Source organism: Methylopila sp. 73B (assembly GCF_000526315.1).
In the GTDB taxonomy this organism is placed as follows: Bacteria; Pseudomonadota; Alphaproteobacteria; order Rhizobiales; family Methylopilaceae; genus Methylopila.
The window spans coordinates 1,289,732-1,346,694 of record NZ_JAFV01000001.1 but is presented as its reverse complement, the minus strand read 5'-3'; the positions used below and the strand labels follow the sequence as shown (position 1 = coordinate 1,346,694).

Genomic DNA, 56,963 nt, shown 5'->3' with positions numbered 1-56,963 from the left:
TGATGATGTGCTCGAACGCCGTCGCCTTGGCGTCCAGCGCGCGCTCGAGGTGTTCGAGCGCGGGAACGAGCCGGTTCTGGATCTCCTCGGCCGCCGCGATGTGCATCGCCGTCGGAAAGGTGTCGTTCGACGACTGGCTCATGTTGACGTGGTCGTTCGGGTGCACCGGCTTTTTCGAGCCGAGCTGGCCGCCGAGCATCTCGATCGCGCGGTTCGAGATGACCTCGTTCGCGTTCATGTTGGACTGGGTGCCGGAGCCGGTCTGCCAGACCACCAGGGGGAAGTGCTCGTCGAACTTGCCGTCGATCACCTCCTGGGCGGCGCCTGCGATCGCGCCGGCGAACTCCGGCTTCAGGACCCCGAGCTCCTCGTTGGCGAGGGCGGCCGCGCGCTTCACGACGCCCAGCGCGCGGACCAGAGGCTTCGGCATGGTCTCGCCGCCGATCTTGAAGTTCTGAAGCGAGCGCTGGGTCTGCGCGCCCCAGTACTTGTCCGAAGGGACCTCGAGCGGCCCGAAGCTGTCGGTTTCGGTGCGGGTCGCGGTCATCGGCTGCGCTCTCGGATCAGGAGGGGAAGGACACGGCGCGGATGCTGCGTCGCAGCGGCGTCCTTACCATGCAGCTTCCCGCTCCGTCACGCCCGAGCGCGACGAAGAAGCGCAGTCATTTCTTGCGGAACTTGTCCAGGCTGACGACCTGCGCGCCGCCTTCGGGCGCTGCAGCCGGCGAAGTCTCTTCGGCGTCCTGCGCCGAGTCGGAGGCCGGTTCAACAGGCGTCTCGGCCTCGTCCGTTGCGACGTTCTCTACGGAGTCCGGATTGTCGAACTTGAGTCCGAACTGCACCGACGGATCATAGAATCCCACGATCGAATCGAACGGCACGCCAAGCTTCTCCGGCACGCCGCCGAACGACAGTCCGACCTCGAACCCCTGGTCGGTGACGATCAGGTCCCAGAACTGATGTTGCAGGATGACCGTCATCTCGGCGGGATAACGCTCCCGCAGACGGGTCGAGAGCTTCACGTCCGGCGCCTGCGTCCGGAACGAGATGTAGAAATGATGGTCGCCGGGCGCGCCGTCGCGCGCGACGTTCGCCAGCACCTCGCGCACCACGCCGCGCAAGGCGCGCTGGGTGAGCAGGTCGTAGCGGATGAAGTCCTGGGCGATCGGCGGCGTCTCGTTCGTCATGTTCGCTACTTAGGCGGATTCGAGCAGGGGTAAACAGCCGTCGTTCGCAGAAGCAAGCGCGATGGCCGAACGAAACGATACAGATGCAAAAAAGGGAAGTGGAGGTTTCTGTTGCCAGGTACCTCCGAACCCCGCCTAAAAGAGCTAACCCCTTAGGACTTTAGTTCGGTGTTTCAAACCGCTCACGCGGCCTGAGCAACCGGAGCATAGTTGTCGTTGGCAACTATAGATTGAGCCCGATAACGGCGGTGCCATGCCGGGGGAAAGCTCGCCCTTTACGCCCCCGTCGATCCTGTTTCGCCCCCGCCGAAACCCACCGTGAGGGGTGGGCTTGGGTGGAGGCGCCGGGTGCTGCCCCCGGGTCCGAAGGGTTTATTGCGGCGACCGTTTATCACCATAGCCGGATCGCTCCGGCCCGCCTGATATAGCCCTTGTCGCCCGGGACCGGAAGGGGGCGCCTGAGGTTTCGGGGGAAGGCCCGCCGCGGGGGCAGCCCTTACCGACCCCCAGAACAGCTGGTTTTTTAGCAAAGGTGTAATCAATCGCCCGCACAATCCGATGCATCGGATTAATGCGATTCGGGGATGGAAGCGTGCGTATCGGGACGAAGATCTTTGCGGTGATCGCAGCTCTTGGAGCGGTGGCGATCAGCGTCGCGGGCGTCAGCTACTCCACGCTCCAAGCCTACGACCAAGCGGTGGACGAAGTGCAGTCCGCATCGACGCGCGCGCTTTACAGCGAGCGCCTCAACCGGCTCGTGACCACCGTCGTGATGGACGCCCGTGGGATCTATGCGGCGGAGGACACCGCCACCGCCAAGAAGTTTGGCGAAGGCGTTATGGCGTCGCTCGACAAGATCGACGATCTCCTGAAGGCGTGGGCTCCGATCGTTCCCGCCCAGGATCAGGCCCTGTTCGACGCGGTGTCGCGCGACGCCGCCACGTTCCGCGCGTTCCGCACCGAGACGGTCCGTCTGGGATCACAGGAATCGCCGGCCGCAGCCAACGCCCAGGGCAACAACGACGGCAACCGGGCGAATCGCCGGGCATTCCAGGCCAGCATCGACGCGATGACCGAGCGCGGCCGCGCCGACGTGACCGCGGTCGACGAGCGGGTCGCGTCGCTCTACACGGAACGGCTCGCCCTTCTGCTGATCCTTTCGCTGGGCGGCACGCTCGCCGCAGTCGTCGTGGGCGGCCTGGTCGTTCAGCGCCAGATTGCGCGGCCGCTCTCGGGCGTCACTGGCGCCATCCAGCGGCTCGCGGCGGGCGACCACCGGCTGCCCGACGTCAAGCCGGGCAAGGATGAGATCGGCGACATCTGGCGGAGCATGCAGGTGTTCGCGGGCGCCATGCAGGAGGCGGCCAGCCTCCGCGAGGCCCAGGCCGAGACCGACAAGCGCCGCATCGTCGAACGCCGGACGGAGATGACGGGCCTCGCCGGCCGCTTCGAGGGCAGCGTGGGCGAACTCGTCCAGCACCTCGCCGCCGCGGCGCAGGAGATGGAGGCGACCTCGCGCAGCCTCGCGGCCAACGCCGAGCAGACCACGCGGCAGTCCAGCTCCGTGCTGACGATCGCCAGCGACGCGTCGAACAACGTCCAGGCCGTTGCGGCCGCGACCGAGGAGCTCGCAGCCTCCGCCCGCGAGATCGGCTCCCAGGTGGAGCTGACCTCCCGAGCCGCCGCCAACGCGGTCGAGAACGTCCGCCACGCTCATGAGCGCGTGGACCTGCTCGCCCGCGGCGCGCAGAAGATCGGCGAGTTCGTGAAGCTGATCCAGGACATCGCCGGCCAGACCAACCTTCTCGCGCTGAACGCCACCATCGAGGCGGCGCGGGCGGGCGAGGCCGGCCGCGGCTTCGCGGTGGTCGCCGCCGAGGTCAAGGAGCTCGCCGGCCAGACCGCTCGCGCGACGGACGAGATCACCGCCCAGATCAGCTCGATCCAGGGCGCGACCGAGGAGACAGTGAAGGCGATCGAGGAGATCGCCGGCATCATCGCCGAGGTGCACCACATCGCGAGCGGCGTCTCGGCCGCGGTCGAGGAGCAGCAGGCCGCCACGCAGGAGATTGCGCGCAACATTACGGAAGCGGCGCGCGGCACCCTGCGCGTCAGCGAGGACGTCGCCGAGATGCAGGTGGCGGCCAACGAGGCCGGCCACGGCGCCTCGCAGGTGCGCTCCGCCGCCGGCGAACTCGCGGTGCAGTCGACGCGGCTCGGCAAGGAGGTCGACGGCTTCCTCTCGGGCGTCCGCGCCGCTTAAGGCCAGAGCTGAACCTGTTGACGAAGGGCCTCGCGACGCCGTCGCGGGGCCCTTCGCATGTTAAGCTGCGCCTCAGGACGAACGACGAGCGCCGCCATGCACGCCTATCTCAGCCTTCTGCGCCGCATCCTCGACGAGGGCGTCGCCAAGGACGACCGCACCGGCACCGGCACGCTGTCGCTCTTCGGCGCGCAGATGCGCTTCGACCTGACGCAGGGCTTTCCGCTCGTCACCACGAAGAAGCTGCACCTGAAGTCGATCGTGCACGAGCTGCTCTGGTTTCTGGCCGGCGACACCAACGTCCGCTACCTGCGGGACAACGGCGTCAGCATCTGGGACGAGTGGGCCGACGAGCATGGCGACCTTGGCCCCGTCTACGGCAAGCAGTGGCGGTCGTGGGCCGCGCCGGACGGGCGGACGATCGACCAGATCGCCTGGGTGCTCGACGAGCTGAAGCGCAACCCGTCGTCCCGTCGGCTCGTCGTCTCCGCCTGGAATCCCGCGGACCTCGACGCCATGGCGCTCGCGCCCTGCCACTGCCTGTTCCAGTTCCACGTGGCGGAAGGGCGGCTCTCCTGCCAGCTCTACCAGCGCTCGGCGGACGTTTTCCTCGGAGTGCCGTTCAACATCGCCTCCTACGCGCTGCTCACTCATCTCGTGGCCCACGAGGCCGGCCTCGGAGTCGGCGACTTCGTGCACACGCTCGGCGACGCCCACCTCTATCTCAATCACCGGGAGCAGGCGCGCGAGCAGCTGGCGCGTCAGCCGCGCGCCCTGCCGAAGCTGCGCCTCAACCCGGCGGTGCGGTCGATCTTCGACATGGCCTACGACGACGTCGCCTTCGAGGGCTACGCGCCGCACCCCGCCATCAAGGCTCCGGTGGCGGTCTGAACCCATCGTCTCACGCCGTGGAGCCTCTCGTTTGAGCCTCGTCATCGCCCCGGCCGCGCCGGCTGACGCCGCGCTGGTGCTCGCCTTCGTGCGCGAGCTCGCCGAGTACGAAAACCTGCTGCACGAGGTCGAGGCGACAGAGGAGGGGCTCGCGGACGCGCTGTTCGGCGCGACCCCCCGCGTGTTCTGCGACATTGCGCGTTGGAACGGCGAGCCGGCCGGTTTCGCGCTCTGGTTCTACAACTACTCGACCTTCCGCGGCCGCCATGGGATCTATCTCGAGGATCTGTTCGTGCGGCCGGCGTTCCGCGGGGCGGGGATCGGAAAGGCGCTGATCCGGGCGCTCGCCGCGCGGTGCCGCGACGAGGGGCTGGCGCGGCTCGAGTGGTGGGTCCTGAACTGGAACGCCCCGTCGATCGCCTTCTACGAGAGCCTCGGCGCCAAGCCGATGGACGAGTGGACCGTCTACCGGCTTGCGGGCGACGCGCTGGAGCGCACGGCCACCGAGGGCTAAGCGCGGCGTCTCCATGGTCGGCCGAGCTCGGACGACGGTCGCGCAGGCGTGAACGCGCCGGCCTCGCGCGTCGTATCCCGGCGGCCATGGCTGTGGGACGATCGGCGCCATGCTTCAGCCGCACCCCGGGCTCCGTGCAGGAGAGCGTGGCGGCCCGCCGCGGGACGGTGTATCGCGTGGGATACGGACGCGTTCGCGCGACTCGGGGCGAATCTGTGGCGCGCGGACGGCGCGTGTGGGACGGGGAATTGACGATGCGGTTTTGCATTCAGGCGCTGCTGGCCGCGGCGCTCGTGACGGGAAGCGCGGCTGCGGCGGCCGCCCAGAGCACCCCGGCGCTGTACTCCCAGACGGAGCAGACGCTGCGCGCCAAGCTGAAGTCGGCCTACGCCGGACAGCCGGCCCGCTTCGGCTTCGAGAACTTCCGTCGCCGCAGCAACGGCAAGGACGAGGCCGTCTGCGGCCAGGCGACGATCTACCTCGGCCGCGACAAGCCGAGCCTCGTGCGCTTCGTCTACCGCTACAACGCCGGCGACGCGGCGATCGAGACGCTGGGCGCCGAGGACACGCGGACCGTTCAGGCGCTTTGGACGCCGCTCTGCCTGCGCGGCCGCCCGATCGAGTGAGCGTCCCTCTCGTCATCGTCGCGGCGGTCGCGCGCAATCGGGTTATCGGCCGCGACAACGACATGCCCTGGCGGCTGTCGAGCGATCTGAAGCGCTTCAAGGAGGTCACGATGGGCAAGCCGCTCATCGTCGGCCGCCGCAACCACGCCGCCATCGGAAGGGCGCTGCCGGGGCGCGAGACCATCGTGCTGACCCGCGACCGAAAGTTCAGGGAGGGCGGGGTCCACGTCGCGCACGATCTCAAGGACGCGCTCGGGCTGGCCGAGGCGCTCGCCGAGGAGATGGGCGCCGACGAGATCATCAGCGCGGGGGGCGGGGAGATCTACGCGCTGACCATACCGCTGGCGCAGCGCATGCGGCTGACCGAAATCGACGCCGAGCCTGACGGCGACGTGCTGTTTCCGGAGTACAGTCCCGCGGAATGGCGCGAGACGTTCCGCGAAGCCCATCCGGCCGGCGGTCGCGACGACCATGCCTTCGTGTTTCGCGACCTCGTGCGCGAGCGCGGGCTGAAACGCTTGTGATCGACAAGGGCCGCTTTCGCCATTGACGGCCGATCACGCGCACGCCACCTGCGGAGCGCTTGAATCTCTTCGCGTTGAACGCGGGAAAGCCGTCGCCTATAAGCGGCGCGTGACATCGAACGGCGCGGGTTCCCGTCCGTCATCCTGAAGGAGCATCGATGCCCTGGAGCAACCAGAGTGGCGGCGGCGGAGGCGGCGGCCCTTGGGGAAGCAAGCCCGGCGGGCCTTGGGGGCAAGGTCCCCAGCAGCAGGGCCCCACGCCGCCGAACCTCGACGACCTGATCCGTCGTGGCCAGGACCGTCTGCGCACCGTCCTTCCGGGCGGGGGCGGCGGATCGCGCGGCGTGCTGGTTCTGGCCGTGGTCGCGGTGGTCGCCTGGGCGCTGTCCGGATTCTACCGCGTCGAGGCCGACGAGGAGGGCATCGTCCTGCGCTTCGGACAGTACGTCCGCACCACGCAGTCCGGCCTCAACTACCATATGCCCTATCCCATCGAGACCGTGCTGACCCCCAAGGTCACCACGCAGAACTCGATCGAGGTCGGCATGCGCAGCAACGCCGGCGCGACGCGCGCCGTGTCGTCGCGTGAGGTTCCGCAGGAGAGCCTGATGCTCACCGGCGACGGCAACATCGTCGACGTCAACTTCTCGGTCGTCTGGGTGATCAAGCCGGCCGACGGCGCGACCGGCCGCCCGAGCGGGGCCGCGGACTACCTGTTCAACCTGCAGAACCCCGAGAGCTCCATCAAGGCCGTGGCGGAGAGCGCCATGCGCGAGGTGGTGGGCCGTTCGAAGCTGCAGCAGATCCTGACGGAGGGGACGCCGGACGCGACCGCGCAGCCGACCGCGCCGGGAGCGCCCGCGGTGGAGCCCGTGACGCCGGTGGCCGAAACCCTCAATCCCGAGGTGACCGCCGCCGCCGTCCGCGAACTGATGCAGAGGACGCTCGACAGCTACCAGTCGGGCGTCGACATCTCGTCGGTGCAACTGCAGAAGATCGCCCCTCCAGGCGAGGTCATCGGCGCGTTCCGCGAAGTGCAGGTGGCGCAGGCCGACCGCATCCGTCTGACCAACGAGGCCCAGGCCTACGCCAATCGGGTGGTGCCTGAAGCCCGCGGCCAGGCGGCCCAGGCGCTTCAGCGTGCGGAAGGCTATAAATCCGCGACCGTCGCGGACGCGCAGGGTCAGGCCTCGCGCTTCGGCCAGGTGGCGGCCGTCTACCGTACGGCGCCCGACGTGACCCGCGAGCGCCTGTTCCTCGAAACCATGGAGCGCGTGATCGGCGGCGTCGACAAGGTGATCATCGATCCCAAGGCGTCCGGTCAGGGCGTGGTGCCGTTCCTGCCGCTCGATCAGATCCAAGGCGCGGGCCAGCAGAACCAGCAGCAGCAGCAACGTCAGGCGCCCCGCGCGACGATCAGCACGGGAGCCGGCCAGTGAACCGCAGCATCCTCGGCGGCTTCGTCGCCGCCATCGTCGTGCTGGCGTTGATCGCCGCCTACAGCGCGCTCTACGTCGTCAATCAGACCGAGCAGGTGATCGTGCTGCGCCTCGGCCAGCCGGTCGGCACCGTCACGCAGCCCGGCCTTCACGTGAAGGCGCCGTTCATCGACACCGTCACGCGGATCGACAAGCGCATCCTCGATCTCGACATGCCCGAGAAGGAGGCGACGGCGAACGACAACCAGCGTCTCGTGGTCGACGCCTTCGCGCGTTACCGGATCACGAACCCGCTGCGCTTCCGCCAGGCGGTGGGGACGATCGAGCAGGCCAACGCGCGCCTGACCTTCGTGCTCAACGACGCTCTGCTGGAGGCGATCCGCTCGAACAGCTTCGAGCAGATCGTGCGCGACCGCCGCGACCAGATCATGGCCCGCATCCGCGATCAGGCGAACCGCGAGGCCGACCGTTTCGGCATCCAGATCGTCGACGTGCGCATCCGCCGCGCCGACCTGCCGGAGCAGAACTCCAAGGCGGTGTTCGACCGGATGTCGTCCGAGCGCGCGCAGGAGGCGGCCCAGATCCGCGCCCGCGGCGCCGAGCAGGCCCAGGGCATCCGCGCCCGCGCCGACCGCGACAGCCAGGTGATCGTCGCCGAAGCCAACCGCGACGCAGAAATCCTGCGAGGCCAGGGCGAGGCCGAGAAGACCAAGCTGCTCGCCGACGCCTACGGCGGCGATCGCGACTTCTTCGCCTTCTACCGCTCGATGCAGGCCTATGAGACGAGCCTGAAGACGGGCACGCGGATGGTGCTGGCGCCGGACAGCGAGTTCTTCCGCTTCTTCCAGCGCCCCTCGGGCGAGCCAGCGGCGCCGGCCGCCCCCGCCCAGGCGCGATGACCGACCTGTTCGCCGCCCTCGGTCTCGTGCTCGCGATCGAGGGCGTGCTTTTCGCCGGGTTTCCCGGCGCCGCGAAACGGGCGAGCGCGAACGTGGTCGCAACGCCCGAAAGCGTATTAAGGACGATCGGCCTGGTCTCAGCGCTCGTCGGCGTGATCATCGTCTGGTTCGTGCGGGGCTGAATCCCCTCGCGAAAGGTCGCGGGCGCCGCCTCGCCGTCCTCTTTTCGCCTCTTCGCCGTCGTGTAGAGTGACGGCCAAAATCGGACGCGCCCCGCCCGCGTCGAACCAGCTTTGAGGAGACGTCATGAGCGAGCCTGCCGCCCGCAAGGCGATCCGCGCGCGCCGCGCGCTCGCCTTCGCCCTCGCCGCCGCGACCGCGTTCTCGCCGATGGCGCTCGCGTCCGCCCACGCCCGGCCTGCGCCTGACAGCTTCGCCGACCTCGCCGAAGGCCTGCTCGACTCGGTGGTGAACATCTCCACCTCGCAGAACGCCGCGCCCCAGAAAGAAGTGACGCCGCCGAAAGCGCCAGAAGGCTCGCCGTTCGAGGAGTTCTTCGACGAATTCTTCAACAAGCGGAACGGCCAGGGCGGCGGCCCGCAGCAGCGGCAGCGCAAGCAGAGTTCGCTCGGCTCCGGTTTCGTGGTCGACGCCAGCGGCGTCGTCGTGACCAACAATCACGTCATCGACGGGGCCGACGAGATCGTCGTGAATTTCCCCGACGGGACCAAGTTGACCGCCGAACTGGTGGGCAAGGACGCCAAGACCGACATCGCGGTGCTGCGGGTGAAGCCCACGAAGCCGCTGAAGGCGGTGAAGTTCGGCGACGCCCAGAAGCTCAGGGTCGGCGACTGGGTGCTCGCGATCGGCAACCCGTTCGGCCTCGGCGGCTCGGTCTCGGCCGGCATCGTCTCGGCGCGCGACCGGAACATCAATTCCGGCCCCTATGACAACTTCATCCAGACCGACGCCGCCATCAACCGCGGCAATTCCGGCGGGCCGCTGTTCAACATGAACGGCGAGGTCGTGGGCATCAACACGGCGATCATCTCGCCGTCCGGCGGCTCGATCGGCATCGGCTTCTCCGTGCCGGCCAACACCGCCCAGCCGGTGGTCGATCAGATCCTCAAGTTCGGCGAGACCCGCCGCGGCTGGATCGGCGTCCGCATCCAGCAGGTCACCGACGACATCGCCGAAAGCCTCGGCGTCTCGGGCGCCGAGAAGGGCGCGCTGATCGCCGGCGTCAACGACGATGGCCCCGCCGAGAAGGCCGGGATCGAAGTCGGCGACGTGGTGCTCAAGTTCGACGGCAAGAGCGTGCGCGACATGCGCGACCTGCCGCGGATCGTCGCCGACACCCCGATCGACCGCGAGGTCGAGGTGGTGCTTCTCCGCAAAGGCAAGCAGGAGGCCCGGAAGATCACCGTGGGCCGGCTGGAGGAGGCCGAGCCGAAGAACGCCGTGCTGAAACCCCCAACGGCGGCCGAAGAGCCGAAGACCGGCGCGGCGCTCGGCCTGCGGTTCTCGTCGGTGACGGATGAGCTGAAGACCAAGTTCCAGCTGAAGCCGGACGCGAAGGGCGTGGTCGTCACGGGCGTCGACGAGGGTTCGAACGCTCAGGAGAAGAACATCCAGCCCGGCGACATGCTGATCGAGGTGGCGCAGGAGACGGTGCAGACGCCGTCCGACGTCGCCGCCCGCATCGAGGCGCTGAAGAAGGACGGCAAGAAGACCGCGCTGCTTCTGCTCTCGAACCGCCAAGGCGACGTGCGGTTCGTGGCGGTGTCGATCGACTGACCGCCATGATCCGGCGGGGCGGAGAGGTTAGAGCTTCACCGCCTCGTTGAGCCGTCCGAGTTCGGCTTCGATCAGCTTCATCACGCCTTCGCTCGTGGTCGCGAGCGAGTTCATCTCCTGCGCGACCACGTTGAAGCCCACGCCGTGCTCGGCGGCGCGCGCGGCCTCGATGCGGGCGTTCAACGCCAGGAGGCGCAGGGTCTTCAGCGTCTTGAAGATCTGCTCGATCGAGCCGTTCATCGCCTTCACCGAGGCGCGGCCGCTGTCGAGCTTTTCGGCCAAACGCGTGAGGCGGCCGGACTCCAGGATGATGCCGTCAAGATACTGCGGCGCGCCGGTGACGGGATCGGGGTCACACGCGCCTCCCGTCTCGTGGACGTAGCGCCAGCCGCCTCCCGGGGCCTTGAGACGATAGGCAACCTGCCAGCGCCCCCCGGTTTCGAGCGCCTGCGCCACAGCGTCGTTGACGCTCTGGATGTCTTCGGGATGGATCAGCGCGCTGAACGACTTCCGCTGGCGCACGAACGCGTCGCCGTCCTCGCCGGTCAGAGCCTGGAAGCCGGACGACACCCAAACCATCGCATAGTCGTCGCGGTTGAGGCCGCGGTAGAGGAAGCCGTCGATGCGACTGCCGATGCTTTCGGTGTATTCCGCGAGATCGATGACCGCGGCGCCGCGCACGCTCGACATGAGAAGACCTTGGTCCAGAGCCGTTTCGGACGCGCCGCCCGCACGTCCGATCGAAAGTATTGGACATCGACAGGCTTAACGAGACGTTTCCCGAAGCGAAAAATCGTTGCGCTGCATGGACATGCGTCAGAAACGCTCGTTCGTTGGGCGCAGACGTCGCTGGGGTTGAGCCGCGGGCTGGCGACAACCGCAGCATTTGCTTAGCCGGCAGGCAAACGTCTCAACCTGAGATGATCTGGTGAGCTGCGTAGCCCTGCAGGTAGAGCAGAGCGCTGAGATCGCCGTGATCGATTCGCACGTGCGCCGCTTCGGCGACCGCGGGTTTCGCGCGGTAGGCCACTCCAAGCCCCGCCCCGCCCAGCATCGCGAGATCGTTCGCGCCGTCGCCGACCGCGATCGTCTCCGAACGATCCAAACCTTTCGCCGCGATCAATTCGTTCAGTGCGGCAAGCTTCGCGTCCCGGCCGAGGATCGGCTCCACAACCCGGCCCGCCAGCAGATCGGCTTCGATCTCCAGCACGTTCGCGCGGTTCTCGTCGAAGCCGAGCTTGGCAGCCACGACCTCCGTGAAGGCGGTGAAGCCGCCGGAGACGAGGGCTGCGTAAGCGCCGTTCGCGCGCATGGTGGCGACCAGGGCAAGCCCGCCGGGCGTCAGGGTGATGCGGTTGTCCAGAACCTCGGCGATGGTCTCAGCCGCGGGCAGGCCCTTGAGCAGCGCGACCCGCTCGCGCAGCGCCGGCTCGAACTCGATCTCGCCGCGCATCGCGCGTTCGGTGATCGCCGCGACCCTGTCTTTCAGGCCAAGCCCTGCAGCGAGCTCGTCGAGGCATTCCTGCTCGATCATGGTCGAATCCATGTCCGCGATGAGCAGACGCTTCCGGCGGCCCTCGACCGCGACGACGGCGACGTCGACCGGGGCGCGGTCGATCGCGCCGAGAAGCCGACGGCGCAGCGCGCGGCGGTCGCTCTCGCCCTCCACGATGAACTCCGCCGCGATCCCGCCGTCGAGCATGCGCACCTCGGCGCCTTGGACGACCTGCGCCGCCTTCATCACCAGCGCGGCGTCGACGGCGGGCTCGTTGGGGTGCGCGATCAGCACGGCGGCGAGGGCGGACATGGACACTCCGGCGGAGAAGGAACGTGGCGGGCGCAATCCTCGTGTCTATAACGACCGCGCGGCGCGCAGGGAAACGAACGGCGCACAGGTGAGGGCGATGAGACAGGATCCATGACGGCATCCATGACGGCGCCGATCGCGGCGGTTCTGATCGCGGGCCCGACCGCGTCGGGCAAGTCGGCGCTGGCGCTCGCCCTCGCCGAACGCTTCGACGGCGTGGTTGTCAACGCCGACGCCACGCAGGTCTACGCCGATCTTCGCGTGCTGAGCGCCCGTCCGTCCGACGCCGATCTCGCCCGCGCCCCGCATGCGCTCTACGGCCATGTGGACGGCGCGACGCCATACGCGGTCAGTTCGTGGCTTCAGGATGTGGAGGGCGTTCTGGGCGGGGGTCGGTTGCCGATCGTGGTTGGGGGGACAGGCCTCTATTTCGACGCGCTGACGAGAGGGCTGTCGGCGGTGCCCGAGATTGCGCCGGAGATTCGCGAGCGATGGCGCGGCGCCGGGGCGGACGTCGATCTCCACGCCGAGCTTGCGACGCGCGACCCAGTCATGGCGGCGCGGCTCAGGCCGTCCGACCCGCAGCGGCTCATGCGCGCGCTGGAGGTGATCGAGAGCACCGGCCGCTCGCTCAGCCTGTGGCAACAGGAAACGGGCGCCCCGCTGCTCGCGCCGGAGACCGCGCTCCGGCTGGTGCTGGCGCCGGACCGCTCGGAGCTCGACCGCCGCATCGCGCGGCGGCTCGAGGTTATGCTGGAGGAGGGCGCGGCGGAGGAAGCCGAGCGTCTCGTCTCCCGCGGCCTGCCCGAGGGGGCGCCTGTCATGAAGGCTGTCGGCGTCTCGGCGTTCGCGGCATGGACGCGCGGCGAGATCGCGCGCGAGGAGGCCGTCGAACGCACCCGCCTCGACACGCGCCGCTACGCCAAACGGCAATCGACGTGGTTCCGCAATCGAATGGCGGACTGGCGTCACGTGGCGCCAGAGGGCGCGGAAGCGGCGGCCCTCGACGCGCTGGCGATCAGGCGCGTCGAGGGCCGCTAAGTTCTTTTGGCGAAACTGCCGGCTGTTACGCCGCTGCGGCCCGGCGCTTGGCGCTTTCGGCTTCCGCCGCCGCGAGCAGGATGCAAAGCGCGATGCCCTCGGAGGCCGCCTTCACGTCGGAAAGCGACGGGAAGGACGGCGCCAGCCGGAGGTTCGAATCGTGCGGGTCCTTGCCATGGGGCCAGGTCGCCCCAGCGCCGGTCAGCAGCAGGCCGGCCTCCTTGGCGAGCTGGACCACGCGCGAGGCCGTGCCCTCGACGGCGTCGACGCTGACGAAGTAGCCGCCCTCCGGACTTGTCCAGCGCGCCGCGCCCGTGCCGGCGAGCCGCGCCTCGAGCGCGTTCGTCACCGCCGCGAACTTCGGGGCGAGCAGCGCGCGGTGCTTCTCCATGTGGGCGTGGAGGCCCGCCTCATCCTTCAGGAAGCGGATGTGGCGGAGCTGGTTCAGCTTGTCCGGCCCGATGGTGCGCTTTGAGGCGCTCGCCAGGAACCACTTCACGTTTGCGGCCGACGACGCGAAGAACGACAGGCCGGCGCCGGCGAGCGTCATCTTCGAGGTCGAGGCGAAGACGAAGGCGCGGTCGGGATTGCCGGCTTCGGCGCAGGCGTCGACGACGTTGAGGATCTCGCGCTTCGCGTCCGTCAGGTGATGCAGGACATAGGCGTTGTCCCAGAAGAGCCGGAAGTCCGGCGCGCCGGTCTTCATGGTCGCGAGCCGACGGATGGTTTCGTCGGAATAGACGTCAGCGGAGGGGTTGGCGTACTTCGGGACGTTCCACATCCCCTTCACGGACGGGTCGCGGACCAACTCCTCAACCTTGTCCATGTCGGGCCCGTCGCCGAGGAGCGGGACGGGGATCATCCGGATCCCGTACTCCTCGCAGATCGCGAAGTGCCGGTCGTAGCCCGGGACGGGGCACAGGAAGGCGATGTCGCTTTCCTTGCTCCACGGCCGCTCGGAGCCCGGAACGCCCTTCAGCAGCGCCCAGACGATCGTGTCGTGCATCAGCGCGAGGCTGGAGTTGTCGCCGACGACGATGCGGTCCGGCGTGGCGCCGAGCGTGCCGGCGAACAGGGCGCGGGTCTCGGCGAGGCCTTGCACGCCGCCGTAGTTGCGGGCGTCCTCGCCAGCTTCGGAGATATGGTCGCGGTTGCCCGGCAGGGCGAGCATGCCCTCGGCGAGATCGAGCTGTTCCGGCGCCGGTTTCCCGCGGGTCATGTCGAGCTTCAGCCCGCGGGCGCGGAACGCGTCGTAGTCGGCGCGGGTGCGGGCCGTCAGGCCCTCGAGATCGGCGGAGGAGAGATCGGCGAGCACGGCGGGCGTCCTTGAAATGAAGGGCCTAAGTCTTTCGGCGACGCTATACGCTCGCAAGCGTCAGCGCGCCAGCACGCGCCGGCGTCAATTCAGCGCCTGCGGCGTCGTGGTATACCCCTCGGTGAGACACACAAGCGGACGCAGGGCGGACGATGCGCATTCTGGTTTTCCAGCATCTCGACGTGGAGCATCCCGGCGTGTTCCGCGACATCTGGGACGCCAAGGGGCACGACTGGATCTCGGTCGAACTCGACGCCGGCGAGCCGATCCCCGAGCTCGACGGCTTCGACATGCTGGCGGTCATGGGCGGGCCTATGGACGTCTGGCAGGAGGACGCCCATCCCTGGCTGAAGCCCGAGAAGGCCGCGATCCGCCGCTGGGTGCGGGACCTTCGCCGGCCCTATTTCGGGGTCTGCCTCGGCCATCAGTTGCTGGCCGACGCGCTCGGCGGCCAAGTCACGCTGATGGGCGCGCCCGAGGTCGGGCTGGCGCGGGTCGATCTCACGGACGCCGGTGCGTCCGATCCGATCTTCGAGGGGTTTCCGCGGACGATCGAAACCTTGCAGTGGCATGGCTGCGAGGTGTCCGTCCTGCCGGAGGGCGCGGTCGCGCTCGCCGCCAACGCCGCCTGCGCGGTGCAGGCGATGCGGTGGGGCGACTTCGCCTACGGCTTCCAATACCACTCCGAAATCACGCCCGAGACGACCGACGACTGGGCGCGAATCCCGGAGTACCGGGCGAGCCTCGAGCAGGCGCTCGGGGCGGAGGCCGCCGCGGGCTTGGGCGCGTTGGTCGCGCCGAAGCTGCCGGCGTTTCGCGCCGACGCCGAACGGCTCGATCGCAATTTCGAGGCGATCGTCGCGAAGCTCGGCGCGACGGTCTGAACGGTCCGCCTCAGCGGGCGGGCGGGGCGGGGCTGTCCGTCGCCAGACGTTCGGTCGGGGCGACGCGAGGCGCCCGCGTACGCTCCGGCCCCCGCCGGCGGGCGCCGATGAGGCTCGAGCCCGCGGCGGCGAGCCCGAAGGCCAGCGCCCAGCCGGCAGGGCGGACGCCATAGCCGGGATCGAGGTTCGCGCCAAGCACGCGCCAGGGGTCGACGCCGGTGGCAAGCCCGTACCACAGCGCTTCGGAGGCGGCCGTGAACAGGCCGGTCGCGACCGCCAGGCCGAGCAACCAGGGGAGAGCAATCTCGCGTCCGTCGTGACGGGCCTGCAGCCAGCGCCAGCCCATGGCCCAGCCGAACAGGCCCCACATCAGCATGGGTTCGCCGACGTCGAGCTTGGACTGCATGGCGAAGTGCAGCACGGCGAGGCCAGCGATGGCGTAGGCCGCCTTGTGGAGCTGGCTCCAGCGCTTCGCTCCCATCCGGCGCACCATTCCATCGGTGGAGGTCGCCCCCAAAGCGATCAGACCGAGCAGCGCCACGAAGCCCACCGCGAGATAGATCCGCAGGATGATCTCGGTCGCGATCCGGCTCAGCACGAGCTCCTGGTCGATCGCGTAGAGGCTAAGGTGGAGCGCGGCGTAGGCCAGCGCCGCGAGGCCGATGCGGCGGCGTACGAGCTGCAGGCGGCTCCAGTGCCAGAGCCGCCGGAACGGAGTGACGGCGAGCGAGAGCAGCAGGAACCGTACGGCCCAATGCCCGGTGAAATGAATGGCGTCGTAGATCGGACGGGCCGCGGCCTCTCCCCCCGGCCGTAGCGCCGCGCCGGAGGCCGCGCCGCCGAACGCGGACGGTCCGTCCGGCGCAAGGCCTGGCGGGACGCCGAAAGGCGGCGCGAGGGCTGGACCCGAGAAGTCGCCGTTGGCGGCGCGCAGCGCGAGCCAGACGGCCGGCGCGATGAGCGCCAGGAGCGTAAGCGCCAGTAGTGGCGAGAAGCGGCCGGAACGGTCGCGAAGGAGCGGCATCGAAACGTCCTGCGTGATGGTTCGATCTGGTCTACGAAGCCCTCGGTTCCGCCGTTACCTCGGCGACCGCCGCGAAAACGCGAAACACTTTAAATTTGAGAGGCGTCGCCAACTCGGGCTTAGGGCGTGCGTGGCATTCTGAAGGCCAGTCACAGGTGCCCCCGCCCCATGTTCAAACTGCGTGATGTGCGTGCGTTCGTTCGCGTCGAGCGGATCCGAAATCGTAGCGTCGCCTTGTCGTTGTGCTACGCGGTCGGCCTCTTGGCCGATCAGATCATAGGCGTCGGAGCCGCGGGTTATCCATTGCTCCTGATCGCCGCGCCGGCTGCGGTCGGCATGCTGGTCCGCATGGGCGATCGGCTTGATCCGATCGACCTTTTGAAGCTGTTCGCGGTGCACATCGTCATGGGCCTGCTCTTCCGCTTCCCGCTGGAGGCGACGCTCTGGGCCGGGGCGCGCGACCTCGCGACGATCGCGGTTGGCGTGCTGGCCTTCCAGCTGATGCGCCGCCGCGGCGCCGTCGCCTCTCCCGTCGGCCTGATGGCCGCGCTCGTCGTCGTCGCGCTCGCGAGTTCGCTCGCGGCCGTGGCGGTCGAGGCGGCGGCCATGCTCGGCGGCGGCGCGCTCGACTGGGTTCGGCTCGCCGCGCTGATGATGGTCGGCGTGGTCTCGATGACCCTGATGCTGTCGATCAGCATCACGCAGGGCAGGGATCGGTCGAAATCGTTCCTCGACAGCCAGGTCACCAACGAACGCGAGCCCCGCGCCTGGGAGTATGTCGGGGCGGCGGCGGTCGCCATGGTCATGGTCGAGTTCTCGATCGTGACCGGCTGGCCGGTGGCGGCCTTGGCGGCGTCGGTCGCTCTGCTCTGGTTCGCGCTACGGCTCGGTCTGTTCGCGACGACGGTCGCGGCTTACGGCTTCGCGGTCATCTTTCTCATGCACGGGGCGGCCGCGCCCTGGCTGGAGCCGTTCAGCCCGGCGAGCACGGCGGCGGGCGACATCCTGCGCTACATCGCGCTCACATTGCTGGCGACGCCGAGCATCGTCGTCGCGACGGTCGTATTCGAGCAGCAGCGCCTCAAGCGGATGTTCGCCTACCGCGCGCGCCACGACGCGCTCACCCGCCTCACCAATCGCGCGCATTTTCTCGAGATGCTGGACGCCTACGCCGAAGCGGCCCGCCGCAGGGAGCGTCGCTTCCTGCTGCTTCTCGTCGACCTCGATCACTTCAAGGCGGTGAACGACACGTTCGGCCACGCGCGCGGCGACAAGATGCTGATCGCGGTGTCGTCGCGCATCCGGGCCTCGTTCCGGGCGACCGACGTCGTTGCGCGCCTGGGCGGCGACGAGTTCGCGGTGATCGCGCCGATCTCGTCGGTCGAAGACGCCATGCGGCTCGCCAAGCGGGTCGTCGACAACGTCTATCAGGACTGCGATCTCGAGGGCGTCTCGCTCCGACCAAGCGTCACCGTCGGCGGGGCGCTCGCGCCCGACAACGCCGCCGGTTCCGAGCGACTGCTGCTGCTCGCGGACGAGGCGCTTTACAAAGCGAAGGCCGCCGGCCGGAACTGTTGGCGGTTCGCAGGCGACGAACTGCGGCGGCCGGCGATCATCCCTCCGCCGGCGGCGCTCGCGGCTCATGCGGAGCACGAGTTCGAGACGGTTTTCATCGACTGAACGGCGGTCCGCAGATGGGTACAGGGGGCGCCGGTTCGCGCGGCCGCCGGCGAGCTTTATGCCTTGACGAGGGGCCGGCGGGCGCGTAGCGTCCGCGCAACTTTACGACAGGAGCGGCCGCGTGGCGCGCAATCTCATTCTCGTAAGACCGGCGTCATCCCAGGGGCGGACCAGATAAGGTCCGCGATCCAGCGATGACGCCTAAGCAAAGGGCTCCCCAGCGGGCCCTTTTTTGTTGTCCGGCGTCCAACGCGGCGTCGGGTGGTTTCAGGGTCGACACGGCGAAAGGACAAACGCCATGACCGAGACGATGACCGGGGCGGAGATGGTTATCCGCGCACTGCAGGATCAGGGCGTCGAGCACATCTTCGGCTATCCCGGCGGCGCGGTGCTTCCGATCTACGACGCGCTTTTCCAGCAGGACAAGGTCGAGCACGTGCTCGTCCGGCACGAGCAGGGCGCGGCGCATGCGGCCGAGGGCTATGCGCGCTCCACCGGCAAGCCCGGCCTCGTGCTCGTCACCTCCGGCCCCGGCGCGACTAACGCCGTGACGGGCCTGACCGACGCGCTGATGGACTCGATCCCGCTTGTCTGCATCACCGGTCAGGTCCCGACGCACCTCATCGGTTCGGACGCGTTCCAGGAGTGCGACACGGTCGGCATCACCCGGCCCTGCACCAAGCACAACTACCTCGTGAAGGACGTGAACGACCTCGCGCAGATCCTGCATGAGGCGTTCTATGTCGCGACCAACGGCCGGCCTGGCCCCGTCGTCATCGACATCCCGAAGGACGTCCAGTTCGCGACCGGAACCTACGTCGGTCCGCAGAACGTCGTCCATAAGAGCTATCAGCCCAAGGTCGAGGGCGACATCGAGCGCATCAAGGCGGCGGTGCAGCTGATCGCCTCCGCCAAGAAGCCGGTGTTCTACACGGGCGGCGGCGTCATCAACTCCGGTCCGCGCGCGAGCGAACTGCTGCGGGAATTCGCGGCCCTCACCGGCGCGCCCGTGACCTCGACGCTGATGGGCCTCGGCGCCTATCCGGCCTCGGGCCCGGCGTGGCTCGGCATGCTCGGCATGCACGGCACCTACGAGGCCAATCATGCGATGCACGATTGCGACGTGATGGTCTGCATCGGCGCGCGCTTCGACGACCGGATCACCGGCCGGCTCGACGCGTTCGCGCCGAACTCGAAGAAGATCCACATCGACATCGACCCGTCGCAGATCAACAAGAACGTCAAGGTTCAGATCCCGATCATCGGCGACGTCGCGCATGTCCTCGCCGACATGGTCCGGATCTGGAAGGCGACCTCCGCCAAGATCGACGCCGACGCGCTCGCCTCCTGGTGGGGCGAGGTCGATCGCTGGCGCGCGCGCAAGAGCCTCGGCTACCGGAACTCGCAGGAGATCATCAAGCCGCAGCACGCAATCGAGCGGCTGTACGAGCTGACCAAGAACCGGAAGACCTACATCACCACCGAGGTCGGCCAGCATCAGATGTGGGCGGCGCAGTACTACCGCTTCGAGGAGCCGAACCGCTGGATGACCTCCGGCGGCCTCGGCACCATGGGCTACGGCCTGCCGGCGGCGGTGGGCGTGCAGAAGGCGCATCCCGACGCGCTCGTCATCGACATCGCCGGCGAAGCCTCGATCCAGATGATGCTTCAGGAGCTGTCGACGGCGCTCCAGTACAAGCTGCCGGTCAAGGTGTTCATCCTGAACAACGAGTACATGGGCATGGTGCGCCAGTGGCAGCAGTTGCTGCACGGCGGCCGTTACTCCAACTCGTACTCCGAGGCGCTGCCGGACTTCGTGAAGCTGGCGGAAGCCTATGGTGGCACGGGCATCCGGGTACAGGATCCCGCCGACCTCGACGCCGCCATCCAGGCGATGATCGACGCGCCGGGCTTCGCCGTCGTCGACTGCCTCGTCGACAAGATGGAGAACTGCTTCCCGATGATCCCCTCGGGCCGCGCGCACAACGAGATGCTGCTGAACGACGACGCCGACGAGAGCATCAACGCGGCGATCACCGGGGCCGGTCAGGCGCTGGTGTGATCCGCGTCTGAAGAAGCGTCATCCCGGACGGCCGCAGGCCGATCCGGGACCGTCCTCAGGATTGAGCGCCCTTTTCGGAAGACGATCCCGGCTCTCGCTCCGCTCGGCCGGGATGACGTCCTTGTCCAACGCATAAGAAGAACCCCATGCCGCCTCTGCCGACCGGTTCCGCCTACTTCATGGACGATGCGCATCCGCCGCTCGCCCGCCACACGCTTGCGATCCTCGTCGACAACGAGCCGGGCGTGCTCGCCCGCGTCATCGGCCTGTTCTCGGGCCGCGGCTACAACATCGACAGCCTAACGGTGTCCGAAGTCAGCCACGAGAGCCACCTCTCGCGCATCACCATCGTCACGACCGGCCCCGACGGCGTCGTCGACCAGATCAAGAGCCAGCTCGACCGGCTGGTGCCGGTGCATTCCGTGGTCGACCTCACGCTGACCGGCAAGGCGCTCGAGCGCGAGCTACTGCTCGTGAAGGTGCGCGGCAAAGGAGACGACCGCGTCGAGGCTCTGCGCATCGCCGAGGCGTTCCGCGCCCGGGTGATCGACGCCACCACCGAAAGCTTCGTGTTCGAGCTGACGGGCAAGCCCGACAAGCTCGATCAGTTCATCGCGCTGATGGTGCCGCTCGGCCTCGTGGAAGTGGCGCGCACCGGCGTCGCCGCGATCGCCCGCGGTCCCGAAGGTATGACGGCCTGAGCCAAGGCCGACAAGCGCTGCGACGGCCTGAGAAGAGATCTTTAACGCTTCTCCGAAATGTGGCGAAAATGGGCGTGGGCGCCTCCTTCCCGCCATGGACCGGCGTTTGCGCGCTGGTTACAGTCGCTCGTCTGCGCTCCTCTCTGCCTGTGCGAACGCGAGCGGCGCGCGGCCGCTTCTCGGGGGCGTGAGGGGGATTCGATGTTTCGTCGGGCCATAACGGGTCTAGCCGCAGCGTGCCTGGCCGCGGGCCTCGCGACCGGCGCTCAGGCGTTCGAGCAGGTCCGCACCGACCGGTTGGTGTCGAAGGTCGACGACGCGAAGATCCTCGTCCATTTGCGCGAGTTGCAGGCGATCGCCGAGCGGCGCGGCGGAAATCGCGCCTCCGCCACGCTCGGATACCTCGACAGCGTCCGTTACGTCCGCAGCACGCTGGCGGCGGCGGGGTACGACGCTCAGGCTCGGCCGTTCCAGTTCGACCTGTTCACCGAGAACGCCCTTCCAGTCCTCACCCGCATCGGGCCGGATCCGACCACGTTCACGCCCAACGTCGATTTCGCGACCGCCGAATACTCCGCGAAAGGCGAGGTCCGGGGATTGGTCGCGCGCGTGGGGCACACGCAGGTGCCTCCGCCAGCCGAGCCCGGCTCGACCAGCGGCTGCCTGGCGCGCGATTTCAACGCGGTGTCCGGCCGGATCGCGCTGATCCAGCGAGGCACATGCTCGTTCCTTCAGAAGATTCGGCTGGCGGAAGCCGCCGGCGCCGTCGGGGCGATCATCTTCAACGAAGGGCAAACCGAGAGGGACGGCATTCTTGTCCCGACATTCAGCGAGCGGGTGACGATCCCCGTCGTGGGCGCCACGTACGCGCTTGGGCGGCAGTTTTACGAGCAGTCGTTCAACGGCGCCGTTCGTGTTCGCCTGATCGTGGACTCAACCACCGAGACGGTCGCGAGCTACAACGTCATCGCCGAATTGCCGGGCCGCAACGCCGATCGGACGGTCGTGGTCGGCGCTCACCTCGACTCGGTCGCGGCGGGGCCGGGGATCAACGACAACGGCTCCGGCGCGGCGTCTTTGCTGACGATCGCGAGCGAACTCAAGGCGCTTGGGCTCCAGCCGCAGAACACCGTTCGCTTCGCCTTCTGGGGCGGCGAGGAATCGGGATTGCGCGGGTCGACCCACTACGTCACGCAACTGACGGACGCGCAGCGCGCGAAGATCGCGTTGAACCTCAACTTCGACATGCTGGGTTCCCCGAACTTCGTGCGGTTCGTCTACGACGGCGACGGCTCGATCGGCGATCCCGGCCCGCCCGGCTCGGACATTATCGAGCAGGTCTTCACGGACTTCTTCGCCAGCCGCAACCTCCCCAGCGCGCCGACCTTGTTCGACGGGCGTTCGGACTACTTCGCCTTCATCGAGGCGGGCATTCCCGCAGGCGGTCTGTTCTCCGGCGCGGAGGATCTCAAGACGGCGGCGGAGGCGGAACGGTTCGGGGGCGTCGCGGGCGAGCCCTATGACGCTTGCTACCACCAGGCGTGCGACACGATCGCCAATGTGAAGCCCGGCGTGCTCCGGCAGATGGCCAAGGCCGCCGCCCATGCCGTCTACACGTTCGCGATGACCAAAGAAGACGTGCGCGCCGCGTCCGCCGCCCAGATGGCCCGGTCGTCGCAACCGCGTCCGGACGCCGCCGCAAGGGCGGAATATCGCGGGCCGAAGCTCGTGCGCTAACCCTGGCGGAGCCCGAGCGGAACTGCGCCTCGGGATTCGCTGGGCCCCAGCGATATCGATCCTGTCTCGGGCGAGATCCCGCTTGCATGGACTGGTGGGATAGGCCATACGACCGAACCGTAACGTACGGTACGGTGAAATGGACGGCGGCGGTCGAGACGGTCTGGGCGAGGGGATGACGGAGCGGCGCGAAGCCGTGCTCGCCGCCGTGCTCGCGCTTCTCGTCGAGAAGGGCGCGGCGGCCCTCACCATGACGGCCGTCGCGCGCCGCGCGAGCTGCTCCAAGGAGACGCTCTACAAGTGGTTCGGCGACCGCGACGGGCTGCTCACGGAGACCGTCCGCTGGCAGGCGTCGAAGGTCCGGGCCGGCGCCTACGACCGTCAGCATCTCGACGCAGGCGCGTTGCGCGAAAGCCTGGAGGGCTTCGCGGCCAACTGGCTGAGCGTGATCTCGTCCGAGACCTCGGTCGCCCTCAATCGCGTGGCGATCGGGCAGGCCGAGACCCTGGGCGGGATCGTGTTGGCGAACGGGCGCTTCGCGATCGGGGAGCGGCTGAAGGGCCTGCTGCTGGACGCGCGCAACGCGGGGCTGGTCGACTTCGATGACGCCGAAGAGGCGTTCCGCACCTTCTTCGGCCTCGTCGGCCGGGACATCCAGATCCGGTTGCTGCTCGGCGACCGGTTCGCGATCGACGACGCCGCCATAGCCGACGACGCGCGGCGCGCCGTCCAACAGTTTCTTGCCCTCTACGGGGCGACGAAAACGCCGGCGAAGGCCGGCTGATCTCTACGAAAACTCCCAAAGGGAAGGGCCTCAGGATGCGCGTTTATTACGACCGCGACGCCGATATCAACCTCATCAAGGGCAAGTCCGTCGCCGTGATCGGCTACGGCAGCCAGGGCCATGCCCATGCGCTCAACATGCGCGACAGCGGCGTGGCGAACGTGATCGTCGGCCTGCGGCCGGGCTCCGCTTCGGCGAAGAAGGCCGAAGCCGAAGGCTTCAAGGTCTTGTCGCCGGCCGAGGCCGCGAAAGTGGCCGACGTTGTCATGATGCTCACCCCGGACGAACTGCAGGCGGACATCTACAAGGATAGCCTCGAGGCCAACATGAAGGAGGGCGCGGCCCTCCTGTTCGCGCACGGCCTCAACGTGCACTTCAACCTGATCGAGCCGCGCAAGGACATCGACGTCCTGATGGTCGCTCCGAAGGGCCCGGGCCACACCGTGCGCGGCGAGTACCAGAAGGGCGGCGGCGTGCCGTCGCTGATCGCGATTGCGCAGGACTACACCGGCAACGCCCACGACATCGGCCTGTCCTACGCCTCCGCCATCGGCGGCGGCCGCGCCGGCATCATCGAGACCACCTTCAAGGAAGAGTGCGAGACCGACCTGTTCGGCGAGCAGGTCGTCCTTTGCGGCGGCCTCGTCGAGCTGATCCGCGCCGGTTTCGAGACGCTGGTCGAGGCGGGCTACGCCCCGGAGATGGCCTACTTCGAGTGCCTGCACGAGGTGAAGCTGATCGTCGACCTCATCTATGAGGGCGGCATCGCCAACATGAACTACTCGATCTCGAACACCGCCGAGTACGGCGAGTACGTGACGGGCCCGCGCATCATCACCCCCGAGACCAAGCTCGAGATGAAGCGCGTGCTCGCCGACATCCAGGGCGGCGTGTTCACCCGCAACTGGATGCTGGAGAACAAGGTCAACCAGACCTCGTTCAAGGCGACCCGCGCGAAAAACGACGCTCACCAGATCGAAGAGGTCGGCGAGAAGCTCCGCGCCATGATGCCGTGGATCAAGGCCAAGGCCATGGTCGACAAGGCGAAGAACTAAGACGCTCGGAAGGGCCCGAAGGCGACTTCGGGCCCTTCGCCGTCTGCTCGGTCGAGCAGATTGGATGAGTTGCGGAGACGGTGCGGCGGTTGTTGGAGCCGCGAACGCCTCATCCGCGCGCAACAGGATAGGGTTGCAAACGCGACCCTGCGCCGAATCGAGCGCCTTTAACCCTCGTTCCACCACTTCTGCGCGAGGATCGTCATCCTTTCCATTGGACCTGACGATGCACCTTCCCCGTAGCGAAGCCGTCGATCCGACCGAGGCGGCCTATCTCCGGGCCGTGATCGAGGCCTATTCGCGCCAGGTCCCCGTCCTCTACGTCATCCTCACGATCAGCGCCGTCGCCCTCGCGGCGTCGCACCTGCGCGTCGCGCCCCTGGCTCTGGCCGTGGCCGCGCCTGCCGCCCTCATCGCAATCTGCGCGTTGCGGATCGTGATATGGGCGCGTCGCCGCAACCGCCCGATGGATTACGCCACGGCGTGCAAGGCGTTGCGGACCGCCAACATCCTCGGCCCGCTGCTCGGCGCGGCCTTTCTCGGGTGGGCGCTCGCGCTTTTTCAATACGGCGATCCGTTCCTGCAGGCGCATGTCATCTTCTTCTGCGGGTTCACGGTGGTGAGCTGCATCTTCTGCCAGCTCCACGCGCGAACCGCTGCGCTCGGGGTGACGCTGGCGGTCGTGCCGGCCTTGACGCTCTTCCTCCTCACGCGTGGCGAACCGACCCTCGTCGCGATCGGCGTCAATCTCGCGTTGGTCAGCGCGGCCATGGTGCGGATGCTCTTCGTTCACTCCCGCAGCTTCCGGGAGATGATCCTCGGCCAGCTGGAGACCAAGCGTCTGAGCGACGACAACTATCGCCTCGCAAATCTGGACAGTCTGACCGCGCTTCCAAACCGTCGCCGTTTCTTCGCGCGCCTCGACGAGTCGATCGAAGCCAAGGGCAGCCGCGGCCGCTTCGTCGTGGGCGTCATAGATCTCGACGGGTTCAAGCCCATCAACGACCTCTACGGCCATATCGCCGGCGACAAGGTCCTCATCGAGGTCGGCGCCCGGCTGGCTGAGGCCGCCGGAGACGACGCCTTCATCAGCAGGCTCGGCGGCGACGAGTTCGCGGTGATCTTTGCGGGGCGGGTCAGCGACGCCGAAGCGCTTGGGATCGCCGAGCGCATGTGCGCGGCCTTGCAGGCGCCCTTCGCGCTTCAGGGCGTGTCCGCCAAGATTTCCGCGTCGGTCGGCCTGGTCTCCAGCGACCAGTGCGGCGACTCCGCGAAGGTGCTGTACGAGCGGGCGGACTACGCCCTTTACTTCGCCAAGGGCGCCCGCCGCGGACGTCCGGTTATATTTTCGGCGGAGCATGAGACCGCGATCCGTCGCTTCAATGCGATCGAGCAGGCGCTCATGAGCGCGGACATTGATCGGGAGTTCTCGCTGAACTACCAACCGATCGTCGACGCGTACACGGGGAAGGTCAGTTCGCTCGAGGCCTTGGCGCGCTGGACCTCGCCGACCGCCGGGCCCGTGTCGCCGGCGGATTTCATCCCGATCGCCGAGCGAAGCGATCTGATCAACCGCCTCACTCAGACGCTGCTGCGACGGGCGCTCGCCGACGCGGCGGCGTGGCCAGATCACGTCGGCCTGTCGTTCAACCTCTCGGCGCGCGACCTTTCGCCGGAGGCGATGCTCGGGATCATAGGGCTGGTGCGGGGCTCGGGAGTCGATCCGCGACGGCTCGTGTTCGAGATCACCGAGACGGCGGCGATGCGGGATTTCGCGCTCGCCGAAGGCGCGCTGAACGCGCTGCGCGCCCTTGGCGCCGGCGTCGCGCTCGACGATTTCGGCGCGGGGCATTCGAGCCTCACCTACGTGAGGCTGCTGCCGCTGGACGAGATCAAGATCGACCGCGGCTTCATCCTCGACATCGAACGGGACCCAACCTCGCGGGACATCACGAAGTCGATGGTCGATCTCTGCCGCAATCTGAAGCTCGCTTGCGTCATCGAAGGCGTGGAGACCGAAAGCCAGCGCGACATCCTGGCCGGTCTCGGATGCAGGCTGATGCAGGGGTATCTGTTCAGCCATCCACTCAAGGCGGAGGACATCCCGCTTCGGCTCGGAGACGCGCTTCTTGCAGCCTGAGCGTCAGCCGATCGAAAGCTCGGGCGCCTCGCGCAGCTTCGCAGCGTCGCGCAGCGGCGGCGCGCCGAACAGGCGGCTGTACTCCCGGGAGAACTGCGAAGGGCTGTCGTAGCCCACGGCGTGCCCGGCCGAGGCGGCGTCCCGCGCTTGGCTCAAGATCAACCTCCGCGCTTCCTGGAGCCGCAGTTGCTTCTGGTACTGAAGCGGGCTCATCGCGGTCACGGTCTTGAAATGCGCGTGCAACGCGGAGGGGCTCATCCCGGCGGCGTCGCACACCGAGTCGATCCGGAACGGTTCGCGGAAATTGCGCCGGATCCAGTCGATCGCACGGTTCACCTGGCTCAGCTTGCTGTCGGCCAGCGCGATCTGGCGCAGCCGCGACGCCTGATCGCCCGTCATGAGGCGGTAAAGAATCTCCTTCTCGACAAGCGGCGCGAGGGCGCCGATGTCCTCGGGCTGGTCGAGCAGCCGCGTGAGGCGCATAACCGCATCGATCAGGTCCGGCGTCATCTGCGCAAGTCCAAGTCCGGGCCCGGCGGGAATCTCGCGGCGGTCGAGCCCGTGCTCGATCATCATTGCGCTCAGAGCGGCGGGATCGAGATCGAGGCGCAGGCCGAGGTAAGGCTCGTCATCGGACGCTTCGGTGACCTGCGCGACGATGGGCAGATCGACCGAGACGACGAGATAGTGCGCCGGGTCGTAGCCGTAGATCGCGCCGTTCAGCATCACTTGCTTGCGGCCCTGGGCGATGATGCAGAACGCAGGCTCATAAAGGGCGTGCACGGGTTCGGTCGGCCGCGACGCGCGAAACAGCGAAAGCCGCGGGGCCGCCGTCGTCGTGACGCCGTCCTCTGTGGCGAAGCGCGCAATCAGCGCCGCGAGTTCGGTGGTGTCGGCCATCGCCGCGTCTCCCTAGTCGGCTCTCCAACGCCAGCGTGTAGACCAGCGCCGGGAAGGGCGTCTTCGCGCCGCAACATAGGAGGGCGACGCGAGCTCACGCCAGAGCTGCGTCTTCACGTTCGGAGGATCGTGCAAGACTTATGGAGGATCGGGACGTCTGCGCCTCGGTGACGGGTTTCGCGATCCGGCCGCACGCCGCTTTCGGGCGCGGACGTCTCCGCCCGGTAAAGCGATCGTTCCCACCGCATGCGTTGCGTCGCGACCGAAAACGCGGGAGAAACGCCGGCTCTTCGACATCCTCCAAGATTCCCCGGCCCGGCCATGACCTTCGACAGCGTGATGACGACGACGCTCGACTTCGTGCGGGAGCACGAGGCCTGGGCGCCGGCGATCGTGTTAGTGCTCGCCTTCCTCGAATCGATCGTTGGGCTGTCGCTCGCGGTGCCTTCCACGCCGCTCTTTGTCGGCGTCGGCGCGCTGATCGGGGCGAGCAACATCGCGTTCTGGCCCATTTTCGCCGGCGTCGCGCTTGGCGGTTTTCTGGGGGATTGGGTGTCCTATGCGCTCGGCTATCGCCTGAAGGACCGGGTGTTGGAGTGGAAGACCATCAAGAACCGGCCGGAACTGATTCATCGCACGCAGAACTTCGTGCAGAAATGGGGCGCGCCCGGCGTGTTCGTGGGGCGGTTCATCAGCCCGATCCGGTCCTTCGTGCCCTTCGTCGCCGGCATGTTCGAGATGGGGCAGGGGCGCTTTCAACTGGCGAACGCCAGTTCCGCGGTCGTCTGGGCCTACATCCTGCTCGCGCCGGGCGGCGTCTTCCTGCGCGACTACTTCGCCTGACGCATCAGCGCGGACGATCGTTGCGATCACCGATCGGAACTCGACGGGCCGGCTGAACCGGCGCTAGAACCGGCGCGGCAAAAGCGGGGCGCGCTGATGAACATCCTGTCGATCCAGTCTCACGTCGCTTATGGCCACGTCGGCAACGCCTCCGCGGCGTTTCCGATGCAGCGCCTCGGCCATGAGGTCTGGGCGATCAACACCGTCCAGTTCTCGAACCACACCGGCTACGGCGCCTGGCGCGGCCCGGTGTTTCCGGCCGACGCCATCCGCGAGGTCGTGGCCGGCGTCGAGGAGCGCGGGGTCCTCCCGTCCTGCGACGGCGTGCTGTCCGGCTATATGGGCGACGCCGCGATCGGCGAGGCGATCCTCGACGCCGTCGGCCGCGTGCGGGCGGCGAACCCCAAGGCGCTCTACTGCTGCGATCCGGTGATCGGCGACGTAGGTCGCGGCGTGTTCGTGCGGCCGGGCATTCCGGAGTTCATGCGGGACCGCGCTCTCCCGGCCGCGGACGTCGTCACCCCGAACCAATTCGAACTCGAATACCTTACGGGGGTGACGGTCGGCTCGCTCGGCGCGGCCGTCGCCGCCGTCGAAGCCCTGAGGGCGCGGGGACCGAAGGCGGCGCTGGTCACCAGCCTGCGGACGCCCGAGACGCCCGAGGACGCGATCGATCTGCTCGCGGTCGACGGCGAGGGCGCCTTCCGCCTCCGCACCCCGCTGCTGCCGCTCTCGGTCAACGGAGCGGGCGACGCGATCGCAGCCCTTTTCTTCGTGCACCTGATGACGACCGGCTCGGCCGCGCAGTCGCTGGCGCTGGCGGGATCCTCGGTCTACGGACTGCTGAAAGCCACCGCCGAGGCGGGGTCCCGCGAGATCCTGACGATCGCGGCGCAAGAGGAGTTCGTCCGCCCGAGCCGCCTGTTCCAGCCGGAGCGGGTGTAGGACGGCTTCTCAGGCAAAGCGCCAGCCCATGTCCCGCAGGTCATAGGTTTTTCAGGAGGAGATGTTCATGGGCCGTCGGTATGTAATTCTCGACGTCTTCGCCGATCGTTCCTATGCGGGGAACCCCCTCGCCGTGGTGCTCGACACGGAGGGGCTGGACGCCGCCGGGATGCAGACGATCGCCCGCGAGTTCAACCTCTCGGAGACGGTGTTCCTGCTGCCGGCGGAGGGCGACGGCCGCAAGGCGCGGCTCCGAATCTTCATGCCGCACAAGGAGTTGCCGTTCGCCGGCCATCCCACCGTCGGCGCGGCCGTGCTGCTGGGGTTGTTGACCGGCGTCGGCTCCAAGGAGGAGGGCGCCTTCGAGGTCGAGGAGACTGTCGGCGTGATTTCCTGCCGCGTCAGGCTGGCGAACAGGACCTCCGGCCGTGCGAGCTTCACGCTTCCACGGCTGCCGGAGCCTGCGGGGGAGCCGCCGACCGTCGCGCAAGCCGCTGCGGCGCTTGGGATTTCGCCGGACGAGATCGGGTTCGACGGGCATGCGCCGTCACGGTTCTCGGCCGGAAACCCCTTCACCTTCGTGCCGGTCAAAAGCGCCGACGCCGTCGCTCGCGTGGCCGCGAACGGCGTGCTCTGGCCGGAGGCGTTCGGCGACGACCGCAACTCCGCCGTCTTCGTGTACACGCGCGAAACGGTCGACAGCGCAAACACTTACCACGCGCGGATGCTGGAGCCCGCGATCACGGAGGACCCTGCGACAGGGTCCGCCGCAGCCGCTTTCGCGGGCGTCGTGATGGCGTTCGACGCGCCCGGCGACGGCCCCCACGCGGTGCGGATCGAGCAGGGCTACGAGATGGGGCGGCCCAGCCTGATCGAACTCGGCCTCGAAATCTTGGGCGGCGCGCTCGCCTCGGCCACGGTCGGCGGCGGAGCCGTCGTCGTCGCCGAAGGGACGCTGTTGAGTTAACCCGCGCCGCTCCGTTGCGGCGCGGCGGGTTAACGGCGGGGTAACAGCCGGTTAACGGCGGGTTTACCCGTTGATCGCCGCGTGCAACGGGCGTAAACGTGGCCTCCGCGTCGGATGTGTCCCGGCGTTTGCTTTGCGGATTTCGGACAGGCGTCATGCGCGCGAGCGGCGACATCATCGTGGATCGGACGACGGCCTTCGCGCCTGACGCCTCCGCGCGCCCGTTCGCCGGCCGACTTCTCCTTACGCGCCCCTGAGGGCCGGCCGGGCTTTGTCGCCCTGGCGCTCAGGGGACGCCGAGAACCGACCCAGCCCGCGACGATCGCGAGCCCGCTGAAGGCCACATCAGAGCCGGCGGAGCCGCCCGGATCCCGAAGGACCTTTCCCAATGACCGCATCCACCGACCGGATCGTCATTTTCGACACCACGCTGCGCGACGGCGAGCAGTGCCCCGGCGCCACCATGACGTTTGAGGAGAAGCTCGACGTCGCCCATCTGCTCGACCGGATGGGCGTCGACGTCATCGAGGCCGGCTTCCCCATCGCCTCGAACGGCGACTTCGAGGCCGTGGCCGAAATCGCCCGGCGCTCCGAGACCGCGATCATCGCCGGCCTCGCCAGGGCGATCCCCGCCGATATCGCCCGCTGCGGCGAGGCGGTGCGCAACGCCCGCCGCCCGCGGATCCACACCTTCGTCTCGACCTCGCCGATCCATCTCGCGCACCAGATGCGCAAGACGGAAGAGCAGGTGCTGGAGATCATCTCGGGCACCGTGGCGCAGGCGCGCAATCTGGTCGACGACGTCGAGTGGTCGGCGATGGACGCCACCCGCACCCCGATCGAGTACCTCTGCCGGGCGGTCGAGGCCGCGATCAAGGCGGGCGCCACCACCATCAACCTGCCGGACACGGTGGGCTACGCCACGCCCGACGAGTACCGCGCGATGTTCGTCCAGGTGCGCGAGCGCGTGCCGGGCGCGGACAAGGCGATCTTCTCCACCCACTGCCACGATGACCTCGGCCTCGCGGTCGCGAACTCGCTCGCGGGCGTCGCCGGCGGCGCACGGCAGATCGAGTGCACCGTCAACGGCATCGGCGAGCGCGCGGGCAACGCCGCGCTCGAGGAGATCGTGATGGCGCTGAAGGTGCGTCGCGACGCCATGCCCTACGAGACCGGCGTGGAGGCCACGCTCCTCACGCGCGCCTCGCGCCTCGTCTCCGCCGCTACCTCGTTCCCGGTGCAGTACAACAAGGCGATCGTCGGCAAGAACGCCTTCGCGCATGAGAGCGGCATCCACCAGGACGGCATGCTAAAGCACGCCGAGACCTACGAGATCATGACGCCCGCGTCCGTCGGCGTGTCCAAGACCTCGCTGGTGATGGGCAAGCATTCGGGCCGCGCCGCCTTCAAGGACAAGCTGAAGACGCTCGGCTACGAACTCGGCGAGAACGCCCTGCAGGACGCGTTCACCCGTTTCAAGGAGCTCGCGGACCGCAAGAAGCACGTCTACGACGAGGACATCGAGGCCCTGGTCGACAACCAGATCGCCAGCGGCAACGACCGGATCAAGGTGCTGTCGCTGACCGTGATCGCCGGCACCATGGGGCCGCAGTCGGCCACGCTGACGCTCGACATCGACGGCGTGCACACCACGGTCCAGGCGGTCGGCAACGGCCCGGTGGACGCGATCTTCAACGCGATCCAGCGCGTGGTTCCGCACGAGGCGCAGCTCGCGCTCTACCAGGTCCACGCGGTGACCGAGGGCACCGACGCCCAGGCGGAGGTCTCGGTGCGGCTGGAGGAGGGCGACAAGACGGTGACCGGCCGCGGGGCCGATCCGGACACGCTCGTCGCCTCCGCCCGCGCCTATGTGGCGGCGCTGAACAAGCTCGCGACCAAGCGGGTCAGCCTGAACGCCCAGGCCGCAATCCGCGCTTAAGAGCCAAGAACCGACGCGCGGTCTGGCGCCAGGCGTCGGTTCTTCCAGTAACCCATGACTTGTTGTCGTTGACTCGTCGCTTGACGTAGATTGCCGGTCTGAAGGGAGGCGTCGCGAACATGATCGAAGCAAGACGCTCAATCGCTATCGAGCGCGCCAAAGACGCGTGTGAGGCCCTTTCCAGCCTTGGCGTCAGCGCGCTTGTCTTCGGATCTCTTGTAAATCACCGCTTCGGGCCGACCTCGGACGTTGATCTGCTGATCGTCAAATGTCCGCGTGAGCTGAAGTATGGGATCGAAGGGTTAGTAGAGGACCGCCTCGGCGGATTGCCGTTCGACGTTATTTATCTCGATGAGATTCCTGCGGAGAAGTTGGATCGCTTCGTACGGGAGGCCGTGGATGCGAGGGAGCTCGATTGACATCGAGAACGAACTTCGCAGTGTCGCAGACGAGGTCGAGATGTTGGCGTCGGCGGTCGAACTGGTGCGCAGGGACAGTCCGCCGGCCGGAGAGACGGCGTATACGTGGCTCGCGGTGCAAGGGCTCGCGTCCGGCGTCGAGAAAATCTACACGGGGTGCGAGCGCGTGATGGGAATGATCGCGCAGCAGATCGACGGCGCCAAGGTCGAACGCGACGAAGGTTGGCATGTCGCGCTTCTGAAGCGAATGGCGAACCCGTTCCCTGAGGTTCGAGGTCCAGTCATTTCGCACGAAAGCTACCAGGCTCTCGATCGTCTTCGGGCCTTTCGACACCGTGAGCGAAATACGTATGGGCTGTCGCTTGATCGCGACTTGGTGGTTGAGCGGAGCGAAGAAGCGGTCGACGCCTTCCAGAGGTTCCAATCCGACGTCTTGCGTTTTCTAATTTTGCAACGCGGATCGTGAGGCGCTTTTCAGTAGGCCTATGTGGCGGCGCTGAACAAGCTCGCGACCAAGCGTGTCAGCCTCAACGCGCAGGCCGCAATCCGGGCCTGATCGTCGGCATACCGGAAACTGCTTAGAGGCCGCCGCGAGGCGGCCTCTTTTCGTTCAACCTCTTGGCATCTGCGCGACGAAGAGCGATCGTGAGGTCGCCGATCACGGGCTTGCGTTCATGGTGCGCCGCCGCAATCTCGCCTTGATCGGTTGCGTTCGACTTAAGCATCATCGATAAGCGAGCAGCCCATCAAGACGCGTAACGCGCAGATCGGGAAGAGCCACGGGGACGCTCCGCTCATGGGCGGACGATCGACCGTCACACGGGCGTGAGGAGGGAAATCCTATGTTCAAGTCGCTTGCCGCCGCGGTCGCGGCCTTCGGGGTCCTGACGGGCTCCGCCGTCGCCGAAACCTATCCGTCCCGCGTCATCACCATGATCGTGCCGTTCTCCGCCGGCGGCCCGACCGATACGGTCAGCCGCCTCGTGGCGGAGGCCATGAGCAAGGATCTCGGCCAGCAGATCGTGATCGAGAACGTCGGCGGCGCCGGCGGCACGCTCGGCGCGGGCCGCGTCGCCAAGGCCGATCCCGACGGCTACACGCTGCTGCTCCACCACATCGGCATGTCGACCAGCGCGTCGCTCTACCGCAAGCTGCCCTACGACACGCTGAACGCGTTCGATTACGTCGGCCTCGTCACGGACGTGCCGATGACCATCGTCGCCCGCGCCAATTTCGAGCCGGCCGACATGAAGGCGCTCGTGGAGTACGCGAAGGCCAACAAGGACAAGGTGACCTACGCCAACGCCGGCATCGGCGCGGCGTCGCACCTTTGCGGCATGCTGTTCATGTCGAAGATCGAGACCCCGCTGACGACCGTGCCGTACAAGGGCACCGGTCCCGCCATGACGGATCTGGTGGGCGGCCAGGTCGACCTGATGTGCGACCAGACCACGAACACGACGAACCAGATCAAGGGCGGCAAGATCAAGGCCTACGCCACCACGACCAAGGAGCGCCTCGCGGCGCTGCCGGACGTGCCGACCGCCGCCGAAGGCGGACTGACCGACTTCGAAGTCGGCATCTGGCATGGCGTCTATGCGCCGAAGGGGACCTCGCCCGAGATTGTCGCCAAGCTGTCGGCCTCGCTCCAGAAGGCGTTGAAGGATCCCAACGTCGTCAAGCGCTTCGCCGATCTGGGCACCGTTCCCTCGTCCGAGGCCGACGCGACGCCGGAGGCGCTGAAGGCCAAGCTGACCTCCGAGATCGCCCGCTGGGCGCCGGTGATCAAAGCCGCTGGCGTCTACGCCGACTGACCTCTCTGGAGCCGGGAGCGGCGGGGAGACCCGCCGCTCCCGTTCTATTCGGCGCCCGCTTATGGCGGGTCGACGCGTTCGTCCCGAGGCCACCCATGCAAATCAACACACGTGACGCCGCGGCTGGCGTCATATTCATCGTGATCGCCGGGCTGTTCGCGCTCGGCACGCAAGAGCTGACGATCGGCACCGCGCTGCGGATGGGACCCGGCTACTTCCCGCTGGTGCTGGCGGGGGTGCTGGGGTTCATCGGCTTCATCACCCTGTTCAAGGCGGTCGGGAAGGCGCAGTCGCCGATGACCGGCGTGCCGTGGCGGGGGCTGATCCTGATCCTGGGCGCGCCCGTGGTGTTCGGCCTGACGCTCCGGGGCCTCGGCCTTGGCCCGGCGACGGCGCTCGTCGTCGCAATCTCCGCCTTCGCAAGCCGCCGCGCCACGCTCGTCATGGCCGCTTCGCTGACCGTCGGGCTGACGATCTTCTGCGTTCTGGTGTTCAGCTATGGCCTCGGGTTGCCGGTCCAGCGGATCGGCCCCTGGCTGACCTTCTAAAGCGAGGCTGAGATGGAGATAATTCAGAATCTCGGGCTTGGCCTCGCGACCGCCGCGGAGCCGGTCAACCTGCTGTTCTGCTTCATCGGCGTGCTGCTCGGCACGCTGATCGGCGTGCTGCCCGGCATCGGCCCGACGGCGACCATCGCGATGCTGCTGCCGATCACCTTCGGTTTCGAGCCGGCGACCTCGCTGATCATGCTCTCCGGCATCTACTACGGCGCGCAGTACGGCGGCTCGACGACGGCGATCCTGATCAACCTGCCGGGCGAAAGCTCGTCGGCCGTGACCGCGATCGACGGCTACCAGATGGCCAAGCAGGGCAGGGCGGGGCCGGCGCTCGCCACCGCCGCGCTCGGCTCGTTCTTCGCCGGCACGGTGGCGACGGTGCTGATCGCCCTGTTCGCCCCGCCGCTCACCGAAGTCGCGCTGAAGTTCGGCCCCGCGGAGTACTTCTCGCTGCTGATGCTTGGCCTCGTGGCCTCGGTCGCGCTCGCGCACGGCTCGGTCATCAAGGCGCTCGGGATGATCGTGATCGGGCTTCTGCTCGGTCTCATCGGGTCGGACGTCAACACCGGCGCCCAGCGCTTCACGATGGGCTTCCTGGAGCTGGCGGACGGCGTCAACTTCGTCGCGGTCGCGGTCGGCGTGTTCGGCATCGCCGAGATCCTGCGCAACCTCGAGGACGAGAGCGACCGCGAGGTGATGGTGAAGAAGGTCACGGGCCTCTTCCCCAGCAAGGAGGACTTCAAGGCGGCCTGGGCCCCCGTCGTGCGCGGCACGGCGCTCGGCTCCATCCTCGGCATTCTGCCGGGCGGCGGCGCGGTGCTGTCGTCGTTTGCGGCCTATACCGTCGAGAAGCGCATCTCTAAGACGCCTGAACGCTTCGGCAAGGGCGCGATCGAAGGCGTGGCGGCCCCGGAAGCCGCGAACAACGCCGGCGCGCAGACCTCGTTCATCCCGATGCTGACGCTCGGCATCCCGGCGAACCCCGTGATGGCTCTGATGATCGGCGCGATGATCATTCAGGGCATCCAGCCCGGGCCGAACGTCGCGGTGGAGAAGCCGGAGCTGTTCTGGGGCGTGATCGCCTCGATGTGGATCGGCAACCTGATGCTGGTGCTGCTGAACCTGCCGCTGATCGGGCTGTGGGTGCGGCTGCTGACGGTGCCCTACACGGTGCTGTTCCCGGCGATTCTCGCGTTCTGCTGCATCGGCGTCTACAGCGTGAACTCGAACGCGTTCGACCTCTACGCGGTCGCCGCCTTCGGCCTGCTCGGCTACGTGCTGGTGAAGCTCGAATGCGAGCCGGCGCCCCTGCTGCTCGGCTTCGTGCTCGGCCCCATGCTGGAGGAGAACCTGCGCCGCGCGATGACCATTTCCCGCGGCGATCCGACGGTGTTCTTCACCCGTCCCCTGAGCGCGGGCCTGCTCGTCGTCGCGGTTCTCGTGCTCGTCGTCGTCTTCCTCCCCTCCGTGCGCAAAAAGCGCGACGAGGTTTTCCAGGAAGAGTGATCGACAAGGCTAGACAGGCGCGGGATGGTTTGTTACATCCCGCGCCATCGAAGCGATGCGGCGTCCCGAACGTCACTTTTCGATCGGGCGCATAGCTCAGTTGGTAGAGCAGCTGACTCTTAATCAGCGGGTCCTAGGTTCGAGCCCTAGTGCGCCCACCAAGTCTTTCTTGGTGTTTACCGCCGCATCATCGAGACGTTCCCAAAGAACGTCATATGGTCGTTTCGGCGACCGGCCTGCTTGGTTTATCTAGCAAGCCGCGTCTTGCCCGACCTTCCGCCCAGCGGCGCCCCTCACTGATTTGAGCAGAGCGATCGAACGGCCTGTACATGGGGCCGGGCGTCCAGCGAATCCGATCCGCCAGACGCTTTTTTTGCGCAGCCCGACCTCAGTCGTCGGAGCGGCTGGCTTCTCCAAGACCGGCGCTATGCGGCTGGTCCTTTTGCATAAGGGTCAACGCCGCAAGCGCGTTCACCAGCGGCGCGACCGCGTTTCCAAATTCATAGGGATCGAGTTTGCCGAGCGCGTGATTGTTGAACTCCTGATGCAGGAGCGAAACGATCGAGCGTCGCGCCTCGTCGATTTCGGATTCGTTGGAATCGGTCATGTCTGCCTTGCCTGATGCGCCGTGCGCGCTGCGATCGTCCGCAGGAAGTAGAGTGATCGGCGAGGAAGCAATCCCGCGGGGGTAAAGAAAGGACGGCGGGGCGCAGCCCGTGGACCGCCGTGATCGCGGGAGGCCCGGCGCATGCGCCAAGCGCCCGCCCGGCGCTGCAACGGGGTGATTCCCAACCCGCGCGTTTCTGTCGTAGCGTGCCGCTCCCCGATCACGCGGCCAGGACGGTCGTCGATGTCGTCTCGATCGCTTCTGGTGAAGCCGCGGCACTGGGCGGCGGGCGTCTGCGCGGCGGCCGCCGGCGTGGTCGCGGCCCTGTCCGGGCTCAACGCGACCTTCGGCTGGCCGAATCTCAACATCGCCGCCCTGGCGTCGACCTCCGGCGCGGCGTGGGTGGACGGGGCCCTGGTGCTGCTGGCCGCCGCCTGCGCTGGGGCCTACGCGCCGATGCGCTCGTTCCAGAGGGCAGGAGCCGCGCTCGCGGCGCTGGTCGCCGTCGGGGTCCTGGCGCACGTCCTGGCCGCGGCGGCTTCGAGCGGGTCCGGCGGAGCGCAACTCGCCTACGCTCCGGTCGCCGCCGTGCTCTGCACCGCGCTCGCCCTCGCGCTCGCCAACGTGGGATCGAGCCTCGCCGAGAACCTGCGCCAGGCGTTCCGGCTCATCGGCGTCGCGATCGCCGTTTTCGCGTTGGCGCTCTATGCGATGAAGCCTGCCGCACTCGCCGCCGTGACGGGCTTCGGCGAGGTCTCGCTGCCGAACGCCGCGGCGCTCGCGCTGCTGCATCTCGCCATCGGACTGGCGCGGCAGTCCTCGACGCTGCGCTGGCGGATCGCGCCGGTCGGCGTGCTCGCGCTAACGCCGCTCGCGGCGCTGACGGTGTACTTCGCGAGCGCCGAGCGGGACATCGCGCTCAAGCAGGTGGAGACGCGGCTCGCGGGCCTCGCCCGCCTCGGCGTCGAGCAGCAGGACGCCGTCATCGAGCAGGTGCGGCGCACGCTGGTCTTCCTCGCGCGTTTTCCCGAGATCCGCACGCCAGGGCCCGCTTGCGACGCGACCGTCGCGCGCTTCGCCAGTTTGAATGGGCTGACGTCGTCGCTGTTCGTCGTCGGGCGTTCCGGCGACCTGTTGTGCTCCCCGGGACGCAGCGCACGCCCGGTCTCCCTCGGCGATCGTGACTACGTCCGCACAGCCTTCGCGACCCAGAGCTTCACCGTCAGCGGCTACATCGTCACCAAGGTGCAGTCCCGCGCGTCGATCGCGGTCGTGCAGCCTCTGCTGCTCCCCGACGGCGCGAAGGTGCTCGTCGGCGCCATCATCAATCTCGAGGCTCTGGGCGACCCGCTCGACCGGCTCGCAGCCGGAGGCGACCGCGAGGTTGTGCTGACGCTGGTCGACAAGGACGGCGTCGTCATCGCGCGACGCCCGGAGGACCGCGATCAGATCGGCGCGCCGGCGTTCTCCCGCGCGCCGGCCGACATGCTCTCGGCCCGCAAGGCCGCGTTCGAAGCGCCGGGCGACGGGGGCGAGCCCTTCGTGTTCGTCGCGCGTCCTCTCGCCTTCAGCGAAGGCCAGCTCATCGTCGGCCTGCCCAAGCGCCAGATCGTCGAGCCGATCGACGCCCGGATGAACCGTCGCCTCGGCCTGATCAGCGCCCTGCTGGCCGCCTCCGTGGCGCTTGGCGTGTTCGGGACCGAAATCCTGGTGCTTCGCCCCGTCCGACGCCTGACGGCCTATGCCCAGCGGCTTCAGGGCGACGATTCGGAGGACCGTTCGCCGGTCGGCGCGCGCGGAGAAATCGGGATGCTGAGCCGCGCGCTCACGGCGACCGCGGCGGCGATCCGCGACCGGGAGCGCCGGCTGGTCGAGGCGGAAGCGCTGTTCCGCGGCCTGTTCGACCATTCTCCCGATTCCAAAGCGGTCCTGCGCGTGGAGCCCAACGACGCGTTTCGCGTCGAGACCTGGAACGGCGCGGCCGCGCAGGCGAGCGGGCTGCGCCAGGAGGATGTGGTCGGGCGGACGCCCGCGGAGATTTTTCCCGGTGGAACCGGGCTCGCGCTCGAGGCGGATCTGCGCACGGCGGTCGACTCCCGGCAGCCGTTCGCGGCCGAGCGCGAGGCGGTCGTGCGCGGCATGCCGGCCGCCTACGAGGTCGTCTACGTGCCGCTGAAGGACGCCGACGGGGACGTGGAGCGCGTGTTCGTCAGCGCCCGCGACATCAGCGAGCGCAAGCGCGTGGAGCGCATGAAAACGGAGTTCGTGTCGACTGTCAGCCACGAACTGCGCACGCCGCTCACCTCGATCGCCGGGTCGCTCGGGCTGCTCGCGGAAGGGGTCGCCGGTCCGCTGGGAGACAAGGCGCGCCATCTGATCGGCATCGCCCACGCCAACAGCTTGCGCCTGGTCCGGCTCATCAACGACATCCTGGATATCGAGAAGATCGAAGCGGGCCGCATGGCCTTCGATCTTGGACCAGTGGCGCTCGAGGCCTTGGTCGAGGACGCCGTGAACGGCCTCAGGGGCTACGCCCAGTCGTTCGACGTCCATGTCGAGGTGGTGGGCGGAACGGAGGCGACCATCGTGCGCGGCGACGCCGACCGCTTGAGCCAGGTGGCGACCAACCTGATCTCGAACGCCATCAAGTTCTCCCCAAAGGGAGAGACGGTCACCGTCACCATCGACGTGGACGGCGCCGCCGCGCGGCTGAGGGTGCGCGACCGCGGCCCGGGCGTCCCGATCGGGTTCCGGCCGCACGTCTTCTCGAAGTTCGCCCAGGCCGACGGCTCCGACAGCCGCCGCAAGGGCGGGACGGGGCTCGGCCTCGCCATCGTAAAGGAGATCGTGGAGCGGCACGCCGGGTCCGTGGGTTTCGTCAGCGAGCCGGGGGAGGGCGCCGAGTTCCAGGTGCGCTTGCCGCGGATTCGGGAGGAGCGGGCGACCGCGTCGGCGCCCGCGCTGGACAGACGGCCTTGTATCCTTGTGTGCGAGGACGACGCGATCATCGGCGCGATCCTGTCCGAGCAGCTGTCCGACGCGGGCTTCCGCACCATTCTGGCGACGACGGTGCGAAGCGCGAAGGCGGCCGCGACAGCGGACGTCCAGGCCATCCTGGTCGATCTGAGGCTCCCGGACGGCCACGGCATCACTCTGATCCGCGATCTGCGCGCGTCCGCCGCGACTGCCATGACCCCAATCATCGTGGTCTCCGCGGAAGCGGACGCCGGCCGCCGCGACGCCCGCGCGGCGATGCTCGACGTCGTGGCGTGGCTTGAGAAACCCGTCGACGTCCAGCGCCTTTCGGGGCTTCTTCGCGACCGGCTGCGACCGCGCGGCGGCCGACCCAAGATTCTTCACGTCGAGGACGACGCGGACCTCTGCAAGGTGGTGGCCGCCGCCGTCACGCCGATCGCGGACGTCGTGTCCGCGCGCAGCCTGATCGAGGCGCGCGCGCGGCTCGTGGACACCGCGTTCGATCTCGCGATCATCGACGTGGCGCTGGGTGACGGAAGCGGGCTTGAGCTGCTGGCCGATCTCGAAGCGACGACGCCGCGTCCAATACCCGCGATCATCTTCTCCGCGCACGACGTCGACGGCGACGTCGCGCCCCAAGCCGCCGCGGCGCTGACGAAGTCTCGCACATCGCTCTCGGCGCTTGTCGACGCTGTGCGGCGCCTTGTGGGCCAGCCCAATTCGACCGATGCGGGCCCGGTGCGACGGACGCGGCAGGGGTAGGCGCAGAGAAGGCCGATCGCGTGGCGACCGGCCTTCCGGATCTCATTTCCAGACCGCCGCCTCAGATGCGCAAAGACGGCGCGGCTGCCCGGTCCGGGGGCGGCGCAGACGCCGCATCCAGATGGGAGGTTCAGTGCTTCAGGGCAGACCGGGCGGCGTCGGCGGTCTTGCCCACGGTTTTCTGGGCCTTGCCCTCGACCTGCTCCGCTTTGCCCTCGGCTTCGAGGCCGACGTTGCCGGAGACCTTGCCCACGCCTTCCTTGCCCTTGCCTACGGCCTCCTTGAGGGCGCCCTTCACGGTGTTCTTGTCCATGTCACTCTCCCTGTTCTGGCGCCAAGCGCCGCGATGAACCAATCGGATCAGAGGAAAAACCGGCCGAGAACGACGCCGACAAGCAGCGCCGCGCCGGTGGCCGCGATCGGATTGCGCCGGATGGTGTCCTCGATGCCTTCGAACTCGCTCTCGAATCGATCTTCGGCTTCAGCGTAGGCGGTCCGCCCGGAGCGGTTGGCGCGACGCAGGCGGCGCTCGGCCGTGTCGCCGGCGTCGTCGAGGGCCTCGCCCACGCTCTCGCCCGCTGCGCGCGCGCCTTCGCCGGCGCTACGTCCCGCGGACTTCACGCCGTCGGCCAGATCGTCGACTTTTTCGGAGATGTTGGGGTCCGCCATGTCGCTCAAATCCTTTCGTTGTCCAGCGCCCTGAGCGCCGGACCAGCGCCGCCGTCGGCGGCGGGAGTGGCGGCTAAACGTGCGGCCGGAACAGGAGTTCCATCCGGCCGTGCGCCGAGCGGCGCCTCTTGAACGACGCGCCTGTGAAAAGGGAAGGCGTCGCATGCGTTTGCCCGCTTGCGGAGCGCTGCTGGTCCTCCTATAAGGGCCGCCGTCGGCCGCGGAGTGTAGCGCAGCCTGGTAGCGCACCTCGTTCGGGACGAGGGGGTCGCAGGTTCGAATCCTGCCACTCCGACCAGCCGACTTCAGGACGCCGCGGATATCCCGATCCGCCGCCCAACTTTGGGCGATGCGTCCCTCGTTGTCCGCCGGGCCTGCACGCTCTGACGCGTCGGCTGGCGACCACCGGCTCCGCCCCCCAGCAGACTCTTCTCGACCGCCGCCGCGACGCCCACGAGGCGCATCATCGGCTTGACAGCGCTGAGCCGCTGCGCCCTCTTCGACCGCCCGGCCCGACACCCGTTGACCGCGCTTTGCCGCCGTCGCATGGATCGGCGGACGTGGCGTCCGGACCGTGGGTCCGCGGCGCGTGCGGACATGCGAGGCGGGCGGCGACAACGGTGACGCGCTGGATCGAACGGCTCCTGGCGTGGCTGCGGGCGCAGGCCGAGGCGGCGCGCCGGGCGGCCGACCGTTCGCTCGGCCAAGTCAAGGCGCGGGCAGCGGGGGCGGCCGCCAAGGCGCGGACCGGTTCGCCGGCGGCAGGCCCCAAGGGCCGTCGCAAACCGCACAGCGCCGGCGCCCTTCGCGCGGCGCCCGCCGCCCTGGCCCAGCGACTTCGCGTCCATGGCGCGCGGTGGTCGCGCGCGGCCGGGGAGCGCCTCGTCGCGTCCCGGGACCGGGCGAAGAGGCGGTTCCGCCGCGGGACCCCGCCGGGGTCCAAGCCCATGGCCGTGGCGCGGCCCGTCGTTCCTGTGCGGCCGCCCGGCGGCGCGGCGGCGCGCATGAGATCGGCCGTCGGCGCCGCGGCGCTCGCGGTCCGCCGACGGTCCGCGACGACGGCGGCAGCGATTCGCGGCCTGGCCCATCGCCGGAACCCTCGGCCGAACCCGCATCCCGCCGGAACCAGGCGCCGCGCGCCGGATTGGGCGCCGGCGGCGCTCGGCGGCGCGGTCCTGGGGCTCGTGCTGCTGGTGTTCTCGATCGCGATCTGGCGGATCTCAGCCCAGACCGGACTGATCGACGACGCGCGACAGGTCCACGCCGTCGCAGCGCCAGCCCCGACCGCTCCCGAGGTCGTCGCGCCCCCGGCCGCCGCGGAGACCCCGCCGGCCGAAGAGCCGGCCTCCGCCTTCGACGACGCCTGGCTGCGGGAGCCGTTTGCACGCCCCACGCGCTTCATGCGCCGCCTGGAGGCGACCCCCGCGCAGCTCTGCGGCCGGCTCCGGCAGCTTGGCTTGCCCGAGGCTCCCGTCACGCCGGGACCTTTGCCGACATCGCCAGGCTGGTACTGCCTGGCCTATCAGGCCCTCGGCGAGAGCGGGTCGAGCCTGATCGTCACCCTCCGGGGCGGACGGCCGACCGCGGTGGATGTAGTCCGGCTGAAGCTCAACGTGCTGAAGCCGGGCGACGACCGGGAGGTCACCCGCGCGGCGACCGAGGCCCTCGAAGGACTGCACGCGACGCTCGGCTGGCCGGCTCCGCCGCGCGTGCTGCGGGCGATCGCGCAAAAGGCGAGCCTCCGGCTCGAGGAGCACGGCGCCCGTTACGAACTGCTGCGCGAGGACGGCGCCGAGGTCCGCCTCAACGTGCTCATGACCTTCTACGACGACGGAGCGATCCTCGATCCGGCGCGATTCGTCGTCGCCCCGCCGTGGCGCTGACGGCGAGCCCCGTCAGAGCCCGAAGCGCACGCCGGTCGCCAGGTTCGTAGCCGCCGCCCATTCGCCCGCGGGCGTCTTCGCGCCGCCCTCGGGCTGCACGCGGGTGACCCGGAAGCGTCCATCCGCGCAGACCACCAGCACGCCGTCCGCGTCCACGCCCGCCACTTCGCCGAGCTTGCCGGCGATGTCCTTCGGCGTCTTGGCGGGGAGAGGGACGGCGTCGAGGATCTTGACGGTCTGGCCGTCCAGCGTCGTCCAGGCGCCGGGGGAGGGGTTGCAGCCGCGGATCAGGCGGTCGATCTGCTCCCAGGGCTTGCCCCAGTCGATCTTCGCGTTCGCCACGCGGCAGATTCCCTCGTAGCTCGCCTTGTCCTCGTCCTGGCGGATGCGGGGCGCGGTCCCGGCCTTCACCAGATCGACGGCCTCCAGCATCGCCTCGACGCCCATCGGGAACAGCCGGTCGAAGTAGACTGAGCCGAGCGTGTCCTTCGGGCCGATCGGGGTGGTCTTCTGCAGAAGCACGTCGCCGGTGTCGAGCCCGTCGTCGGGCCAGAAGATCGACAGGCCGGTCTCGGTCTCGCCCTTGATGATCGGCCAGTTGATGGCGGAGGCGCCGCGGTAGGCCGGCAGCAGCGACGGGTGGTACTGGATCGAGCCGTGGGTCGGGATGGCGAGGAAGCTCGACGGCACGAACAGCGTCACGAAAGCCATGACCTGCAGGTCGGGCTTGAGCGCCCGGAAGGCCTCCGCGACCTCGTCCGACTTGTACGACGCGGGTTGCCGCACCTCGAGGCCGTGGGCGAGCGCCGCCTCCTTCAGGGGGTCGGGCTTCTGGCCCTCTTTCTCAGGGGCGACATAGACCGCGACGACGGTCTCGCCGCGGGCGATCAGCGCCTCCAGGACCGCCTTGCCGAAGGCCTGCTGGCCGTGGACCACGATGCGCATGGATCAGTCTCCGTTCTGGCGGCGGCGCCGGAACAGATGCGTAGCGGAACCGCCCGACATAAAAAACCGCCCGCCGCGTCTTTCCGGGACGTTCTGGACGTCCTTCCCGGAAAGGCGCAGCGGGCGGGCCGCAAGGAGCGGTGATTACTCGGCCGCGAGGCGCTGGATCTGGCCCACGGCGCCCGACCCCTCGATCTCCGCGATCTCGTTGTCGGAATAGCCCAGCACCTGACGCAGGATCTCGTCGGTGTGCTCGCCCAGCAGCGGCGAACGCTCGACCTCGACCGGGCTGCCGGAGAGTTTGATCGGGCTTCCGACCGTCAGGTACTTGCCGCGGGTCGGGTGATCCACCTCGACCACGGTGCCCGACTGCCGGAGCGAGTCGTCTTCGGCGATCTCCTTCATGGAGAGGATCGGCCCGCAGGGGATGTCGTACTTGTTGAGAATGTCCATGGCCTCGAACTTGTCGTGCTTCATGGTCCACGCCTCGATGCGCGTGAAGATCTCGTTCAGGTGCGGCAGGCGCGCCTTCGGGGTGGCGTAGCCCGGATCGGTCTTCCAGTCCGGCTCGCCGATGATGTCGCAGATCGGCTCCCACACCGGGGCCTGGGTGATGAAGTAGAGATAGGCGTTGGGATCGTGCTCCCAGCCCTTGCACTTCAGGATGCGGCCGGGCTGACCGCCGCCGCTGTCGTTGCCGGCGCGCGGCACGCTCTCGCCGAACTCGACGCCCTCGCCGAACTGGCTGTACTCCCGCAGCGGGCCGTGCTGGAGGCGCTGCTGGTCGCGCAGCTTGACGCGGCAAAGGTTCAGCACGGCGTCCTGCATGGCGCAGTCGACCCGCTGGCCGACGCCGGAATGGGTGCGGTGGAACAGGGCGGTGACGATGCCAAGCGCGAGATGAAGGCCCGTGCCGCTGTCGCCGATCTGGGCGCCGGTCACCATCGGGAGGTCGTCGCGGAAACCGGTGGTCGAGGCCGAGCCGCCGGCGCACTGCGCGACGTTCTCATAGACCTTGCAGTCCTGGTAGCGGCCGGGACCGAAGCCCTTCACGGACGCGAGGATCATGCGCGGGTTCGCCTCCTGGATCTTCTCCCAGGTGAGGCCCATGCGGTCGAGCGCGCCGGGCGCGAAGTTCTCGACGAGCACGTCGCACTCCTTCACGAGGCGCCACAGCACCTCCTTGCCCTTCGCGTTCTTCGAGTCGAGCGTGATGGAGCGCTTGTTGTGGTTCAGCATCGTGAAATAGAGGCTGTCCACATCCGGGATGTCCTGCAGCTGCGCGCGGGTCGCATCGCCGACGCCGGGGCGCTCGACCTTGATCACGTCGGCGCCGAACCAGGCGAGCAGCTGCGTGCAGGTCGGACCCGACTGGACGTGGGTGAAGTCCAGCACGCGGACGCCTTCGAGAGCCTTGCTCATAATGCTTCCCTGTCTCTCATTCCGTCGCGTCGACCCTGCAGGCGCCCGGTCGACGGTTGTCACGGCCAGATGACGGCGCGGAGACCGCGCCGTCAATGCGGCTCTGGTATTAGATATACCTCGTGCGACTCTTGGTCTCCGGCGGTTGGCCGTCGGAGACCTGTCGCGGGAGCGTTACTTCTTCTTGACGACGCTCTGGGGGTTGAGGCTGCCGATGTTGCCGCTCTCGGTGCCGGCGGCCGGGTCGATGACGGCGTTGATGAGGGTCGGGCGACCCGAGTCCATCGCCGCGTCGACCGCGCGCTTCAGCTCGTCCGGCGTCGTCACGTTCACGCCGACGCCGCCGAAGGCCTCCATCATCTTGTCGTAGCGGGCGTCCGCGACGAACACCGTCGGGGCGACGTCCTCGCCGCCGGTCGGGTTCACGTCCGTGCCGCGGTAGATGCCGTTGTTGTTGAAGACGACGATGCACACCGGCAGGTTGTAGCGGCAGATCGTCTCCACCTCCATGCCGGAGAAGCCGAAGGCGGAGTCGCCTTCGACCGCCAGCACCGGCTTGCCGGTCTCAACCGCCGCGGCGATGGCGAAGCCCATGCCGATGCCCATGATGCCCCAGGTGCCGACGTCCAGGCGCTTGCGCGGCTGGTGCATGTCGATGATGCCGCGGGCGAGGTCGAGCGTGTTCGCGCCCTCGTTCACGAGGATCGCGTCGGGCCGCTCCTGGATCACCGTCTTCAGCGCGCCGAGGGCGCCGTGGAAGTCCATCGGAGCCGCGTTCTTGCCGAGCTTGGCGGCCATCTTGGAGACGTTCGCCTCCTTCTTGGCCTTCAGGGTCTCCGTCCAGTCGGACGGAACGGCCGGCCAGTTCGCGTCGACGCCCGCGAGCAGCGCCTCGACGCAGGAGCCGATGTCGCCGACCACCGGCGCGACGATCTCGACGTTCGAGTCCATTTCCTTCGGCTCGATGTCGATCTGAATGAACTTCTTGGAGCCGGGCGCGCCCCAGGTCTTGCCCTTGCCGTGGCTGAGCAGCCAGTTCAGGCGGGCGCCCACCAGCAGCACGACGTCCGAATCCTTGAGCGCGGTGGAGCGCGCGGCGCCGGCCGACAGCGGGTGGGTGTCGGGCAGCAGGCCCTTCGCCATGCTCATCGGCACGTAGGGAATGCCGGTGCGCTCGACGAGCTCGCGCACGAGGTCGTCGGCCTGGGCGTAGGCCGCGCCCTTGCCGAGCACGATGAGCGGACGCTTCGCGCCCTTGAGGACCTCGAGCGCCCGCTTGACGGCGGATGGGGCTGGGATCTGGGCCGGCGCGGCGTCGATCACCTTGACGAGCGACTTCTCGCCCTTGGTCGCGTCGAGCACCTGGCTGAACAGCTTGGCGGGCAGGTCGAGATAGACGCCGCCCGGACGGCCGGAGACCGCGGCGCGGATCGCGCGGGCGACGCCGATCCCGATGTCCTCCGCATGCAGCACGCGGAACGCGGCCTTGCACAGCGGCTTTGCGATGGCGAGCTGGTCCATCTCCTCGTAGTCGCCCTGCTGCAGGTCGACGATCTCGCGCTCGGACGAGCCGGAGATGAGGATCATCGGGAAGCAGTTGGTCGTGGCGTTCGCGAGAGCGGTGAGGCCGTTCAGGAAGCCGGGGGCCGAAACCGTGAGGCACACGCCGGGCTTCTTGGTCAGGAAGCCCGCGATCGCCGCGGCGTTGCCGGCGTGCTGTTCGTGGCGGAAGGAGATGACGCGCATCCCCTCGGCCTGCGCGAGGCGGCCGAGGTCGGTGATCGGAATGCCGGGAACGCCGTAGATGGTGGTGATGTCGTTCAGCTTCAGCGCGTCGATGACGAGGTGAAAGCCGTCGGTGAGCTCAGGCTCCGCCGCGATCTGCGGGTCCATCGCGGGCGCGAGGTTCCGTTCTTCGGCGGGCGATTCGATTTTAAGGGCTGCGGCGCTCGACATGGGACATTCCTCCAGGGGCTTTTTTGCGTTGAGGCCGACGAACGGCCCAATTCTCGAAGCGGCGCTATGACGCGCCTGCCAGACTTCGAAATCGCGTGGCGTCGGCTCTTCGGCCGCTGTTCCTCGCTTTTCCGCGCGGTTGCGCGGGGGCCAGACGATGATCCGATCCCGCGCCGGGCGAGAGGCTAAAAGGCCGCCTCGGGTCCGCCTGTCGCGCCGTTCGGAACGCTCGTCATCAGGTGCGCCAAAATCTGGCATGCCAGATACGAAACGTCAACGAGACCTGCGACGGGATGGCCTATTGACGTATGCTGCAACGCAAAAGCCACGGAGCGGACACGGCTTTCTCGCGGTTCCGTGAGCAGTAGTGGTATGCCAAATACACGATGAGCAATACTTTCGTTTAATAGAAGGCGTGATCCGCCCGATCGGCGAACCCCATCGCCGGACGGCTCCGACGGCAGGCCCGCTCGCCGTCGACGACCCGGGTCGATCGGGCCTTCGCCTCGGCCCTGACGCCCGCGACGCTGGCGCTTCAACCTCACGAAGTCGGTGGCGCTCTAAGCGTCTAAGCGTCGCAGCGACGCTATCTCGCATTCGACTAAGGCGTCGTTTCCAAAGCGCGGGCCGCTCCGGTTATGGTGCGCCAGTAGACCACGACCGGGCGCCTCTTTCTCGTTATTGGAGATTTGTTGTGCGACGCAGCACGGAGACGAACGAACATTTCGTCCCTTGCACGTTTGGCATAACGGATACCAAGATGGCCCCAGTGAGCGAACAACGCCACGTAACGAGAAAAATTCTCAGGGGTAGGAAATGACCACAGCGCTACAGGCCGGGGAGCCCGGCCACCGCGTCAGCGACGCCTATCGTTGGACGCAATTGGCCGTCGGCGTCATCTGCATGGTGATGATCGCCAACCTGCAATACGGGTGGACGTTCTTCGTCCCCGACATTCAGAAGCAGTTCGGATGGGATCGCGCGGCGATCCAGTGGGCGTTCACCCTGTTCGTGCTGTTCGAGACCTGGCTCGTGCCGGTCGAAGGCTGGTTCGTCGACAAGTACGGCCCGCGCGTCGTCGTGATCTTCGGCGGCGTGCTGTGCGGCGTCGGCTGGGTGATCAACGGCTACGCCTCGTCGCTTAATCAGTTCTATCTCGGTCAGGTGATCGCGGGCATCGGCGCCGGCGCCGTCTACGGCACCTGCGTGGGCAACGCCCTGAAGTGGTTCCCCGACAAGCGCGGCCTCGCGGCCGGCATCACGGCCGCCGGCTTCGGCGCGGGCGCGGCCCTCACCGTCGCCCCGATCCAGTCGATGATCGCGAACTCGGGCTACCAGGCCGCCTTCATCAACTTCGGCATCGGCCAGGCCGTCGTCATCTGCGCGATGGCGATCTTCCTCGTCGCTCCGAAGATGGGTCAGACGCCCGCGGTCGCGTTCAACGCCGCGAACGCCCAGAGCCGCCGCAACTACCGTCCGACCGAAGTGCTCCGCCAGCCGATCTTTTGGCTGATGTACGCCATGTTCGTCGCCGTCGGCGCCGGCGGCTTGATGATCACCGCCAACCTGAAGCCGATCGCCGCCGACCTGCACATCGACAAGGTCGACGTGACGCTCGTGGGCCTGACCATGACGGTCGTGACCTTCTCCGCCACCATCGACCGCATCCTGAACGGCCTGACCCGCCCCTTCTTCGGCTGGATCTCCGACAAGATCGGCCGTGAGAACACCATGTTCATCGCCTTCGCGATGGAAGGCGTCGGCATCTACCTGCTGTACCTCTGGGGTTCGGATCCGGTGTGGTTCGTGCTGCTGTCGGGCTTCGTGTTCTTCGCCTGGGGCGAGATCTACTCGCTGTTCCCGGCGACCTGCACGGACACCTTCGGCTCCAAGTTCGCCGCCACCAACGCCGGCATGCTCTACACCGCCAAGGGCACGGCGGCGCTGCTGGTGCCCTTCGCGAACTACATGCAGCAGGCCCAGGGCTCGTGGGACGGCGTCTTCCTGATCGCCGCCGGCGCGAACATCGCGGCCTCGATCCTCGCGATCGCCGTGCTCAAGCCCTGGCGCAAGTCGGTGGTCGCCAAGGCTCAGGCCGAGATCGACGCGGCTCCCGCGCCGCGCGTCGCCACCGCCTGATTACGGTTCCCGCGGTTCGCGGGCGCGCTAGCCCTCCGCGCGTCCGTCCGCGGCTCCTCGGCCCCCGGCGCTTCGGCTCCGGGGGCCTTTTCATGAGAGGTTCTTTCGACCGGCCCCCGCCGAAAAGACGATCGAGCTTCGAGCCGAGATGCGGCAGAAGACGTGACGCACCCCTCGACGCCCCCTCGGTCCCGCCGGGCGGATCCGCCGCCGACACGCCTCCTTCTCCAGCTGAGAGCGCTTGATGAACATTCACGAATACCAGGCGAAGAGCATTCTTCGCGAGCACGGCGCGCCCGTGCCGAACGGCTTCCCGATCTTCTCCCTCGATGACGTGGACAACGCCGCGAACGCTCTCGGCGGCCCGGTGTGGGTGGTGAAGTCGCAGATTCACGCCGGCGGCCGCGGCAAGGGGAAGTTCGTCGAGCCGGACGCGGGCGAGGCTGGCGGCGTTCGTCTGTCGCGTTCGGTGGATGAGGTGAAGGCGAACGTCCGCCAGATGCTAGGCCGGACGTTGGTGACGCTGCAGACCGGCCCCGCCGGCAAGCAGGTGAATCGCCTCTACGTCGAGGAAGGCTCCGACATCGCCAAGGAGTTCTATCTGTCGGCGTTGGTGGACCGAGACTCCGGCCATGTGGCCTTCGTCGTCTCGACCGAAGGCGGCATGAACATCGAGGATGTGGCGCACAGTCATCCTGAGAAGATCCACACCATCACGGTGGACCCGGCGACGGGGGTGCAGCCGCACCATGGGCGCACCATCGCCAAGGCGCTGGGGCTGTCGGGCGACCTCGCCAAGCAGGCGGGCTCGGTGGTCGAGAAGCTCTACGGCGCCTTCGTCGCGACCGACATGGCGATGCTCGAGGTCAACCCGCTGATCGTGACGAAGGACGGCAAGCTGCGCTGCCTCGACGCGAAGGTGACGTTCGATTCGAACGCGCTCTACCGGCATCCGGAGCTGGCCGAGCTCCGCGACCTGACGGAGGAGGACGAGAAGGAGATCGAGGCCTCGAAGCACGACCTCGCCTACATCGCGCTCGACGGCACCATCGGCTGCATGGTGAACGGGGCGGGTCTCGCGATGGCGACGCTCGACATCATCAAGCTCTACGGCGAGGAGCCGGCCAACTTCCTGGACGTCGGCGGCGGCGCGACGGAGGAGAAGGTGACGGCGGCGTTCAAGATCATCACCGCGGACCCGCAGGTGAAGGGGATTCTCGTCAACATCTTCGGCGGGATCATGAAGTGCGACGTGATCGCGCGCGGCGTGATCGCGGCGGTGAAGGCGGTGGGGCTTCAGGTCCCGCTGGTCGTTCGGCTCGAGGGCACGAACGTCGAGGAAGGCAAGCGAATCATCGCCGAGAGCGGGCTGAACGTGCTGCCGGCGGACGACCTGGACGACGCCGCGCAGAAGATCGTGGCCGCCGTGAAGAAGGGGGCCTGAGCCATGTCGATCCTGATCGACGCGACCACCAAAGTCATCTGCCAGGGCTTCACCGGCAAGAACGGCACGTTCCACTCCGAGCAGGCGATCGCCTACGGGACCAGGATGGTCGGCGGCGTGGCGCCGGGGAAGGGCGGGCAGACGCACCTGAACCTTCCGGTGTTCGACACGGTGCGGGAGGCCCGCGAGGCGACCGGCGCCGACGCTTCGGTGGTCTACGTGCCGCCGGCGGGGGCGGCGGACGCGATCCTCGAGGCGATCGCGGCGGAGATCCCGCTTGTGGTGTGCATCACCGAGGGCGTGCCGGTGCTCGACATGGTGCGGGTGAAGCGGGCGCTCGTGGGCTCGAAGACGCGCCTCATCGGCCCGAACTGCCCCGGCGTGGTGACGGCGGGCGAGTCGAAGATCGGCATCATGCCGGGCAACATCTTCAGCCGCGGCACGGTGGGCGTGGTGTCGCGCTCGGGGACGCTGACCTACGAGGCGGTGTTCCAGACGACGCGTGAGGGCCTCGGCCAGACCACGGCGGTGGGCATCGGCGGCGATCCCGTGAAGGGGACCGAGTTCATCGACATGCTGGAGATGTTTCTGGCCGACCCGAAGACCGAGCAGATCGTGATGATCGGCGAGATCGGGGGCTCGGCGGAGGAGGACGCGGCGCAGTTCCTGGCCGACGAGGCCAAGCGCGGGCGGGCCAAGCCGACGGTCGGCTTCATCGCGGGCCGCACGGCGCCTCCGGGCCGTCGGATGGGGCATGCGGGCGCGATCATCTCGGGCGGCAAGGGCGGCGCGGACGACAAGATCGCCGCCATGGAAGCCGCCGGCGTCCGGGTGTCCCCCAGCCCCGCACGGCTGGGGAAAACGCTGGTGGAATTGCTGAAGGGGGACGGCGACGTTCGACCCGCCCGCGTGGCCGGAGGGTCGTTCTAACGCAACGCGTATAGCGCAACCAAAGAGGCGGTCCGACGGGCCGCCTCTTTCCATTTCCGCGGACTCAAGCGTTCGCGCCTGCGGCCGATCGAAGCGCTCGAAGCGCGGCGCCGATCGAAAATCTCAAGACCGTCTCGCCCGCGCCCGCCGTTGCGCTGCGGCGTCTCGTCCAAAGGAGGCTTTCGTGACGCATCTGGCATCTGGTATCCGGCAAGTATGTCGATGAAGAGCGTCAAGGAGAGCCGCGCCGTGAAAGTCCCGCTGCGTTGGCCTGTCGGGGACGAAGCCGCCTCCGAACTGGTGCTGGAGCGCTTCGCGCCGGAGCAGACGTTCAAGACCAAGGTCTACGCCGCGCTGAAGCAGGCCATCGTCAACATGGACATCTACTCCACGCCGGAGCCGACGTGGATCGACGAACGCCAGCTCTCGGAGCGCCTCGGGGTCAGCCGGACGCCCGTCCGCGAGGCGATCGCGATGCTCGAGCAAGAGGGCTTCGTGAAGTCGATGCCGCGCCGGGGCATCATGGTGCTGAAGAAGACCCGGCGCGAAGTCGTGGAGATGGTCCAGGCCTGGGCCGCGCTCGAGAGCATGGCGGCGCGGCTCGTGACCCAGAATGCGTCCGACGAGGCGATCGCGACGCTCCGGACGCTGTTCAAGGACTTCGGCGAAGAGCACAAGCCGTCCGACTTCGTCAGCGAGTACTCCCAGGCGAACATCCTGTTTCACCAGACTCTCATCCGCCTCAGCGGCTCCAAGGTGCTGGCGGACATGACGGCGAACCTGCTGGTGCACGTGCGCGGCATCCGCCAGATCACAATCGGCCGCGACGACCGCGCGAGCCGCTCGATCGTGGAACATCTCAACATCATTGAGGCGCTGGAGAAGCGCGACGCCGACGCCGCCGAACGGTTCTCGCGCGACCACACCCTCGGCCTGTCGACCTACGTCGACGAGCACGGCGACATCTTCGACTGAGGCCTTCGATCCTCCGCGGCCTTCAGCCTTTCTGTTAATAGGCAGTCTCTGGCATTAGTTATACCAATGACCTCGCCGCGCATGCGGACCGCCTGGGAACGCTTGGGATAGGGTGAGGGGCCAATGAGACTTCATGAGTTTCAGGCGAAGAGCCTCTTGGCCGACTACGGATTGCCCTGCCCCAAGGGGGCGGTCGCCATCACGGCTGCGGAAGCCGAAAGCATCGCCCGGGACCTCGGCGTCGCGCCGCTTGCGGTGAAAGCCCAGATCCACGCCGGCGAACGCGGCGCGGCCGGGGGCGTCCGCATGGCGCATGGGCCCGCTATGGTCCGGTCCGCCGCCGAGGCGCTGCTCGGCAAGAAGCTCGTGACCGCCCAGACGGGCGAGGGCGGCCTGACGGTCCGCCGCGTCTACGTCGAAGCCGCGACCCCCGCCGCCAAGCAGATCTATCTCGCGCTTGTGGTGGAGCCCGCTCTCGGCGGCTTCGCGCTGCTGGGCGCGGCCCAGGGCGGCGAGGAGATCGAGCGGCGCGAGCGCGAAGGCAACCTCGTCCGCGAGCGGATGACGCTGTCGGTCGGCGCGGAGCCGGACCCGGCGGAGCTCGACGCGTTTCTCGCCGCGATCGGTCTCGAGGGGGCCACGCAGGCGAAGGCGGCGACGCTCGTCGCCGGGCTTCGCCGCGCCTTTATCGAGCTCGACGCCAGCCTGATCGAGATCAACCCGCTCGCGGTCACCGCCGATGGCGACCTGTTCGCGCTCGACGTCAAGATGACGCTCGACGACAACGCGCTGTTCCGCCACCGCGACCTCGCCTCCCTGCGCGACGAGGACGACGACGACCGGGTGAAGCTGACCTCGCAGCGCGATCAGCTGAACTTCGTCCAGCTCGACGGCGACATCGGCCTCGTCTCCAACGGCGCGGGGCTTGGCCTCGCGACGCTCGACATGGTGAAGGCGGCGGGCGGCCGCCCGGCGAACTTCATGGACATCCGCACCACGGCGACGAGCCTCGACATCGCGCACGGCTTCGCGCTGCTCCTCGACAATCCGGCGATCAAGACGCTGCTGGTCAACGTGCACGGCGGCGGCATGCAGTCCTGCGACACCATCGCGGAGGGCCTCGGCGTCGCGCTTCGCCGCTCCGGCCGGTCGTTGCCCGTCGTCGTCCGCCTCGCCGGACTCAACGCGGAGTTCGCCCGCACGCGGTTCAAGAACTTCGGCTGCGCGGTGATCGAGGAGCCGGACATGGCGTCGGCGGCCCAGCGCGCCGTCACCGTCGCCGCCAGCGGGAGGGCTTGAGCATGGCGATCCTGCTCGACAAGAACACGCGCGTCATGTGCCAGGGCATCACCGGCTGGGCCGGCACGCACCACGTCACGCAAATGATGGAGTACGGCACCAAGGTCGTCGGCGGCGTTCGCCCGGGCAAGGGCGGCCGCTCGCACCTGAACCTCCCGGTGTTCGACACGGTGTCCGCCGCGCGCGACGAGACGGGCGCGAACGCCAGCATCATCTTCGTGCCGCCGGCCTCCGCCGCGGCCGCCATGATCGAGGCCATCGAGGCGGAGATCCCGCTGGTGGTGACCGTCACCGAGCGCGTGCCCCTGCTCGACATGATCCGCGTGCGCGAGGCGCTCGCCGGCTCCCGCACCCGTCTCGTCGGCGCGAACAGCCAGGGCGTGCTCGCGCCGGGCGTCGCCAAGCTCGGCGTGATGGCGACGGGCTCGGAGCGTCCGGGCGGCGTCGGGATCGTGTCGCGCTCGGCCTCGCTCACCTCCGAGGTGGTGGCGCAGGTGAGCGCCGCCGGCCTTGGCCAATCGACGACCGTCGGCGTGGGCGGCGATCCGATCCACGGGCTCTCCATGCGGGACTGCCTCGAGCTGTTCTTCGCCGATCCCGAGACGGAAGGCGTCGTCCTCATCGGCGAGATCGGGGGCTTCGAGGAGCAGGAGGCGGCCGAGTTCATCCGCGAGGCGAAGCCCTCGAAGCCGATCGTCGCGCTCATCGTCGGCGCCCACGCCCCGGCCGAGCGCCGCATGGGCCACGCCGGCGCGCTGGCGATCGGCGGGGCCGCGGCGGCCTCCGCAAAGATTGCGGCGCTGGAGCAGGCGGGCGTGCGCATCGCGCCGAGCGCCGGCCTCGTCGGCCGCACCATGGCCGAGGCGCTCGCGAAGACGCACTGACGCCTCGAGGGCCGCAGCGCGGAGCCGGCCGCCCGCGCGGCCGGGCGTCGCCGCGACATCACGACATTTGGCCGAGCCTCGCGCGGCGCCACGACCACACGGGAGACTGACGCGATGAAGATCTGCATCTATGGGGCCGGCGCCATCGGCGGCTACATGGCGGTGATGCTGAAGCGCTCAGGCGTGGACGTCTCGCTCGTCGCGCGCGGGCCGCATCTCGCGGCGATCAAGGAGCGGGGGCTGAAGCTGCTGATCGACGGGCAGGAGCTCGTCGCCGAGATGCCGGCGACCAAGAACGCAGCGGAGCTCGGGCCGCAGGACTACGTCATCAACGGCCTCAAGGCGCATCAGGCCTGGGAGTCGGCGGAAGACATGGCGCCGCTGATGGGCGACCACACCGCGGTCGTGACTATGCAGAACGGCGTGCCGTGGTGGTACTTCCACGGCCTCGACGGCGATTTCGGCGACCTGCGCCTGCAGAGCGTCGACCCCGGCGACCGACAGTGGAACGCGATCCGCCCGGAACGCGTGATCGGCGGCACGGTCTACCCGGCGACCGAGATCACCGAGCCGGGCGTCATCAAGCACATCTACGGCGACGCCTTCGGTCTCGGCGAGCCCAACCGGCGCAAGACCGAGCGCCTGACCCGGCTCGCCGACGCGATCAACGCGAGCGGGCTCAAGGCGCGCGTCTACGACGACATCCGCGACGACATCTGGCTGAAGCTCTGGGGCAACCTCTGCTTCAATCCGATCTCGGCGATCACCCGCGCCACGCTGGACGTGGTGGCGACCGATCCCGCCACGCGGGCGCTGGCCAAGAGCATGATGCTCGAGGCGCAGCAGATCGGCGAGACCTTCGGCGCCACCTTCAAGGTGGACGTCGAGCGTCGCATCAACGGCGCCGCCCGCGTCGGCGCGCACCGCACCTCGATGCTGCAGGACGTGGAGGCCGGGAAGGCGATCGAACTCGACGCCCTGCTCTCGTCCGTGCAGGAGATGGGCCGTCTCGCCAACGTCGCGACGCCCATGATCGACCTCGTGCTCGGCCTGACCAAACAGATGGGCCGTTCGCTCGGCGTCTATCCGACCTTTCCGGAAGAGGTAATCGAGGAGCAGCCGCTGAAGGTGGCCAATGGTTGAGGCGACCGCCGTCGCGACCGCGCTCTGGGTGCGGTTCGACCGGGCCGGACAGGTAGGCTTCGGCCGCCTGGTCGGCGACGTCGTCGAGGTGCACGAAGGCGACATGTTCGCAGGCCCGACCGCGACCGGCGAGACGGTCGCGCTCAGCGACGTCGAACTGCTCGCGCCTACGACGCCAGGCAAGATCATCGCGCTCTGGAAAAACCTCCGGGGCCTCGCCGAGAAGCTCGGGCAGACCCCGCCGGACGAGCCGCTCTACCTCCTGAAGGCGTCGTCCTCGGCGATCGGCTCCGACGCGACGATCCGTCGGCCGTCGTCCTACGGCGGGCGCGTGGTGTTCGAGGGCGAACTCGGCGTCGTCATCGGCGCGACCTGCCGCGAAGCGACGCCGGCCGAGGCCGAAGCCGCGATCTTCGGCTACACCTGCGTGAACGACGTCACCGCGGCGGACCTGATCGACAAGGACAAGTCCTTCGCGCAGTGGGCGCGGGCAAAGAGCTTCGACGGGTTCGGGGCTTTCGGCCCCGGCGTCGCCACCGGGCTCGATCCGAGCGCGCTCGTGATCAGGACCGTGCTCAACGGCTCCGAGCGTCAGAACTACCCCGTCGCCGACATGTTCTTCGAGCCGGCGGAGCTGGTGAGCCGGCTGTCGTTCGACATGACGCTGGA

Annotated in this window: 50 protein-coding genes, 2 tRNA genes and 1 other RNA gene (2 of these 53 running past the window's edge); 39 read left to right on the top strand and 14 right to left on the bottom strand. The window is 68.3% G+C overall.

Annotated elements, in window-relative coordinates:
* From fumC to ssrA, 3 genes are all read right to left on the bottom strand, one after another.
* Positions 1–547: the 5' end (the start) of a class II fumarate hydratase gene (gene fumC / locus K244_RS0106480; RefSeq protein ID WP_020185441.1), read on the bottom strand. 845 nt of this gene lie to the left of the window's left edge; only the first 547 of its 1,392 coding nucleotides appear in the window; its start codon is at positions 545–547; its stop codon lies off the left edge, out of view.
* Positions 548–662: 115 nt separating this feature from the next.
* Positions 663–1,166, bottom strand: coding sequence for an SspB family protein (locus K244_RS0106475; RefSeq protein ID WP_024816352.1), 504 nt, complete (start codon positions 1,164–1,166; stop codon positions 663–665).
* Between the two features lie 118 nt (positions 1,167–1,284).
* Positions 1,285–1,641, bottom strand: a transfer-messenger RNA (tmRNA) gene (gene ssrA, locus K244_RS23030).
* Between the two features lie 138 nt (positions 1,642–1,779).
* On the opposite strand from ssrA, the gene K244_RS0106470 reads away from it, so the two are divergent.
* The 9 genes from K244_RS0106470 (at position 1,780) to K244_RS0106430 (ending at position 10,140) form a co-directional block, all read left to right on the top strand.
* Entirely contained in the window at positions 1,780–3,450 is a 1,671-nt protein-coding gene (locus K244_RS0106470; RefSeq protein ID WP_024816351.1) for a methyl-accepting chemotaxis protein, read from the top strand.
* A gap of 96 nt (positions 3,451–3,546) precedes the next feature.
* Positions 3,547–4,341 carry a thymidylate synthase gene (locus K244_RS0106465; RefSeq protein WP_020185438.1) on the top strand — a complete coding sequence of 265 codons (795 nt, stop codon included), beginning with the start codon at positions 3,547–3,549 and terminating at the stop codon, positions 4,339–4,341.
* Between the two features lie 31 nt (positions 4,342–4,372).
* Positions 4,373–4,855, top strand: coding sequence for a GNAT family N-acetyltransferase (locus tag K244_RS0106460; protein ID WP_020185437.1), 483 nt, complete (start codon positions 4,373–4,375; stop codon positions 4,853–4,855).
* A 254-nt stretch (positions 4,856–5,109) separates the two neighbouring features.
* Entirely contained in the window at positions 5,110–5,481 is a 372-nt protein-coding gene (locus tag K244_RS0106455; protein ID WP_020185436.1) for a hypothetical protein, read from the top strand.
* Entirely contained in the window at positions 5,478–6,005 is a 528-nt protein-coding gene (locus K244_RS0106450) for a dihydrofolate reductase (protein ID WP_020185435.1), read from the top strand. Before K244_RS0106455 ends, K244_RS0106450 begins: the two co-directional genes overlap by 4 nt.
* A 158-nt stretch (positions 6,006–6,163) precedes the next feature.
* The gene (locus tag K244_RS0106445; protein ID WP_020185434.1) at positions 6,164–7,444 is read left to right on the top strand and encodes a protease modulator HflK; all 1,281 of its coding nucleotides are present in this window, start codon (positions 6,164–6,166) and stop codon (positions 7,442–7,444) included.
* Positions 7,441–8,343, top strand: coding sequence for a protease modulator HflC (locus tag K244_RS0106440; RefSeq protein WP_020185433.1), 903 nt, complete (start codon positions 7,441–7,443; stop codon positions 8,341–8,343). The genes K244_RS0106445 and K244_RS0106440 overlap by 4 nt, the downstream gene beginning before the upstream one ends.
* Positions 8,340–8,525, top strand: coding sequence for a DUF2065 domain-containing protein (locus tag K244_RS0106435; RefSeq protein ID WP_020185432.1), 186 nt, complete (start codon positions 8,340–8,342; stop codon positions 8,523–8,525). The genes K244_RS0106440 and K244_RS0106435 overlap by 4 nt, the downstream gene beginning before the upstream one ends.
* A 124-nt stretch (positions 8,526–8,649) precedes the next feature.
* The gene (locus K244_RS0106430; protein ID WP_020185431.1) at positions 8,650–10,140 is read left to right on the top strand and encodes a Do family serine endopeptidase; all 1,491 of its coding nucleotides are present in this window, start codon (positions 8,650–8,652) and stop codon (positions 10,138–10,140) included.
* 27 nt (positions 10,141–10,167) lie between these two features.
* On the opposite strand, the gene K244_RS24310 is transcribed toward K244_RS0106430, so the two are convergent.
* Together K244_RS24310 and serB are read right to left on the bottom strand one after the other, a co-directional pair.
* On the bottom strand, positions 10,168–10,830 hold the full coding sequence (locus K244_RS24310; RefSeq protein WP_020185430.1) for a PAS domain-containing protein: 663 nt from the start codon (positions 10,828–10,830) through the stop codon (positions 10,168–10,170).
* Between the two features lie 220 nt (positions 10,831–11,050).
* On the bottom strand, positions 11,051–11,947 hold the full coding sequence (gene serB, locus K244_RS0106420) for a phosphoserine phosphatase SerB (RefSeq protein ID WP_024816350.1): 897 nt from the start codon (positions 11,945–11,947) through the stop codon (positions 11,051–11,053).
* A 111-nt stretch (positions 11,948–12,058) separates the two neighbouring features.
* Here serB and miaA point away from each other — a divergent pair, with 111 nt between their 5' ends.
* Positions 12,059–12,988, top strand: coding sequence for a tRNA (adenosine(37)-N6)-dimethylallyltransferase MiaA (miaA, locus tag K244_RS0106415; RefSeq protein ID WP_020185428.1), 930 nt, complete (start codon positions 12,059–12,061; stop codon positions 12,986–12,988).
* Between the two features lie 25 nt (positions 12,989–13,013).
* Here the strand turns inward: miaA and K244_RS0106410 are convergent, their stop codons facing one another.
* Positions 13,014–14,303 carry an aminotransferase class I/II-fold pyridoxal phosphate-dependent enzyme gene (locus tag K244_RS0106410; protein ID WP_020185427.1) on the bottom strand — a complete coding sequence of 430 codons (1,290 nt, stop codon included), beginning with the start codon at positions 14,301–14,303 and terminating at the stop codon, positions 13,014–13,016.
* Between the two features lie 152 nt (positions 14,304–14,455).
* Here K244_RS0106410 and K244_RS0106405 point away from each other — a divergent pair, with 152 nt between their 5' ends.
* Positions 14,456–15,187, top strand: coding sequence for a type 1 glutamine amidotransferase (locus tag K244_RS0106405; protein WP_020185426.1), 732 nt, complete (start codon positions 14,456–14,458; stop codon positions 15,185–15,187).
* A 10-nt stretch (positions 15,188–15,197) separates the two neighbouring features.
* Here K244_RS0106405 and K244_RS0106400 read toward each other — a convergent pair whose 3' ends face one another.
* Positions 15,198–16,211 carry a ferric reductase-like transmembrane domain-containing protein gene (locus K244_RS0106400; RefSeq protein WP_020185425.1) on the bottom strand — a complete coding sequence of 338 codons (1,014 nt, stop codon included), beginning with the start codon at positions 16,209–16,211 and terminating at the stop codon, positions 15,198–15,200.
* Between the two features lie 261 nt (positions 16,212–16,472).
* Between K244_RS0106400 and K244_RS22570 the strand changes: the two genes are divergently transcribed.
* From K244_RS22570 to K244_RS0106365, 7 genes are all read left to right on the top strand, one after another.
* Positions 16,473–17,891, top strand: a complete 1,419-nt coding sequence (locus K244_RS22570; RefSeq protein WP_155931617.1) for a GGDEF domain-containing protein — start codon at positions 16,473–16,475, stop codon at positions 17,889–17,891.
* A 298-nt stretch (positions 17,892–18,189) separates the two neighbouring features.
* Positions 18,190–19,953, top strand: a complete 1,764-nt coding sequence (locus K244_RS0106390) for an acetolactate synthase 3 large subunit (protein ID WP_020185423.1) — start codon at positions 18,190–18,192, stop codon at positions 19,951–19,953.
* Between the two features lie 146 nt (positions 19,954–20,099).
* Positions 20,100–20,654 (top strand): acetolactate synthase small subunit, encoded by a 555-nt coding sequence (gene ilvN, locus K244_RS0106385; protein ID WP_020185422.1) that lies wholly within the window; start codon positions 20,100–20,102, stop codon positions 20,652–20,654.
* 201 nt (positions 20,655–20,855) lie between these two features.
* Positions 20,856–22,391, top strand: a complete 1,536-nt coding sequence (locus K244_RS0106380; protein ID WP_020185421.1) for a M28 family metallopeptidase — start codon at positions 20,856–20,858, stop codon at positions 22,389–22,391.
* Positions 22,392–22,530: 139 nt separating this feature from the next.
* Positions 22,531–23,175: a TetR/AcrR family transcriptional regulator gene (locus K244_RS0106375; protein ID WP_051460004.1), complete on the top strand. Its 645-nt coding sequence runs from the start codon at positions 22,531–22,533 to the stop codon at positions 23,173–23,175.
* A 35-nt stretch (positions 23,176–23,210) separates the two neighbouring features.
* Positions 23,211–24,230 carry a ketol-acid reductoisomerase gene (gene ilvC, locus K244_RS0106370; protein ID WP_020185419.1) on the top strand — a complete coding sequence of 340 codons (1,020 nt, stop codon included), beginning with the start codon at positions 23,211–23,213 and terminating at the stop codon, positions 24,228–24,230.
* A gap of 226 nt (positions 24,231–24,456) precedes the next feature.
* A complete protein-coding gene (locus K244_RS0106365; RefSeq protein ID WP_024816349.1) occupies positions 24,457–26,370 on the top strand; it encodes an EAL domain-containing protein in 1,914 nt (637 codons plus the stop codon).
* A 3-nt stretch (positions 26,371–26,373) separates the two neighbouring features.
* Here K244_RS0106365 and K244_RS0106360 read toward each other — a convergent pair whose 3' ends face one another.
* Positions 26,374–27,270, bottom strand: coding sequence for an AraC family transcriptional regulator (locus K244_RS0106360; protein WP_020185417.1), 897 nt, complete (start codon positions 27,268–27,270; stop codon positions 26,374–26,376).
* Between the two features lie 321 nt (positions 27,271–27,591).
* Between K244_RS0106360 and K244_RS0106355 the strand changes: the two genes are divergently transcribed.
* From K244_RS0106355 to K244_RS0106300, 10 genes are all read left to right on the top strand, one after another.
* The gene (locus tag K244_RS0106355; protein WP_020185416.1) at positions 27,592–28,113 is read left to right on the top strand and encodes a DedA family protein; all 522 of its coding nucleotides are present in this window, start codon (positions 27,592–27,594) and stop codon (positions 28,111–28,113) included.
* Positions 28,114–28,209: 96 nt separating this feature from the next.
* On the top strand, positions 28,210–29,058 hold the full coding sequence (gene pdxY, locus K244_RS0106350) for a pyridoxal kinase PdxY (RefSeq protein WP_020185415.1): 849 nt from the start codon (positions 28,210–28,212) through the stop codon (positions 29,056–29,058).
* 67 nt (positions 29,059–29,125) lie between these two features.
* Positions 29,126–30,025 carry a PhzF family phenazine biosynthesis protein gene (locus K244_RS0106345; protein ID WP_024816348.1) on the top strand — a complete coding sequence of 300 codons (900 nt, stop codon included), beginning with the start codon at positions 29,126–29,128 and terminating at the stop codon, positions 30,023–30,025.
* A gap of 388 nt (positions 30,026–30,413) precedes the next feature.
* Positions 30,414–31,964, top strand: a complete 1,551-nt coding sequence (locus K244_RS0106335; protein ID WP_020185412.1) for a 2-isopropylmalate synthase — start codon at positions 30,414–30,416, stop codon at positions 31,962–31,964.
* A 119-nt stretch (positions 31,965–32,083) separates the two neighbouring features.
* Entirely contained in the window at positions 32,084–32,383 is a 300-nt protein-coding gene (locus tag K244_RS0106330; protein WP_020185411.1) for a nucleotidyltransferase domain-containing protein, read from the top strand.
* A complete protein-coding gene (locus tag K244_RS0106325) occupies positions 32,364–32,849 on the top strand; it encodes a hypothetical protein (RefSeq protein ID WP_020185410.1) in 486 nt (161 codons plus the stop codon). The genes K244_RS0106330 and K244_RS0106325 overlap by 20 nt, the downstream gene beginning before the upstream one ends.
* A 376-nt stretch (positions 32,850–33,225) precedes the next feature.
* The gene (locus K244_RS0106315) at positions 33,226–34,197 is read left to right on the top strand and encodes a tripartite tricarboxylate transporter substrate binding protein BugD (protein WP_020185408.1); all 972 of its coding nucleotides are present in this window, start codon (positions 33,226–33,228) and stop codon (positions 34,195–34,197) included.
* 95 nt (positions 34,198–34,292) lie between these two features.
* Positions 34,293–34,745, top strand: coding sequence for a tripartite tricarboxylate transporter TctB family protein (locus K244_RS0106310; protein ID WP_020185407.1), 453 nt, complete (start codon positions 34,293–34,295; stop codon positions 34,743–34,745).
* A 12-nt stretch (positions 34,746–34,757) separates the two neighbouring features.
* Positions 34,758–36,260 (top strand): tripartite tricarboxylate transporter permease, encoded by a 1,503-nt coding sequence (locus K244_RS0106305; RefSeq protein WP_020185406.1) that lies wholly within the window; start codon positions 34,758–34,760, stop codon positions 36,258–36,260.
* A gap of 85 nt (positions 36,261–36,345) precedes the next feature.
* Positions 36,346–36,421 (top strand) — tRNA-Lys (locus K244_RS0106300).
* A 227-nt stretch (positions 36,422–36,648) separates the two neighbouring features.
* On the opposite strand, the gene K244_RS0106295 is transcribed toward K244_RS0106300, so the two are convergent.
* A complete protein-coding gene (locus tag K244_RS0106295; protein WP_020185405.1) occupies positions 36,649–36,867 on the bottom strand; it encodes a hypothetical protein in 219 nt (72 codons plus the stop codon).
* 243 nt (positions 36,868–37,110) lie between these two features.
* On the opposite strand from K244_RS0106295, the gene K244_RS22565 reads away from it, so the two are divergent.
* A complete protein-coding gene (locus K244_RS22565) occupies positions 37,111–40,605 on the top strand; it encodes an ATP-binding protein (RefSeq protein WP_020185404.1) in 3,495 nt (1,164 codons plus the stop codon).
* A 130-nt stretch (positions 40,606–40,735) separates the two neighbouring features.
* On the opposite strand, the gene K244_RS0106285 is transcribed toward K244_RS22565, so the two are convergent.
* Entirely contained in the window at positions 40,736–40,918 is a 183-nt protein-coding gene (locus tag K244_RS0106285; protein ID WP_020185403.1) for a CsbD family protein, read from the bottom strand.
* 47 nt (positions 40,919–40,965) lie between these two features.
* The gene (locus K244_RS0106280; RefSeq protein ID WP_020185402.1) at positions 40,966–41,274 is read right to left on the bottom strand and encodes a hypothetical protein; all 309 of its coding nucleotides are present in this window, start codon (positions 41,272–41,274) and stop codon (positions 40,966–40,968) included.
* A gap of 221 nt (positions 41,275–41,495) precedes the next feature.
* Here K244_RS0106280 and K244_RS0106275 point away from each other — a divergent pair.
* Both K244_RS0106275 and K244_RS0106270 read left to right on the top strand, forming a co-directional pair.
* Positions 41,496–41,572, top strand: a tRNA-Pro gene (locus K244_RS0106275).
* Positions 41,573–42,278: 706 nt separating this feature from the next.
* Positions 42,279–43,157 carry a DUF6030 family protein gene (locus tag K244_RS0106270; protein WP_155931613.1) on the top strand — a complete coding sequence of 293 codons (879 nt, stop codon included), beginning with the start codon at positions 42,279–42,281 and terminating at the stop codon, positions 43,155–43,157.
* A gap of 12 nt (positions 43,158–43,169) precedes the next feature.
* Here K244_RS0106270 and K244_RS0106265 read toward each other — a convergent pair whose 3' ends face one another.
* From K244_RS0106265 to oxc, 3 genes are all read right to left on the bottom strand, one after another.
* Complete coding sequence (locus K244_RS0106265; protein ID WP_020185401.1) at positions 43,170–44,102, bottom strand: methionyl-tRNA formyltransferase; 933 nt, start codon at positions 44,100–44,102, stop codon at positions 43,170–43,172.
* A gap of 144 nt (positions 44,103–44,246) precedes the next feature.
* Positions 44,247–45,524 (bottom strand): formyl-CoA transferase, encoded by a 1,278-nt coding sequence (gene frc, locus K244_RS0106260; protein ID WP_020185400.1) that lies wholly within the window; start codon positions 45,522–45,524, stop codon positions 44,247–44,249.
* A gap of 174 nt (positions 45,525–45,698) precedes the next feature.
* Positions 45,699–47,417 (bottom strand): oxalyl-CoA decarboxylase, encoded by a 1,719-nt coding sequence (gene oxc, locus K244_RS0106255; RefSeq protein ID WP_036306300.1) that lies wholly within the window; start codon positions 47,415–47,417, stop codon positions 45,699–45,701.
* An 879-nt stretch (positions 47,418–48,296) separates the two neighbouring features.
* Between oxc and oxlT the strand changes: the two genes are divergently transcribed.
* The 8 genes from oxlT to K244_RS0106215 form a co-directional block, all read left to right on the top strand.
* The gene (oxlT, locus tag K244_RS0106250) at positions 48,297–49,619 is read left to right on the top strand and encodes an oxalate/formate MFS antiporter (protein ID WP_020185398.1); all 1,323 of its coding nucleotides are present in this window, start codon (positions 48,297–48,299) and stop codon (positions 49,617–49,619) included.
* Between the two features lie 244 nt (positions 49,620–49,863).
* On the top strand, positions 49,864–51,063 hold the full coding sequence (sucC, locus tag K244_RS0106245) for an ADP-forming succinate--CoA ligase subunit beta (RefSeq protein WP_020185397.1): 1,200 nt from the start codon (positions 49,864–49,866) through the stop codon (positions 51,061–51,063).
* A gap of 3 nt (positions 51,064–51,066) precedes the next feature.
* Complete coding sequence (gene sucD / locus K244_RS0106240; protein ID WP_020185396.1) at positions 51,067–51,993, top strand: succinate--CoA ligase subunit alpha; 927 nt, start codon at positions 51,067–51,069, stop codon at positions 51,991–51,993.
* A 249-nt stretch (positions 51,994–52,242) separates the two neighbouring features.
* Positions 52,243–52,968 (top strand): GntR family transcriptional regulator, encoded by a 726-nt coding sequence (locus K244_RS0106235; RefSeq protein ID WP_051460087.1) that lies wholly within the window; start codon positions 52,243–52,245, stop codon positions 52,966–52,968.
* A 123-nt stretch (positions 52,969–53,091) separates the two neighbouring features.
* Entirely contained in the window at positions 53,092–54,267 is a 1,176-nt protein-coding gene (gene sucC / locus K244_RS0106230) for an ADP-forming succinate--CoA ligase subunit beta (protein WP_024816346.1), read from the top strand.
* A 2-nt stretch (positions 54,268–54,269) separates the two neighbouring features.
* Positions 54,270–55,151, top strand: a complete 882-nt coding sequence (gene sucD / locus K244_RS0106225) for a succinate--CoA ligase subunit alpha (RefSeq protein ID WP_020185393.1) — start codon at positions 54,270–54,272, stop codon at positions 55,149–55,151.
* 114 nt (positions 55,152–55,265) lie between these two features.
* Positions 55,266–56,294 carry a 2-dehydropantoate 2-reductase gene (locus K244_RS0106220; protein WP_020185392.1) on the top strand — a complete coding sequence of 343 codons (1,029 nt, stop codon included), beginning with the start codon at positions 55,266–55,268 and terminating at the stop codon, positions 56,292–56,294.
* Positions 56,287–56,963, top strand: partial view of a fumarylacetoacetate hydrolase family protein gene (locus tag K244_RS0106215; protein ID WP_020185391.1) — the 5' portion only. The gene runs 121 nt beyond the window's last position; 677 of the gene's 798 nt are visible here — the first part of the coding sequence; it begins with the start codon at positions 56,287–56,289; its stop codon lies off the right edge, out of view. Before K244_RS0106220 ends, K244_RS0106215 begins: the two co-directional genes overlap by 8 nt.

Bases quoted from the DNA above. Each gene is read 5' to 3' on its own strand.
- K244_RS22565 (WP_020185404.1), top strand. From the start codon at position 37,111: ATGTCGTCTCGATCGCTTCTGGTGAAGCCGCGGCACTGGGCGGCGGGC.
- K244_RS0106360 (WP_020185417.1), bottom strand. From the start codon at position 27,270: ATGGCCGACACCACCGAACTCGCGGCGCTGATTGCGCGCTTCGCCACA.
- K244_RS0106365 (WP_024816349.1), top strand. From the start codon at position 24,457: ATGCACCTTCCCCGTAGCGAAGCCGTCGATCCGACCGAGGCGGCCTAT.
- ilvN (WP_020185422.1), top strand. From the start codon at position 20,100: ATGCCGCCTCTGCCGACCGGTTCCGCCTACTTCATGGACGATGCGCAT.
- sucD (WP_020185393.1), top strand. From the start codon at position 54,270: ATGGCGATCCTGCTCGACAAGAACACGCGCGTCATGTGCCAGGGCATC.
- K244_RS0106345 (WP_024816348.1), top strand. From the start codon at position 29,126: ATGGGCCGTCGGTATGTAATTCTCGACGTCTTCGCCGATCGTTCCTAT.
- pdxY (WP_020185415.1), top strand. From the start codon at position 28,210: ATGAACATCCTGTCGATCCAGTCTCACGTCGCTTATGGCCACGTCGGC.
- sucC (WP_020185397.1), top strand. From the start codon at position 49,864: ATGAACATTCACGAATACCAGGCGAAGAGCATTCTTCGCGAGCACGGC.
- frc (WP_020185400.1), bottom strand. From the start codon at position 45,524: ATGAGCAAGGCTCTCGAAGGCGTCCGCGTGCTGGACTTCACCCACGTC.
- K244_RS24310 (WP_020185430.1), bottom strand. From the start codon at position 10,830: ATGTCGAGCGTGCGCGGCGCCGCGGTCATCGATCTCGCGGAATACACC.
- K244_RS0106265 (WP_020185401.1), bottom strand. From the start codon at position 44,102: ATGCGCATCGTGGTCCACGGCCAGCAGGCCTTCGGCAAGGCGGTCCTG.
- oxlT (WP_020185398.1), top strand. From the start codon at position 48,297: ATGACCACAGCGCTACAGGCCGGGGAGCCCGGCCACCGCGTCAGCGAC.
- sucD (WP_020185396.1), top strand. From the start codon at position 51,067: ATGTCGATCCTGATCGACGCGACCACCAAAGTCATCTGCCAGGGCTTC.
- K244_RS0106375 (WP_051460004.1), top strand. From the start codon at position 22,531: ATGGACGGCGGCGGTCGAGACGGTCTGGGCGAGGGGATGACGGAGCGG.
- K244_RS0106390 (WP_020185423.1), top strand. From the start codon at position 18,190: ATGACCGAGACGATGACCGGGGCGGAGATGGTTATCCGCGCACTGCAG.
- ilvC (WP_020185419.1), top strand. From the start codon at position 23,211: ATGCGCGTTTATTACGACCGCGACGCCGATATCAACCTCATCAAGGGC.
- K244_RS0106330 (WP_020185411.1), top strand. From the start codon at position 32,084: ATGATCGAAGCAAGACGCTCAATCGCTATCGAGCGCGCCAAAGACGCG.
- K244_RS0106270 (WP_155931613.1), top strand. From the start codon at position 42,279: ATGAGATCGGCCGTCGGCGCCGCGGCGCTCGCGGTCCGCCGACGGTCC.
- K244_RS0106305 (WP_020185406.1), top strand. From the start codon at position 34,758: ATGGAGATAATTCAGAATCTCGGGCTTGGCCTCGCGACCGCCGCGGAG.
- K244_RS0106465 (WP_020185438.1), top strand. From the start codon at position 3,547: ATGCACGCCTATCTCAGCCTTCTGCGCCGCATCCTCGACGAGGGCGTC.
- K244_RS0106285 (WP_020185403.1), bottom strand. From the start codon at position 40,918: ATGGACAAGAACACCGTGAAGGGCGCCCTCAAGGAGGCCGTAGGCAAG.
- K244_RS0106380 (WP_020185421.1), top strand. From the start codon at position 20,856: ATGTTTCGTCGGGCCATAACGGGTCTAGCCGCAGCGTGCCTGGCCGCG.
- K244_RS0106405 (WP_020185426.1), top strand. From the start codon at position 14,456: ATGCGCATTCTGGTTTTCCAGCATCTCGACGTGGAGCATCCCGGCGTG.
- K244_RS0106295 (WP_020185405.1), bottom strand. From the start codon at position 36,867: ATGACCGATTCCAACGAATCCGAAATCGACGAGGCGCGACGCTCGATC.
- K244_RS0106435 (WP_020185432.1), top strand. From the start codon at position 8,340: ATGACCGACCTGTTCGCCGCCCTCGGTCTCGTGCTCGCGATCGAGGGC.
- K244_RS0106400 (WP_020185425.1), bottom strand. From the start codon at position 16,211: ATGCCGCTCCTTCGCGACCGTTCCGGCCGCTTCTCGCCACTACTGGCG.
- K244_RS0106430 (WP_020185431.1), top strand. From the start codon at position 8,650: ATGAGCGAGCCTGCCGCCCGCAAGGCGATCCGCGCGCGCCGCGCGCTC.
- K244_RS0106315 (WP_020185408.1), top strand. From the start codon at position 33,226: ATGTTCAAGTCGCTTGCCGCCGCGGTCGCGGCCTTCGGGGTCCTGACG.
- K244_RS0106335 (WP_020185412.1), top strand. From the start codon at position 30,414: ATGACCGCATCCACCGACCGGATCGTCATTTTCGACACCACGCTGCGC.
- serB (WP_024816350.1), bottom strand. From the start codon at position 11,947: ATGTCCGCCCTCGCCGCCGTGCTGATCGCGCACCCCAACGAGCCCGCC.
- K244_RS0106445 (WP_020185434.1), top strand. From the start codon at position 6,164: ATGCCCTGGAGCAACCAGAGTGGCGGCGGCGGAGGCGGCGGCCCTTGG.
- K244_RS0106280 (WP_020185402.1), bottom strand. From the start codon at position 41,274: ATGGCGGACCCCAACATCTCCGAAAAAGTCGACGATCTGGCCGACGGC.
- oxc (WP_036306300.1), bottom strand. From the start codon at position 47,417: ATGGACCCGCAGATCGCGGCGGAGCCTGAGCTCACCGACGGCTTTCAC.
- sucC (WP_024816346.1), top strand. From the start codon at position 53,092: ATGAGACTTCATGAGTTTCAGGCGAAGAGCCTCTTGGCCGACTACGGA.
- K244_RS0106220 (WP_020185392.1), top strand. From the start codon at position 55,266: ATGAAGATCTGCATCTATGGGGCCGGCGCCATCGGCGGCTACATGGCG.
- K244_RS0106455 (WP_020185436.1), top strand. From the start codon at position 5,110: ATGCGGTTTTGCATTCAGGCGCTGCTGGCCGCGGCGCTCGTGACGGGA.
- K244_RS0106355 (WP_020185416.1), top strand. From the start codon at position 27,592: ATGACCTTCGACAGCGTGATGACGACGACGCTCGACTTCGTGCGGGAG.
- miaA (WP_020185428.1), top strand. From the start codon at position 12,059: ATGACGGCATCCATGACGGCGCCGATCGCGGCGGTTCTGATCGCGGGC.
- K244_RS0106325 (WP_020185410.1), top strand. From the start codon at position 32,364: ATGCGAGGGAGCTCGATTGACATCGAGAACGAACTTCGCAGTGTCGCA.
- K244_RS0106310 (WP_020185407.1), top strand. From the start codon at position 34,293: ATGCAAATCAACACACGTGACGCCGCGGCTGGCGTCATATTCATCGTG.